General features: G+C 74.8%; 49 protein-coding genes and 1 pseudogene (2 of these 50 only partly in view). 31 read left to right on the top strand and 19 right to left on the bottom strand.

Annotated features, from left to right (window positions below; translation table 11 throughout):
- From AB0I11_RS09780 to AB0I11_RS09730, 11 genes are all read left to right on the top strand, one after another.
- On the top strand, positions 1-221 hold the 3' end of the coding sequence (locus AB0I11_RS09780; RefSeq protein WP_357316238.1) for an urease subunit beta. The gene continues 262 nt to the left of window position 1, outside the view; the window shows 221 of its 483 coding nt (coding positions 263-483); the start codon falls outside the window, past its left edge; it ends in the stop codon at positions 219-221.
- Positions 222-261: 40 nt separating this feature from the next.
- Entirely contained in the window at positions 262-1,980 is a 1,719-nt protein-coding gene (locus tag AB0I11_RS09775; RefSeq protein ID WP_357316235.1) for an urease subunit alpha, read from the top strand.
- Between the two features lie 57 nt (positions 1,981-2,037).
- Positions 2,038-2,601: an urease accessory protein UreE gene (ureE, locus tag AB0I11_RS09770; protein ID WP_357316232.1), complete on the top strand. Its 564-nt coding sequence runs from the start codon at positions 2,038-2,040 to the stop codon at positions 2,599-2,601.
- A 19-nt stretch (positions 2,602-2,620) separates the two neighbouring features.
- A complete protein-coding gene (locus tag AB0I11_RS09765; RefSeq protein ID WP_357316591.1) occupies positions 2,621-3,298 on the top strand; it encodes an urease accessory protein UreF in 678 nt (225 codons plus the stop codon).
- A 47-nt stretch (positions 3,299-3,345) separates the two neighbouring features.
- Entirely contained in the window at positions 3,346-3,975 is a 630-nt protein-coding gene (gene ureG, locus AB0I11_RS09760; protein ID WP_357316229.1) for an urease accessory protein UreG, read from the top strand.
- Positions 3,972-4,889, top strand: a complete 918-nt coding sequence (locus AB0I11_RS09755) for an urease accessory protein UreD (RefSeq protein WP_357316226.1) — start codon at positions 3,972-3,974, stop codon at positions 4,887-4,889. Before ureG ends, AB0I11_RS09755 begins: the two co-directional genes overlap by 4 nt.
- A gap of 16 nt (positions 4,890-4,905) precedes the next feature.
- Entirely contained in the window at positions 4,906-5,952 is a 1,047-nt protein-coding gene (gene yut / locus AB0I11_RS09750) for an urea transporter (protein WP_357316221.1), read from the top strand.
- Positions 5,953-5,955: 3 nt separating this feature from the next.
- Positions 5,956-7,605, top strand: a complete 1,650-nt coding sequence (locus AB0I11_RS09745) for an ammonium transporter (protein ID WP_357316218.1) — start codon at positions 5,956-5,958, stop codon at positions 7,603-7,605.
- 57 nt (positions 7,606-7,662) lie between these two features.
- Positions 7,663-8,013: a DUF2203 domain-containing protein gene (locus tag AB0I11_RS09740; RefSeq protein WP_357316215.1), complete on the top strand. Its 351-nt coding sequence runs from the start codon at positions 7,663-7,665 to the stop codon at positions 8,011-8,013.
- Between the two features lie 212 nt (positions 8,014-8,225).
- The gene (locus AB0I11_RS09735; protein WP_357316212.1) at positions 8,226-8,708 is read left to right on the top strand and encodes a GNAT family N-acetyltransferase; all 483 of its coding nucleotides are present in this window, start codon (positions 8,226-8,228) and stop codon (positions 8,706-8,708) included.
- Between the two features lie 671 nt (positions 8,709-9,379).
- Positions 9,380-10,183, top strand: a complete 804-nt coding sequence (locus tag AB0I11_RS09730) for an SGNH/GDSL hydrolase family protein (protein ID WP_357316208.1) — start codon at positions 9,380-9,382, stop codon at positions 10,181-10,183.
- A 178-nt stretch (positions 10,184-10,361) separates the two neighbouring features.
- Here the strand turns inward: AB0I11_RS09730 and AB0I11_RS09725 are convergent, their stop codons facing one another.
- On the bottom strand, positions 10,362-10,850 hold the full coding sequence (locus tag AB0I11_RS09725; protein ID WP_357316205.1) for a glutathione peroxidase: 489 nt from the start codon (positions 10,848-10,850) through the stop codon (positions 10,362-10,364).
- Positions 10,851-10,995: 145 nt separating this feature from the next.
- Between AB0I11_RS09725 and AB0I11_RS09720 the strand changes: the two genes are divergently transcribed.
- From AB0I11_RS09720 to AB0I11_RS09705, 4 genes are all read left to right on the top strand, one after another.
- Positions 10,996-12,639, top strand: a complete 1,644-nt coding sequence (locus tag AB0I11_RS09720; protein WP_357316202.1) for a glycosyl hydrolase family 18 protein — start codon at positions 10,996-10,998, stop codon at positions 12,637-12,639.
- Positions 12,640-12,856: 217 nt separating this feature from the next.
- On the top strand, positions 12,857-13,348 hold the full coding sequence (locus tag AB0I11_RS09715) for a hypothetical protein (RefSeq protein ID WP_357316197.1): 492 nt from the start codon (positions 12,857-12,859) through the stop codon (positions 13,346-13,348).
- A 114-nt stretch (positions 13,349-13,462) separates the two neighbouring features.
- Positions 13,463-14,869 carry a class II 3-deoxy-7-phosphoheptulonate synthase gene (locus AB0I11_RS09710; RefSeq protein WP_357316194.1) on the top strand — a complete coding sequence of 469 codons (1,407 nt, stop codon included), beginning with the start codon at positions 13,463-13,465 and terminating at the stop codon, positions 14,867-14,869.
- 23 nt (positions 14,870-14,892) lie between these two features.
- The gene (locus AB0I11_RS09705) at positions 14,893-15,912 is read left to right on the top strand and encodes a GntG family PLP-dependent aldolase (protein ID WP_357316587.1); all 1,020 of its coding nucleotides are present in this window, start codon (positions 14,893-14,895) and stop codon (positions 15,910-15,912) included.
- Between the two features lie 165 nt (positions 15,913-16,077).
- Here the strand turns inward: AB0I11_RS09705 and AB0I11_RS09700 are convergent, their stop codons facing one another.
- Together AB0I11_RS09700 and pknB are read right to left on the bottom strand one after the other, a co-directional pair.
- Positions 16,078-16,938 carry a deoxyribonuclease IV gene (locus AB0I11_RS09700; protein ID WP_357316583.1) on the bottom strand — a complete coding sequence of 287 codons (861 nt, stop codon included), beginning with the start codon at positions 16,936-16,938 and terminating at the stop codon, positions 16,078-16,080.
- 59 nt (positions 16,939-16,997) lie between these two features.
- A complete protein-coding gene (gene pknB, locus AB0I11_RS09695) occupies positions 16,998-18,980 on the bottom strand; it encodes a Stk1 family PASTA domain-containing Ser/Thr kinase (protein WP_357316191.1) in 1,983 nt (660 codons plus the stop codon).
- Between the two features lie 155 nt (positions 18,981-19,135).
- On the opposite strand from pknB, the gene AB0I11_RS09690 reads away from it, so the two are divergent.
- Positions 19,136-19,507, top strand: a complete 372-nt coding sequence (locus tag AB0I11_RS09690; RefSeq protein ID WP_357316188.1) for an Rv2175c family DNA-binding protein — start codon at positions 19,136-19,138, stop codon at positions 19,505-19,507.
- A gap of 242 nt (positions 19,508-19,749) precedes the next feature.
- Here the strand turns inward: AB0I11_RS09690 and AB0I11_RS09685 are convergent, their stop codons facing one another.
- Together AB0I11_RS09685 and AB0I11_RS09680 are read right to left on the bottom strand one after the other, a co-directional pair.
- Positions 19,750-20,832, bottom strand: a complete 1,083-nt coding sequence (locus AB0I11_RS09685; RefSeq protein WP_357316185.1) for a polyprenyl synthetase family protein — start codon at positions 20,830-20,832, stop codon at positions 19,750-19,752.
- A 9-nt stretch (positions 20,833-20,841) separates the two neighbouring features.
- Positions 20,842-22,299 carry a helix-turn-helix transcriptional regulator gene (locus tag AB0I11_RS09680; protein ID WP_357316181.1) on the bottom strand — a complete coding sequence of 486 codons (1,458 nt, stop codon included), beginning with the start codon at positions 22,297-22,299 and terminating at the stop codon, positions 20,842-20,844.
- Positions 22,300-22,525: 226 nt separating this feature from the next.
- Here AB0I11_RS09680 and metF point away from each other — a divergent pair, with 226 nt between their 5' ends.
- Together metF and AB0I11_RS09670 are read left to right on the top strand one after the other, a co-directional pair.
- The gene (gene metF / locus AB0I11_RS09675; protein ID WP_357316178.1) at positions 22,526-23,443 is read left to right on the top strand and encodes a methylenetetrahydrofolate reductase [NAD(P)H]; all 918 of its coding nucleotides are present in this window, start codon (positions 22,526-22,528) and stop codon (positions 23,441-23,443) included.
- A 44-nt stretch (positions 23,444-23,487) separates the two neighbouring features.
- Positions 23,488-24,177, top strand: a complete 690-nt coding sequence (locus tag AB0I11_RS09670; protein WP_357316175.1) for a CDP-alcohol phosphatidyltransferase family protein — start codon at positions 23,488-23,490, stop codon at positions 24,175-24,177.
- Positions 24,178-24,268: 91 nt separating this feature from the next.
- Here AB0I11_RS09670 and crtI read toward each other — a convergent pair whose 3' ends face one another.
- The 9 genes from crtI to AB0I11_RS09625 all read right to left on the bottom strand — a co-directional run bounded on the left by crtI (position 24,269) and on the right by AB0I11_RS09625 (position 32,457).
- Positions 24,269-25,756, bottom strand: coding sequence for a phytoene desaturase family protein (gene crtI, locus AB0I11_RS09665; protein WP_357316171.1), 1,488 nt, complete (start codon positions 25,754-25,756; stop codon positions 24,269-24,271).
- Positions 25,757-25,767: 11 nt separating this feature from the next.
- Positions 25,768-26,892: a glycosyltransferase family 2 protein gene (locus AB0I11_RS09660; RefSeq protein WP_357316169.1), complete on the bottom strand. Its 1,125-nt coding sequence runs from the start codon at positions 26,890-26,892 to the stop codon at positions 25,768-25,770.
- On the bottom strand, positions 26,889-27,734 hold the full coding sequence (locus AB0I11_RS09655; RefSeq protein ID WP_357316166.1) for a carotenoid biosynthesis protein: 846 nt from the start codon (positions 27,732-27,734) through the stop codon (positions 26,889-26,891). Before AB0I11_RS09655 ends, AB0I11_RS09660 begins: the two co-directional genes overlap by 4 nt.
- Entirely contained in the window at positions 27,731-28,303 is a 573-nt protein-coding gene (locus AB0I11_RS09650; protein WP_357316163.1) for a GNAT family N-acetyltransferase, read from the bottom strand. Before AB0I11_RS09650 ends, AB0I11_RS09655 begins: the two co-directional genes overlap by 4 nt.
- Positions 28,300-29,046, bottom strand: a complete 747-nt coding sequence (locus tag AB0I11_RS09645; RefSeq protein ID WP_357316159.1) for a monooxygenase — start codon at positions 29,044-29,046, stop codon at positions 28,300-28,302. Before AB0I11_RS09645 ends, AB0I11_RS09650 begins: the two co-directional genes overlap by 4 nt.
- Positions 29,043-29,531, bottom strand: coding sequence for a YbaK/EbsC family protein (locus tag AB0I11_RS09640; RefSeq protein ID WP_357316156.1), 489 nt, complete (start codon positions 29,529-29,531; stop codon positions 29,043-29,045). The genes AB0I11_RS09645 and AB0I11_RS09640 overlap by 4 nt, the downstream gene beginning before the upstream one ends.
- A gap of 157 nt (positions 29,532-29,688) precedes the next feature.
- Positions 29,689-30,513: an FAD:protein FMN transferase gene (locus AB0I11_RS09635; RefSeq protein WP_357316153.1), complete on the bottom strand. Its 825-nt coding sequence runs from the start codon at positions 30,511-30,513 to the stop codon at positions 29,689-29,691.
- A gap of 7 nt (positions 30,514-30,520) precedes the next feature.
- Positions 30,521-31,039, bottom strand: a complete 519-nt coding sequence (locus tag AB0I11_RS09630) for an FMN-binding protein (RefSeq protein WP_357316150.1) — start codon at positions 31,037-31,039, stop codon at positions 30,521-30,523.
- A gap of 20 nt (positions 31,040-31,059) precedes the next feature.
- Entirely contained in the window at positions 31,060-32,457 is a 1,398-nt protein-coding gene (locus AB0I11_RS09625) for a ferredoxin reductase family protein (protein ID WP_357316147.1), read from the bottom strand.
- Positions 32,458-33,073: 616 nt separating this feature from the next.
- Here AB0I11_RS09625 and AB0I11_RS09620 point away from each other — a divergent pair.
- The 5 genes and pseudogenes from AB0I11_RS09620 to AB0I11_RS09600 all read left to right on the top strand — a co-directional run bounded on the left by AB0I11_RS09620 (position 33,074) and on the right by AB0I11_RS09600 (position 40,546).
- Positions 33,074-33,571, top strand: coding sequence for an SAV_6107 family HEPN domain-containing protein (locus tag AB0I11_RS09620; protein ID WP_357316144.1), 498 nt, complete (start codon positions 33,074-33,076; stop codon positions 33,569-33,571).
- Between the two features lie 133 nt (positions 33,572-33,704).
- The gene (locus AB0I11_RS09615) at positions 33,705-34,478 is read left to right on the top strand and encodes a hypothetical protein (RefSeq protein WP_357316141.1); all 774 of its coding nucleotides are present in this window, start codon (positions 33,705-33,707) and stop codon (positions 34,476-34,478) included.
- Positions 34,475-34,873: pseudogene (locus AB0I11_RS09610) on the top strand (DNA polymerase Y family protein); the annotation flags it as partial. The gene AB0I11_RS09615 and the pseudogene AB0I11_RS09610, both read left to right, overlap by 4 nt.
- Positions 34,874-34,990: 117 nt before the next feature.
- Positions 34,991-36,832: a DNA polymerase Y family protein gene (locus AB0I11_RS09605; RefSeq protein ID WP_357316580.1), complete on the top strand. Its 1,842-nt coding sequence runs from the start codon at positions 34,991-34,993 to the stop codon at positions 36,830-36,832.
- Positions 36,833-36,928: 96 nt separating this feature from the next.
- On the top strand, positions 36,929-40,546 hold the full coding sequence (locus AB0I11_RS09600) for an error-prone DNA polymerase (RefSeq protein ID WP_357316138.1): 3,618 nt from the start codon (positions 36,929-36,931) through the stop codon (positions 40,544-40,546).
- Positions 40,547-40,582: 36 nt separating this feature from the next.
- Here AB0I11_RS09600 and AB0I11_RS09595 read toward each other — a convergent pair whose 3' ends face one another.
- Positions 40,583-41,302, bottom strand: coding sequence for a sulfite exporter TauE/SafE family protein (locus AB0I11_RS09595; protein WP_357316135.1), 720 nt, complete (start codon positions 41,300-41,302; stop codon positions 40,583-40,585).
- 178 nt (positions 41,303-41,480) lie between these two features.
- Between AB0I11_RS09595 and AB0I11_RS09590 the strand changes: the two genes are divergently transcribed.
- The 5 genes from AB0I11_RS09590 to AB0I11_RS09570 all read left to right on the top strand — a co-directional run bounded on the left by AB0I11_RS09590 (position 41,481) and on the right by AB0I11_RS09570 (position 45,387).
- A complete protein-coding gene (locus tag AB0I11_RS09590) occupies positions 41,481-41,657 on the top strand; it encodes a hypothetical protein (protein WP_357316133.1) in 177 nt (58 codons plus the stop codon).
- A gap of 14 nt (positions 41,658-41,671) precedes the next feature.
- A complete protein-coding gene (locus tag AB0I11_RS09585; protein ID WP_357316129.1) occupies positions 41,672-42,421 on the top strand; it encodes a methyltransferase domain-containing protein in 750 nt (249 codons plus the stop codon).
- The gene (locus AB0I11_RS09580) at positions 42,418-43,581 is read left to right on the top strand and encodes a nucleotide pyrophosphatase/phosphodiesterase family protein (RefSeq protein ID WP_357316126.1); all 1,164 of its coding nucleotides are present in this window, start codon (positions 42,418-42,420) and stop codon (positions 43,579-43,581) included. Before AB0I11_RS09585 ends, AB0I11_RS09580 begins: the two co-directional genes overlap by 4 nt.
- 38 nt (positions 43,582-43,619) lie before the next feature.
- Entirely contained in the window at positions 43,620-44,879 is a 1,260-nt protein-coding gene (locus tag AB0I11_RS09575; RefSeq protein WP_357316121.1) for a DNA polymerase IV, read from the top strand.
- A 115-nt stretch (positions 44,880-44,994) separates the two neighbouring features.
- Positions 44,995-45,387 (top strand): DUF3040 domain-containing protein, encoded by a 393-nt coding sequence (locus tag AB0I11_RS09570; RefSeq protein WP_357316118.1) that lies wholly within the window; start codon positions 44,995-44,997, stop codon positions 45,385-45,387.
- 337 nt (positions 45,388-45,724) lie between these two features.
- Here the strand turns inward: AB0I11_RS09570 and AB0I11_RS09565 are convergent, their stop codons facing one another.
- From AB0I11_RS09565 to AB0I11_RS09555, 3 genes are read right to left on the bottom strand one after another with little or no spacing between them, the layout of a single operon-like run.
- Complete coding sequence (locus AB0I11_RS09565; RefSeq protein WP_357316115.1) at positions 45,725-48,190, bottom strand: DUF3488 and transglutaminase-like domain-containing protein; 2,466 nt, start codon at positions 48,188-48,190, stop codon at positions 45,725-45,727.
- Between the two features lie 16 nt (positions 48,191-48,206).
- Positions 48,207-49,505: a DUF58 domain-containing protein gene (locus AB0I11_RS09560; RefSeq protein ID WP_357316110.1), complete on the bottom strand. Its 1,299-nt coding sequence runs from the start codon at positions 49,503-49,505 to the stop codon at positions 48,207-48,209.
- 1 nt (position 49,506) lies between these two features.
- Positions 49,507-50,559, bottom strand: coding sequence for a MoxR family ATPase (locus AB0I11_RS09555; protein ID WP_357316106.1), 1,053 nt, complete (start codon positions 50,557-50,559; stop codon positions 49,507-49,509).
- Between the two features lie 394 nt (positions 50,560-50,953).
- On the opposite strand from AB0I11_RS09555, the gene leuS reads away from it, so the two are divergent.
- Entirely contained in the window at positions 50,954-53,809 is a 2,856-nt protein-coding gene (gene leuS, locus AB0I11_RS09550; protein ID WP_357316102.1) for a leucine--tRNA ligase, read from the top strand.
- Positions 53,810-53,851: 42 nt separating this feature from the next.
- Here leuS and AB0I11_RS09545 read toward each other — a convergent pair whose 3' ends face one another.
- Positions 53,852-56,677, bottom strand: coding sequence for a BTAD domain-containing putative transcriptional regulator (locus AB0I11_RS09545; protein WP_357316099.1), 2,826 nt, complete (start codon positions 56,675-56,677; stop codon positions 53,852-53,854).
- A gap of 172 nt (positions 56,678-56,849) precedes the next feature.
- Between AB0I11_RS09545 and AB0I11_RS09540 the strand changes: the two genes are divergently transcribed.
- Positions 56,850-57,248 (top strand): hypothetical protein, encoded by a 399-nt coding sequence (locus tag AB0I11_RS09540; RefSeq protein WP_357316097.1) that lies wholly within the window; start codon positions 56,850-56,852, stop codon positions 57,246-57,248.
- 26 nt (positions 57,249-57,274) lie between these two features.
- On the top strand, positions 57,275-57,671 hold the 5' portion of the coding sequence (locus tag AB0I11_RS09535) for a CHAP domain-containing protein (protein WP_357316094.1). 281 nt of this gene lie beyond the right edge of the window; 397 of the gene's 678 nt are visible here — the first part of the coding sequence; it begins with the start codon at positions 57,275-57,277; its stop codon lies beyond the right edge, outside the window.

The raw sequence follows: 57,671 nt of genomic DNA, 5'->3' as shown, positions 1-57,671 counted from the left end.
ACCGCAAGACCGTCCAACTTGTTCCCTACGGGGGGTCCCAGCGGGTGTACGGCTTCAACGGCCTGGTCCAGGGCTGGACCGGCGACGGGCCGATCCCGGGGTACCGACCGGACCGCGCCGAGGCGCTGCACGGCGCCGAGACGCGCGGCTTCAAGTCGACCGCGCCGCAGGAACAGAAGCAGCAGAAGCAGCAGCAGGAGCAGGGCAAGAGCAAGCAGTAGCCGGCAACTCGAAACGCGCCAGACCTGGAGCGAGAAACGCATGAGTCAGATCTCACGGCAGGAATATGCCGGAATGTACGGCCCGACCACGGGCGACCAGATCCGACTGGGTGACACCGACCTCTACATCGAGATCGAAAAGGACCTGCGCGTCCTGGGCGACGAGGTCATGTACGGCGGCGGCAAGACCCTGCGCGACGGCATGGGCAGTAACAGCCAGGCCACCAGCGCCGAGGGGGTGCTCGACCTGGTGATCACCAACGTCACCGTCGTCGACGCGCTGGTGGGCGTCATCAAGGCGGACGTCGGGATCAAGGACGGCCGGATCGCCGGGATCGGCAAGGCCGGCAACCCGAACATCATGGACGGGGTGACCCCCGGCATGGTGACCGGGGCGGGCACCGACGCGATCTCGGGCGAGCACCTGATCCTGACCGCCGGCGGCATCGACGCCCACGTCCACCTGGTCGCCCCGCAGCAGGTGTACGCGGCGCTCAGCAACGGCGTCACCACCCTCTGGGGCGGCGGCACCGGGCCCAGCGACAGCACCAACGGCGTCACCATCACCCCGGGCCCGTGGAACATCCACAACATGATGCGGGCCTTCGAGAACCTGCCGATCAACATCGGCCTGCTCGGCAAGGGCAACAGCAGCGGGCGAGCGCCGCTGGTGGAGCAGATCCTGGCCGGCGTGCCCAGCTTCAAGATCCACGAGGACTGGGGCGCGCCCCCCGCGGTGATCCGGAACTGCCTGGCCGTCGCCGACGAGTACGACGTCCAGGTCAGCATCCACACGGACACCCTCAACGAGAGCGGCTACATCGAGGACAGCATCGCCGCCTTCGAGGGCCGCACCATCCACACCTTCCACACCGAGGGCGCCGGTGGCGGCCACGCGCCGGACATCATCAAGGTCGCCGGCCAGATGAACGTGCTCCCCGCGTCGACGACGCCGACCGTGCCGTACGGCGTCAACAGCCAGTCCGAGCTGTACGACATGATCATGGTCTGCCACAACTTCAACCCGAAGGTGCCCTCCGACGTCGCCTTCGTGGAGAGCCGGATCCGCACCGAGACCATCGCCGCCGAGGACGTCCTGCTGGACGAGGGCGTGATCTCGATGATGCAGAGCGACTCCCAGGCCATGGGTCGGGTGGGGGAGACCTGGCTGCGGACGGTTCAACTCGCCGGGCAGATGAAGAACGCCCGGGGCAAGCTCGCCGAGGACGCGGACGGCAACGACAACTTCCGGGTCCTGCGCTACGTCGCCAAGATGACCATCAACCCGGCGATCACCCAGGGGGTCTCGCACGTCATCGGGTCGGTCACCCCCGGCAAGCTCGCCGACCTGGTGCTGTGGGAGCCCGCCTTCTTCGGGGTGAAGCCGAAGCTGGTGCTCAAGAGCGGGATGATCGCCTGGTCGATCATGGGTGACCCGAACGCGTCGCTGCCCACCCCGCAGCCGGTCTACTACCGCCCGTCCTTCGGCGCGACCGGCACGCAGGTGGCGAAGAACTGCGTGACGTTCGTGTCCCGCGCCGCCCACGAGGCCGGCATCGGCGAACAACTGGGCCTGCAGCGCCAGGTCATGCCGGTCTACGGCTGCCGCAACCTGACCAAGCGCGACATGGTGCGCAACGACCGTACGCCGAAGCTCGAGGTCGACCCGGAGACGTTCGCGGTGAAGATGGACGGCGTCCACGCGACCGTGCCGGCGGCCAAGAACCTGCCCCTCAGCCAGCTCTACTTCTTCAGCTGACCAGCGCCGCCCGCCCCCGGCCGGGCCGGCGGCGCGGAGCGTGTGAAAGGAGAACAGATGCTCGTCGAAACGGTACTGGGCAACGTGCAGGAGCTGGCCTGGACCGAGCGGCTGCGCGAGGCCAAGGTCGACGACCTGGTCCTCGACCAGTGGGACGCGCAGAAGAGCCGGCTGCGCCGGACGACCAGCCAGGGCACCGAGCTGGCGCTGTCGCTGGCGCGCGGCGTACGGCTGCGCGACGGCGACGTCCTCGCCTGGGACGAGCTCACCTCGACGGCGGTGGTGGCCCGGATCGCGCTCGGCGAGGTGATGGTCGTGCACCTGGACACGTTGCACGGCGAGTCCGTGGACATGGTGATCCGCTCGGCCGTCGAACTCGGGCACGCGATCGGCAACCAGCACTGGCCGGCCGTGGTGAAGGGCACGAAGATGTACGTCCCGCTCACCGTGGACCGCAAGGTCATGGACTCGGTGATGCGGACCCACGCGTTCACCGGCCTCACCCACGAGTTCATCGCCGGGACCGAGGTCATCGCCTACCTGGCGCCGCACGAGTCCCGGCGGCTGTTCGGCGGGGCGGATGCCACCCCGCACTCGCACCTGCCGGCCGACCTCAACTGAGGAGCGCGCCGTGTCCACCATGGCCGGGGCCTTGAAGCTGTTGCAGTTCGGCGACTCGGTCTTCCCGGTCGGCGCCTTTTCCTTCTCGAACGGGCTGGAGACGGCCGTCGAGCACGGAACCGTCCACGACCATGCCACCCTGCAGGAGTTCGTCCGTACGGTGACCCGGGTGGCCGCCACCGGCGACGGCGTCGCGCTGCTCGTCGCGCATCGCGGCGCCCGGGCGGGGGACCTGGACCGGATCCGGCAGGCGGACGAGGCCGTCCACCTGCGCAAGCTCAACGAAGAGACGCGCACCATGTCGGCCCGGATGGGGCGCAAGCTGGCCGAGGCCGCCAACCGGATCGTCGGCGAATCGCTGCTGAAGAAGCGCGCCGCCGAGACCGGCACCGGGGTGCCGGTGACGTACCCGGTGGCGCTCGGCGTGCTCTTCGCCGAACTCGGCATCGGTGAGGAGGACGCCTTCGCCGCCCACCAGTACGGCGCGGCCTCCATGGTGCTCGGCGCGGCGGTCCGGCTCATGCGGGTGGACCACCTGGACACGCAGTCGATCCTCTTCGCGGTCAACGAGAAGGTGCCCGAGGACTACCAGGAGTTGCGCACGGCGAGCCTCGACGACATGCAGGGCTTCGCCCCCCATCTCGACGTCCTGGCCGGCGCGCACCAGCACGCGCACGTACGGATGTTCATGAGCTGAGCGGAGGGCCAGTGGCCTCCGCCCACCGTCGAAGGGATTGATCACCAATGAAGTCAGCGAGTCGGATCGGCGTCGGCGGCCCGGTGGGCAGCGGCAAGACCGCGATCATCGAGGCCGTGGTGCCGCGCCTGGTCGAGCAGGGCCTGCGGGTGCTCGTGATCACGAATGACGTGGTCACCACCGAGGACGCCAAGCACGTCCGGCGGGCGTTGACCGGGGTCCTGGTCGAGGAGCGGATCGTCGGGGTGGAGACCGGCGCCTGCCCGCACACCGCGGTCCGCGAGGACCCGAGCATGAACCTGGCGGCGGTCGAGGACATGGAGGCCCGCTTCCCGGACAGCGACGTCGTGCTCATCGAGAGCGGCGGCGACAACCTCACGCTCACCTTCAGCCCGGCCCTCGTCGACTACTTCATCTACGTGATCGACGTGGCAGCCGGCGACAAGATCCCGCGCAAGAACGGCCCGGGCATCTCCAAGTCCGACATCCTCGTGATCAACAAGACCGACCTCGCCCCGTACGTCGACGCCGACCTCGACGTGATGGCCCGCGACGCGGAGCTGATGCGCGGCGGCAAGCCGTTCGTCTTCACCAACTGCAAGACCGGCGACGGCGTCGACGAACTGGTCGCCCTGGTCCGCCGCAACGCGCTCTTCGACGCCGAAGTGCCCGCATGACCTCTCTGGACACCGTCCGGGAGCTGGCCTCGTACCAGGACCAGCCGGCCCAGTTGCCCGCCGCGTCGAACGGCAAGGTCGGCGTGCTGCGGCTGGGTTTCCAGCGGCGCGGTGAGCGGACCATCCTCCGCGACGTCTACCGGCAGTCGCCGCTGCTGGTGCAGGGGGCGCTCTACTGGGACCAGGAGATGCCGGACCTGCCGTGCGTCATGATCCTGACCACCTCCGGGGGCGTGCTCCAGGGCGACCGGCTGCGAATGGACGTCGACCTGGGGCCCGGCGCGCAGGCCCACCTGGTCACCCAGGCCGCCACCAAGATCCAGGAGATGGACGCCAACTACGGCACCCAGAGCCAGAGCTTCACCCTGGCCGAGGACGCCTACCTGGAGTTCCTGCCCGAGCCGGTGATCCCGTTCCGGCGCAGCCGGTTCGTCTCCGACACCCGGGTACGGCTGCCGGAGAGCGCGACCATGCTCTACGCCGAGGTCCTCCAGCCCGGTCGCAAGTACTACCGCGACGGCGAGATCTTCGCGTACGACCTCTTCTCCGCCACGGTCCGGGCGGAGCGGCCCGACGGCCGGCGCCTGTTCGTGGAGAAGTTCGTGATCACTCCCGGCCGGTTCCCGGTCTCCCGGATCGGGATGATGGACCGCTTCCACGTCTACGGCACCGCCGTGCTGCTCACCGACCCGGACCGGGCCGCCCGGGTGTACGCCCGGACCGCGACGCCGGTGTGGGACGAGGTGACGCCGCTGGCCAGCGCCGTCAGCCGGCTGCCCAACGACGCCGGCCTGGTGTTCAAGGTGCTCGGCCAGGAGACCGAGCCGGTCCGGGCCGCGGTACGCGCGTTCTGCGTGGCCGCCCGCGAAGAGGTGACCGGCTGCACCTTCCCGCCGGTCTTCAGTTGGCGTTGAGACCGAGGGCATCGAGATGGCCGACATCGGACGAGGCTGGCACCACCTGGCCGACCGGAACCCACTGGTCGGATTCGTCGACGCCTGCCTGCGCGGCGCCGCACAGGTGGTGCTCCAGAACAACCCACTGAGCGGCCTGCTCATCCTCGCCGGACTCGCCTGGGGAGCGGTCGAGAGCGGGCAGCCCCGGGTCTTCGGCGGCGGCGTGCTCGGGCTGGTCGTGGGCACCGCGACCGCGTTGGCGCTCCGGGTCGACCTGGCCAGCTGGCGCAAGGGGCTGTTCGGCTTCAGCCCGCTGCTGACCGGGCTCGCGGTGCCGACGTTCCTCGACAAACGCCCGCTGATGTGGCTCTACCTCGTGCTCGGCGCGGCGGCGACCGTGGTGGTCACGCTCGCGCTGAACGCGGTCTTCAAACGCTGGAACCTGACCGCCTACACGTTCCCGTTCGTGCTCACCACCTGGTTCCTGCTGATGGCGGCGTACCAGTTCGACCGCTTCACCGTGCTGACGAAGCTGACCCCGAAGTTCCCCGGCGAGGGGTCGTCGACCGGCGGCACCTTCGACTGGGGGCTGGTGCCGAGCTTCCTGCACGGCGTGTCCCAGATCTACCTGATCGAGAGCTGGGTCACCGGCCTGCTCATCCTCGTCGCCCTGCTGATCAACTCCCGGTGGTCGGCGCTGTTCGCGGTCATCGGCAGCGTCGGCGCGACCCTGCTGGCGCTCTGGTTCGGCGCCGACGGCGCGTCGCTGGACAAGGGGCTGTTCGCCTTCAACGCGGTGCTGACCGCGATCGTGGTGGGTGCGGTGGCCCACCGCCCCGGCCCGCTGGCGGCGGTCTACACCCTGTTCGGCATCGCGCTGACGCTGGTCGTGCAGATGGCGCTGACCACCATGCTCACCCCGCTGGGCATCCCGGTGCTGACCGGACCGTTCAACATCGCCACCTGGCTGTTGCTGCTGCCCGACCGGCACTTCGCGCCGGTGCCCAACCACGAACGGGTCAAGGACACCGTCGTGTCCGCCGTCCGGCACTCCGTCGAGCGCCCGGGAAGAGAGGGGTAGTTGGTGTCCACTCTGAGCGCGGGTGACACGGCCTGGGTGCTGGTCTGCGCCGGCCTGGTCCTGTTCATGACGCCCGGCCTCGCCGCCTTCTACGGCGGCATGGTCCGTACCCGCAACGTCCTCGCCATGCTGCAACAGAACATGATCGCGCTGGGTGTGGTGAGCCTGACCTGGGTGCTGGTCGGCTACACCATCGCCTTCGGCGACGACGCCGGCAGCGGCCTCTTCGGCAACCTGGAGCTGTTCGGCCTGACCGGCCTGAAGGTGCCGCCCGCCCCCAACCTGCACGTGGTCGACGGGCGCATCACCATCCCGACGCTGGCGTTCGTGGCGTTCCAGATGATGTTCGCGGTGATCACGCCCGCGCTGGTCACCGGCGCCACCGCGGGCCGGCTGAGGTTCGCCGGCTGGGTGCTGTTCCTCGCCGTCTGGTCCATCGTGGTGTACGCGCCGGTGGCGCACTGGCTCTGGCACCCGGACGGCTGGCTGGCCCGGTTCGGCACCCAGGACTGGGCCGGCGGCCTGGTCGTCCACGCCAGCGCCGGCGCCGCCGTCCTGGCCGTGCTGCTGGTCGTCGGCCGGCGGCGGGACTGGCCGCACACCGCGGCACCGCCCAACTCGATCCCGCTGACCATCGTCGGGGCGGGCATCCTCTGGTTCGGCTGGTTCGGGTTCAACGGCGGCGACGGCCTCCAGGCCAACGGGGTGGCCGCCCAGGCCCTGATCAACACCCACCTCGCCGCGGCCGCCGCCATGCTCGTCTGGCTGGCGCTGGAACGGGTCACCGACGGGCACAGCACCGTCGTCGGTGGAGTCTCCGGCGCCGTCGCCGGTCTCGCCACGGTCACCCCGACCGCCGGCTACGTCAACGTGCTCTCCGCCGTCGCGATCGGCGCGCTCGCCGGCCTGGTCTGCCACCTCGCGCTGAAGCTGAAGTACCTGCTGCGCCTGGACGACGCGCTGGACGTGCTCGCCGTGCACTTCGTCGGCGGCATGCTCGGCACCCTGCTGCTCGGGTTCTTCGGCAACAGCGGGGTGAACCCGCTCGGCAAGGACGGCCTGCTCCTCGGTGGCGGCGGATCCCTGCTCTGGCACCAGATCGTCGGCGTCGTGTGCGTGGTGGCGTTCTCCTTCGTACTGACCTGGCTGATCGCCGCCGCGATCCAGGCGCTGGTCGGGCTCCGCGCGCCCGCCGACACCCAGGAGCGCCTGGACCAGGCCCAGCAGGGCGCCGACGCGTACCACCTGGGCGGGGTGACCAGCCTGGTCGCACCCGGCGGCCCGCAGCGGCGGCCCGGGACCGGCGCCGGCCGGGCCGGCCCACCGGCCCCACCCCAGCCCGGGGCCCGGACCAGGCTGGTCAGCGCGCTGCTGGAGCCGAACCGGGTGACGAACACCGGCGAACTGCGCGACGCCCTGCTGCGCGCCGGGGCGATCTCGGTCATCGTCACCGACACCGCCGCCGCCACGAGCGAACCGGAGCGCCGCCTGCTTCCGCGCGGGTACTGGCAGGAGCAACCCCTGCTGGCCCGGCTACAGGTCACCGTGCTGGTCGGCAGCGACGCCGTACGCGGCGTGCTGGACGAACTCGAACGGCTCGGCGCCGGCCGCGCGGAAACCTACGTGCAGGAGGCGGAACGGATGCCGTCCTGACGGTCGACCCGGTGCCGCCGGCGGAGCCGACCACCCGGCGTGCCGCATACTGGCGCGGTGTTCACACTCGCCCAGGCGCGACACCTGGTGGCCACCCTGCGGCCGCGCGTCGAGGAGCTGATCCGGCTCCGCGCCGACCTCGCCGAACTCCGCGCCGACCTCGCCGACCACGGGGTCAGCGTGCTCGGCGGCCGGGCCGAGGTGAAGGCGATCGAGGCGCGGCTGCACGCGGTGCTGGAGGAGCTGCACCAGCACGGCATCCAGGTCAAGGGGATCGCGCCGCTGCTGCTGGACTTCCCCGGCGAGCGGGCCGGCCGGGCGGTGCTCTGGTGCTGGCTGGAGGGGGACGAGGACGTCCGCTGGTACCACCGCGCCGAGTGTGGCTTCGCCGGCCGCCGCCCAATCTGACCTGCCGTCCCGTCCGCTCCGTGGGCGTGACGCGGCGGTCGCTCGGTCTTGATCTGCCGTGCCGCCTGCCGTCCCGCCCGCTCCGTGGGCGTGGCGCGGCGTCGCCCGCTCTGCCTGCCGTGCCGCCTGCTCCGTGGGCGTGGCGCGCCCGCTCTGCCTGCTGCCCCGCCCGCCTCGTGGGCGTGGCGCGGCCGGTGGCTATCGTGCGGTCCATGGTCGACGCTCGCCGGGCCACCCCTGAGGACGCCACGGAACTGGTTCGCCTGCGCGGGCTGATGCTCGCCGCGATGGCCGGCTCGGACCCGGAGCCGGGTCCATGGCAGGACCTGACCCGGGACAACCTGCGAGACTGGCTGGCCGGGCCGGAACCGTGGCTGGCCGCGTTCGTCGTCGACGCGCCGGCGGGTGGGCTGGCGGCCTGCGCCGTGGGCACGATCGAGCGCCGGCTCGGCGGACCAGCCAACCCGAGCGGCCTCTGCGGGTACGTCTTCAACGTCAGCACCGATCCCGCCCACCGCCGGCGCGGCCACTCCCGGGCCTGCATGACCGCCCTGCTGAACTGGTTCCGGGAACGGGGCGTGCGCAAGATCGACCTGCGGGCGTCGGAGGCAGGGCGGCCGCTCTACCGCTCGCTCGGCTTCCGGGAGACCGCCGAGCCGACGATGCGGCTCACCGCCCCGGCCGACCGGGCCTGACCCACCGGGACGCGCCGGGAGTCGTGGTCCGCCGTGCGTGACACCCCGACTTGCCGTGGACGGTGGCTTCGGCTGCGCGTGACACCCCGAATTGCCGCGACCGGTGGTGTCTGCCGCGGGCGAGACCCCGACATGCCGCGAGTGGGGCGGCGGCTGCGCGTGACACGCCGACTTGCCGTGGACCGTGGCTTCGGCTGCGGGTGAGACGCCGACTTGTGGTCTCGGCTGCGGGTGAGACGCCGACTTGCCGTGGACTGTGGCTTCGGCTGTGCGTGACACCCCGACTTGCCGCGACCCGTGGTGTCTGCCGCGGGTGACACCCCGACATGCCGCGAGTGGGGCGTCTGCCGTGCGTGACACCCCGACCTGCCGCGAACTGGGGTGTCGGCGTTCGTGAGACCCCGAGATGCCGCGAACTGGGGCGTCCGGCGCGCGTGAGACGCCGACATGCCGCGAAGCGGCGTCCGCCGGCGGGGGACCGCGCACGAAGGACGGGCGATCAGTAACGGACAGTAGTGGCGGAATCCTTCACCGCGTAGCTGCGAGCCGGCAGAGGTTTGTATCCATTAGTATCTATCGGCATCCTCCGCGAATCAATGATCTTCCCCAGCTCCCGATCTTATTGATATCTATCTCGCACCACCACTTCCTCCACCCCCCAGGAGTGCGACGTGCGGAGATCCCGTCTTGCCACCCTCGCCCTGACCCTGGCCTCGTCCCTCGGGGCCGTCCTGACGCTGGCCGCCCCGGCGCAGGCCGCCGCTACCGACCGGTACGTCGCGCTCGGCGACTCGTACGCCTCGGGCGTCGGCGCCGACAGCTACACCTCCGAGAGCGGGTCCTGCATGCGCAGCACCAACGCGTATCCCGCGCTCTACAACACCAACATCAAGCCCGCCTCGTACCGCTCGGTGGCCTGCTCGGGCGCCACCACGGCCACCGTCATCAACAGTCAGCTCGCCGCGCTCTCCTCGACCACCACGTTGGTCAGCGTGACGGTGGGTGGCAACGACGTCGGCTTCTCCAGCATCATGAGCACCTGCGTGCTGCAGGGGGAGAGCCAGTGCGTGTCGGCCGTGCAGGCGGCCGAGAACAAGGCTCGGACCGAGCTGCCGGGCAAGCTCGCCAACGTCTACAACGGCATCCGGAGCCGGTCGCCCTCGGCCCGGGTGGTGGTCGTCGGCTACCCGGTCTTCTACCAGCTCGGCACGGTCTGCGTCGGGCTCAGCGCGACCTCCCGCGCGAAGATCAACGAGGGCATCAACCTGGTCGACGACATCACCCGGTCGGCGGCCAGCGCGGCCGGCTTCACGTTCGCCGACGTGCGCTCGATCTTCATCGGTCACCAGTTGTGCAGCTACGGGGAGAAGTGGCTGCACGCGTTGAACTACCTCAACCTCACCGTCTCGTACCACCCGACGGCGGCGGGCCAGTCCGGCGGCTACTACCCGGTCTTCCGCTCCGCGGCGGGCTGATCCGGTCACCGGTCCGCGTCGCCCGCGCGGACCGGTGACCGGCGGGCCCGGGGCGCGACCGCGTCCCGGGCCCGCACCCCGTGGGGATCTTCTCGGCCCAGGTCACCATCTCGGCGTGGGGCTGACACCCGGCCGGCCCGGTCGCCGCTGGCCAGGCTGCACTCGCCGGTGGGAGGACTCAGCCGGGCAGCACCTTCTCGATCGCCGCGCGCAGCTCGGGGGAGTCCGGGGTGACCTGCGGGGCGAACCGGTCCGCCACGCTGCCGTCCGGCGCCACCAGGAACTTCTCGAAGTTCCACCGGATGTCCCCGGTGTGTCCCTCGGCGTCCGGGGTGGACACCAGTTCGGCGTAGAGCGGGTGGCGGTCCGGCCCGTTGACGTCGACCTTCTCCGTCAGCGGGAAGGTGACCCCGTAGTTGACCTGGCAGAACTCCTCGATCTCGGCCGCCGTGCCCGGCTCCTGGCCGGCGAACTGGTTGCACGGCACCCCGAGCACGGTCAGTCCCCGCTCGGCGTAGGTGTCGGCGAGGGCCTGCAGTCCGGCGTACTGCGGGGTCAGCCCGCACCGGGAGGCCACGTTGACCACCAGCAGGGCGCGGCCCCGGTAGCGCGCGAGGTCGGCCGGGCCCCCGCCCAGGGCATCGATCTTCACGTCGAAAACGCTCATGCGCCGAGGCTACGCGCACCCGCCGGGCCGGCCCGGCGGCGGCGCGAGGGATCGAAGCATCTACATCTTGACGAAGTGATGACGGCGTGAGTAGCGTCTCAGCATTCAATAAGGAAAGTTTCCTAACTAATAAGGGAGACGCCGTATGAAGAGATCGCTCCGCCGGGCCCTGTGGGCCACCGGCGCCGTGGTCGCGCTGGTGGCCGCGGGTGCGCCGTTGGCGACCGCCTCCGCGGCGGGCAGCGTGACCGCCACCTTCACCAAGGTGCAGGACTGGGGGACCGGTCACGAGACGAAGGTGACCATCACCAACGGCACCAGCGCCAGCGTCGCCACCTGGCGCATCGAGTTCGACCTGCCCGCCGGCACCACGATCAGCAGCTTCTGGGACGCCGACGTCACCAGCAGCGGCAGCCACTACGTCGCGGTGAAGAAGAGCTGGGCCGGTCCGCTCGCCCCCGGCGCCAGCTTCAGCTGGGGCTACAACGGCACCGGGGCGTACAAGGCGCCGGTGACCTGCACCGTCAACGGGGCGTCCTGCTCCGGCGGCGGCACTCCGACCACCACGGCCGCGCCCACCACGGCCGCCCCGACCACCGCGCCGCCCACCACCGCCCCGCCGACCACGGCCCCGCCGACCACCGCCCCGCCCACCACGCCGCCGCCCTCGACCGGGGGCAAGAAGGTGGTCGGCTACTTCGCCGAGTGGGGCGTCTACGCCCGCAACTACCACGTGAAGAACATCCACACCAGCGGGTCCGCCGCCAAGCTCACCCACATCCTGTACGCCTTCGGCAACACCACCGGCGGCCGGTGCAGCATCGGCGACAGCTACGCCGACTACGACAAGGCGTACACCGCGGCGGACAGCGTCGACGGCGTCGCCGACACCTGGGACCAGCCGCTGCGCGGCAGCTTCAACCAGCTGCGCAAGCTGAAGAAGATGTACCCGAACCTGAAGGTGATCTGGTCCTTCGGTGGCTGGACCTGGTCGGGCGGCTTCACCCAGGCCGCGCAGAACCCGGCCGCGTTCGCCGACTCCTGCTACTCCCTGGTCGAGGACCCGCGCTGGGCGGACGTCTTCGACGGCATCGACGTCGACTGGGAGTACCCGAACGCCTGCGGCCTGCAGTGCGACAGCAGCGGCCCGAACGCCTTCAAGAACGTGGTGAGCGCGCTGCGCAGCAGGTTCGGCTCCAGCGCCCTGGTCACCGCGGCGATCACCGCCGACGGCAGCAACGGCGGCAAGATCGACGCGACCGACTACGCCGGCGCCGCGCCGTACCTCAACTGGCTGATGCCGATGACGTACGACTACTTCGGCGCCTTCAACGCCCAGGGGCCGACCGCGCCGCACTCGCCGCTCACCTCGTACACCGGCATCCCGCAGCAGGGCTTCTGGTCGGACGCGGCGATCCAGAAGCTCAAGTCCAAGGGCATCCCCTCGGACAAGCTGCTGCTCGGCATCGGCTTCTACGGCCGGGGCTGGACCGGGGTGACCCAGACCGCCCCCGGCGGCACCGCCACCGGCCCGGCGCCGGGCACCTACGAGCAGGGCATCGAGGACTACAAGGTGCTCAAGAACAGCTGCCCGACCACCGGAACCATCGGCGGCACGGCGTATGCCAAGTGCGGCTCGAACTGGTGGGGCTACGACACGCCGGCCACCATCGGCGGCAAGATGACCTACGCCAGGAACCAGGGCCTCGGTGGCGCCTTCTTCTGGGAGCTCTCCGGTGACACCAGCAACGGTGAGCTGATCGGCGCCATCAAGGGCGGGCTCGGCTGACGCCGAGCGCCGACGCACCACCCACCCGGCGGGGAGGGGCCACGCACCGGCCCCTCCCCGCCCGCGTGTTCCGCGCCGATCGGGGTGTCGTGCCGCGCGTGCCGCGCTGGCCCACCCGGGCCGGGCCGGGCGAGGATGGGTGGGCACCGGACGGCCCATGTGGCAGACTCGCCGTCCGGCGTGCCGCGCCGCCGTACGTCGAGGGGGAGGGACCGCGATGGGCCAGACGCACCGGGCAACGGTGACGGGCGTCACCCTGCTCGCCCTGCTGCCGCTCACCCTGGCCGGCTGCGGCCTCGGCGGCGACGACACCGCCGGCGGCCCGGCCACCGAGGCGAACCGCGCGCCCGCCGACGAGGCGGCGGCCAAGAGCCGGGAGCGGGTGCAGGCGTACCTCGACGCGATGGCCGCCAAGGACGCCGACGCCGGACGCAGCCAGCTCTGCGCGCCGTTGCAGGCCCGCTTCGACGCCGACGCCACCGGCCCCAACGGCGACTTCGCCGATCACTTCACCGTCCCGCAGGCCACCATCACCGACGTCCGCTCCGGCCCGCACGGCCAGGAGGTCAGCACGGCCGTCACGGTCGCCGTCGGGTCCCGCAAGGCCACCCGGGCGCTGCTGTTCACGGTCACCCGCAGCGGCGCCGACTGGTGCATCACCGGCGAGGCGCCCGGCGGGAACAGCCCGGAGCCGGCCGTCACCCCGTGACCGGCCACCCGGCGTGACCAGCGGCGCTCCGCCGGTGTGGCGGTGCCCTCCCAGAGGCCGGAACCGTCCCCCTCGCCGACGGGCCGCCCCGGCGGTCGCCGTACGCTTTGGGTCATGCGCCATGAGTGGCACCAGCTGAGTCATCCCGCGGTGGGCAGCCCCAGCCTGCAGACCAGTCGTCCGACGGCCGACTCCGCCGAGGACGCGGCCCTCGGCCTGGACCGCTGGCGGGACCTGCCCCGCGCGCAGACCCCGCCCTGGCCGGACCCGGCCCAGGTCGCCCAGGTCTGCAAGGTGCTCGACACGGTGCCCTCGGTGGTCGCCCCGTACGAGGTCGACCAGCTCCGGCAGCGGCTCGCGCTGGTCTGCGAGGGCAAGGCGTTCCTGCTCCAGGGCGGCGACTGCGCGGAGACCTTCGTCGACAACACCGAGAGCCACCTGCTGGCCAACGCCCGCACCCTGCTCCAGATGGCCATCGTGCTGACCTACGGCGCGTCCCTGCCGGTGGTCAAGGTGGCCCGGGTCGCCGGCCAGTACACCAAGCCCCGGTCGCTGCCGACCGACGCGCGCGGCCTCCCGGCCTACCGCGGCGACATGATCAACTCGTTGGAGACCACGCCGGAGGCGCGGATCGCCGACCCGCAGCGCATGATCCGGGCGTACGCCAACTCGGCCGCCGCCATGAACATGCTCCGCGCCTACCTGGCCGGCGGGCTGGCCGACCTGCACGCGGTGCACGACTGGAACAAGGACTTCGTCAAGCAGTCACCGGCCGGCGAGCGCTACGAGGCGATCGCCCGGGAGATCGACCGGGCCATCGCCTTCATCCGCGCCTGCGGGATGACCGACGACGAGGCGCTGCGCACCGTCACCCTCTACTGCTCGCACGAGGCCCTCGCCCTGGAGTACGACCGCGCGCTCACCCGGATCTCCGGCGACCGGGCGTACGGCCTCTCCGGGCACTTCCTCTGGATCGGCGAGCGGACCCGCCAGCTCGACGGCGCGCACATCGACTACATCTCCCGGATCGCCAACCCGATCGGGGTGAAGCTCGGCCCGACCACCACCCCGGACGAGGCCATCGAGCTGTGCGAGAAGCTCAACCCGGACAACGTCCCCGGCCGGCTGACCCTGATCAGCCGGATGGGCAACCACCGGGTCCGCGACGCGCTGCCCCCGATCGTCGCCAAGGTCACCGCGGCCGGCGCCAAGGTGGTCTGGCAGTGCGACCCGATGCACGGCAACACCCACGAGTCCTCCAACGGCTACAAGACCCGGCACTTCGACCGGATCGTCGACGAGGTGCTCGGCTACTTCGAGGTGCACCGCGGCCTGGAGACCCACCCGGGCGGCCTGCACGTCGAGCTGACCGGCGAGGACGTCACCGAGTGCCTCGGCGGCGCCCAGGGCATCGAGGACCTCGACCTGCCCGGCCGGTACGAGACCGCCTGCGACCCGCGACTGAACACCCAGCAGTCGCTGGAGCTGGCCTTCCTGGTCGCGGAGATGCTCCGTGGCTGACCCGAGGAGTGAACGTGGCTGACCTGATCGATCTCCGTTCGGACACCGTGACCCGGCCCACCGCCGGGATGCGGGAGGCCATGGCGACCGCCGAGGTCGGCGATGACGTCTACGCCGAGGACCCGACCGTCACCGCGCTGGAGGCCGAGGTCGCCGCGCTGTTCGGGCACGAGGCCGCGCTCTTCGCCCCGAGCGGCTCGATGGCCAACCAGATCGCCCTCCAGCTGCTCGTCCCCCCCGGCGACGAGCTGCTCTGCGACGCCGACGCGCACGTCGTGACGTACGAGATCGGCGCCGCCGCCGTGTACGGCGGCATCTCCTCGCGGACCTGGCCGGCGGTCGGCGCGCAGATCGACCCGGACGTGGTGGCCGGCATGATCCGCCCCGACGGCTACTTCGCGGTGCCCACCCGGGCGATCGCCGTGGAGCAGACCCACAACCGGGGCGGCGGCGGGGTGATCCCGCTGTCCACCCTGCGCGAGCTGCGCCGCGTCGCCGACGACCACGAGCTGGCCCTGCACTGCGACGGCGCCCGGATCTGGCACGCGCACGTGGCCGACGGGGTGCCGCTGGCCGAGTACGGCGCGCTCTTCGACACCCTGTCGGTCTGCCTCTCCAAGGGCCTCGGCGCGCCGGTCGGCTCCCTGGTGGTGGGCAGCGCCGAGCGGATCGCCCGGGCCCGGTTCATCCGCAAGCGGATGGGCGGCGGGATGCGGCAGGTCGGCGTGCTCGCCGCCGCCGGCCGGTACGCCCTGGCCCACCACGTGCAGCGGCTCGCCGAGGACCACGCGAAGGCGGCCCGGCTCGCCGAGGCCGTCGCCCCGCACGGCGTGCTCGCTACGGCGGCGCGGACCAACATCGTCCCGCTCGACCTGACCAAGCACCCGCTGGACGCGAAGGCCCTGGCTGCCGCGGCCCGGGAGCAGGGCGTGCTGATCTCCGTGCTCGGCCCGCGTACCGCCCGCCTGGTGACCCACCTGGACGTGTCGGACGCCGAGGTCGACCGCGCCGCCGAGGTCCTCACCACCCTCCTCCGCGCCTAACCACCACCCCTCCCGCCTCCCACCCCCCGCTCCCCGCTCCCGCGATCATGGAGTTGTGGCGCCTCGGATGCCGGCAATATCCCCTTTGCCCACCGCCACAACTCCTTGATCGACGCAGGAGGTGGCGGGGGCGGGAGGGGGAGGGGGAGGGGAGGGGGCGGGGGGTTAGGGGTGGAGGCGCTTGAGGGTGGCGATGTCGGCGGCGTGGCCGACGTGCTTCTCCGTGGGGGTCTCCACCAGCACCGGGACGCCGGCCGTGGCCGGGTGGCGCATCAGCTCGGCGAACGCCGGCTCGCCGATGGTGCCCTTGCCGATGTTCTCGTGCCGGTCCCGGGTCGAGCCGCACAGGTCCTTCGAGTCGTTCGCGTGCACCAGCCGCAACCGGTCCGCGCCGACCGTGGCGACCAGGGTGTCCAGCGCCGCGGTCATGCCGCCCTCGGCGGCCAGGTCGTGCCCGGCCGCCCAGGCGTGGCAGGTGTCGAAGCAGACGCCCATCATGGGGTGCCGGTCGACCGCGTCCAGGTAGGGGCCCAGGTGCTCGACCCGGGAGGCCAGCGACCGCCCGCCGCCGGCGCTCGGCTCGACCAGCAGCATCGGCCCGCCGACGGCCGCCGTCTCGTCCAGCAGCGGCAGCAGCGCCTCGCGTACCTGCCGCATGGCTGCCTCGGCGTGGCCCGCGTCCACCGCGCTGCCGGCGTGGAAGACCACGCCCTCGGCGCCGATCGCCCGGCCCCGGCGCAGCGCGTGCGCCAGGGTCTGCGCCGACCGCTCGACGGTGGCCGGGGTGGGCGAGCCGAGGTTGACCAGCAACGAGGCGTGGATGAAGACCGGCAGCTCGCGCTCGCCGCAGCCGTCGCGGAACAGGGTGTCCTGGGCCGGGTCGCCCGCCGGTAGCGCCCAGCCGCGGGAGTTGGAGACGTAGACCTGCACCACCTCGGAGCCGGCCGCGTCGGCGTACGGCAGCACCGCCCGGGCCAGGCCGCCGGAGGTGGGGGTGTGCGAGCCGACCCGGCGCCGCGCCGTCACCCCGCTCCGCTCGGCGGCGGCGTCCGGTGCCGCGCCGCCGAGCAGGCTGATCCGCTCGCTCACAGGCAGGTCACCGTGACCGGGGTGCCCGGCGGCACCGGCGTGCCCTCCGGCGGGTTCTGGAAGCGGGCCACCCCGTTGGGGTTGAGCTGGATGGTGACCGGGAAGCCCTGGCTCTCCAGCACCTGCTTGGCCTGCTGGCAGGGCAGGTCGACGACCCGGGGGACGGCCACCTGCGGCGGACCCTTGCTGACGTCCAGCCTGACCTCGGCGCCCTTTTCCACCCCGGCGCCGTCGGTCGGGCTCTGGCCGAGGATCTCGTCGCGCGGCTTGTCCGAGTCCTTGTACGTCTCCACCGGCTTGAGCCCGAGCCGGGCGAGGATCCCGCGGGCCTCGGTGAGGCTCTTGCCCATCAGGTTGGGCACGGTCACCGGGGCGCGGCCCTTGCTCAGGATCAGCGTCACCTTCGCGCCCGGCTTGACCACCGTGCCCACCTTCGGGGTGGTGGCCATCACCACGCCGGCCGGCAGTTCGTCGTCGTACCGGGACGGGCCCTTGACCGCGACCAGCTTGGCGTTGGTCAGCTCGGCCTGGGCCAGCTCGAACTCCTTGCCCACCACGTCCGGCACCGGCAGTTGCTCCGGGCCCAGGGACAGGGTCAGGGTGATCGTGCCGCCCTTGAGGATCCGCGCCGCCGAGCCCGGCTGCTGCCCGAGCACGCTGTCCTTCGGGATCTTCTCGTCGTAGCGGGGTTCGGCGTACCGGAGGGTGAAGCCACCCCGGTTGGCCTGCGCCTCCGCCTCGGTCTTGGTCAGGCTGACCAGCTGCGGGGCGACCGTGTACCGGCCCACCCCGAACCACCAGCCACCGACCGCGGCCACCAGGCCGAGCACCACCACGGCCGCGGCGACCGCCAGCCGGCCGCGGGGCGAGCCCATCACGCGGGTACGCAGCTCGGCGAGGCGCGCCCCCAGGCCCTCCTGCTCGGCGGCCCGGCGGCGGTGCGGGCGCTGCCCGCCGCCCTCCGGCAGCCGCGCCCAGGCCGGCCGCTGGGCCGGCTGGACCGCCGCCACCATCATGGTCGGCTGGGCCATCGGGGTGGTCTCGTCGGACACCTGGCGCAGCACCGCGGTGTGCGAGTTGCTGTTGCCCAGGTCGTCCCGGGCCACCTGCACCTCGGCCAGCAGCGCGCCGGCGTCGGTGGGCCGGCCGCCCGGGTCCCGCCGGGTGGCCCGGCCGACCAGGTCGTCGAGGGCCGTGGGCAGGCTCGGGACCAGGGTCGACGGGGCGGGCACGTCCCGGTCGACGTGCTGCCAGGCCACCTCGACCGGGCGGTCGCCGTCGTACGGCACCCGGCCGGTGAGCATCTCGAACAGCACGATCCCGGCGGAGTAGACGTCGGTGCGCGGATCGGCCCGGCCCTCGGTGACCAGCTCCGGGGCCACGTACGCGACGGTGGCCATCAGCTGGTTGCCGTGCTCCTCCTCGGCGCTGGCCTCGACCGCCCGGGCCAGCCCGAAGTCGGCCACCTTGACCACGCTGTCCACCAGGTTGGCGACGCCCCCGGTGGGCGCCTCGGCGACCAGCACGTTCTCCGGCTTGACGTCGCGGTGCACGAGGCCGGCCCGGTGCGCGGCGGCGATCGCGGCGAGCATCTGCTCGGCGATGGCCAGCGCCTCGTCCGGGTTGAGCCGGCGCCGCTCGGTGAGCACATCGCGCAGGGTGCGGCCCCGGACGTACTCCATCACGAGATAGGGCAGGCCGGCGTGGATGCCCTGGTCGTAGACCGCCACCACGTTGGGGTGGGTCAGCCGGGCGATGGTCTTCGCCTCGTCGGTGAACCGCTCCACGAAGCCGGCCATCCGGGCCCGGGTCTCGGGCGCCTGGGTCGGGTGAATGATTTTGACCGCCACGGTGCGCTCGAGGCGCTCGTCGGTGGCGGTGTACACGGTCGCCATGCCGCCACGGGCCACGCGACCGCGGATGCGGTAGCGCCCGTCGATCAGCGAGCCCAGCAACGTGTCGGCGACCTGTGTGTCCATCGGCAGGCAGTCTATGTGTCCATCGGGTGAAGGTTGAACAGGATGCTACAGCCGGGATGCGACCGGGCGGGAAAACGCGCGCCCCCGCGGGGCGGCCCGGAGGTCCGACGGGGTGCCGCTGCGGGGACGCGCCGGGCTCGTGGCAGGGTGGTCGGGTGACCGATTCCGTACCCGCCGACCTGCCGGGGCCCCGCGACCCGGCCGCCTGGCTGACCCTGCCGGACGTGGCCGAGCGCCTCGACGTGTCGATCAGCAAGGTGCACCAGATGATCCGGGACCGGGAGCTGATCGCGGTACGCCGCGACGGCGTCCGCCGCATCCCGGCCGACCTGGTGGCCAACCACACCGTGCTCAAGCACCTGCCCGGGGTGCTCAACCTGCTCGCCGACGCCGGCTACGACGACGAGGAGGCGCTGCGCTGGCTCTACCTGGCCGACCCCACCCTCGCCGGCGGCACGCCGGCGGCCGCCCTGGGCGGCGACCAGGCCCGCGAGGTGAAACGCCGCGCCCAAGCGCTCGGCTTCTGACCCCCCGGCCTGATCGACCCCCGGGCCCCACCCCACCCCTGGGCTCCCGCGCCCCGGTCGGCCCGGCCCGCGCCCCGGTCGGCCCGGCCCGCGCCCGGCCGGCTCGGCCCGGCCCGCGTCCCGGCCCGCGTCCCCCGGTCGGCCCGCGTCCGGCGTGGTCGATCATGAGGTTGTTGGCGCTCTGGAGATCGACTTCGCCGACAACCTCATGATCGACGCCGGGGGACGGGGGAGGGCGGGGGTCAGTCGGTGCGGCGGGTGGCGGCGATGGCCAGGTCCACCAGCGACTGGCGGGCCTCGGTGTCCAGGTCGACGGTGGTGAGGGCGGCCAGGGCGTTCTCGGTCAGGGCGGTGATCCGCTGCTCGGTACGGTCCAGGGCGCCGCTCGCCGTGATCAGCTCGCGTAGCCGGCGCACGCCCTCAGTGTCCAGGCCGGGGTCGCCGAGCCCGGCGAGCAGCAACTCCCGGCCGGCCTCGTCGACCGTCTCCAGGGCCGCCGCCACCAGATAGGTCCGCTTGCCCTCGCGCAGGTCGTCGCCGGCCGGCTTGCCGGTGCGCTCCGGATCGCCGAAGACGCCCAGCACGTCGTCGCGGAGCTGGAACGCCTCGCCCAGCGGCAGCCCGTACGCCGAGTAGGCGGCGATCACCTCGGCCGGCGCGTCGGCCAGCGCGGCGCCCAGCAGCAGCGGCCGCTCGACGGTGTACTTCGCCGACTTGTACCGCGCCACCTTGCCGGCCCGCTCCCGCGAGGTGTCCCCGGTGGCCTGGGTCAGCACGTCGAGGTACTGCCCGACGGTCACCTCGGTGCGCATCTCGTCGAAGACCGGCCGCGCCCGGGCCACCGTCCGCGGGTCCAGACCCGCCGAGTGCAGCAGCTCGTCCGACCAGACCAGGCAGAGGTCGCCGAGGAGGATCGCGGCGGCGTCACCGAAGCCGTCCGGGTCGCCGCCCCAGCCGGCCTCCCGGTGCTGGGCGGCGAACCGCCGGTGCACCGCGGGCTCACCCCGGCGGGTGTCCGAACGGTCCATCAGATCGTCGTGGATCAGGGCGCTGGCCTGCACGAACTCCAGCGCGGCCAGGGCCGCCACCACCTGGTCGGAGTCGACCCCGCCGGCGCCCCGGTAGCCCCAGTAGCCGAAGGCCGGGCGCAGCCGCTTCCCGCCGCCCAGCACGAACGCCTCGATCGCCTCGGCGACCGGCACCAGACCCTCGTCGAGGGTCGTCAGCCAGCCGCGCTGGCCGGCCAGGAACTCGGTGAGCGACTTCTCGACCCGCTGACGCAGGCCGGCGCGGTCGACGGGAGAGACGGGAGCAGCGTGGGTCACGCCACGACGCTAGCCGGTCCCCGTCCGTCCCGCCGTACCCCCGGGTCGGCGTGGCGTGCGACCCGCCCGGCGCGGCCGGCCAGGGCCCGACGCCCCGACGCCGGCCGCCGCCCCCACCGGCAGGTACGGCCGGGCGGCGGCGAGCAGGTCGGCGTACCGCCGGACGGCCGGCTCGTCGTGCTGCCCGGCCAGCCGGCGGCGGACCTCGGTGAGCTGGCCGACCGCCCGGGGCGAACCGGACCGGACGGCGTCGAGCAGCGCCGCCCCGGCCACCGCGCAGGCCGGCTCCACCTCGCCGAGTTGCAGGTGCCCGCGGGCCAGCCAGCCGCCGTACAGGGCCGCGCGGCGGGGCCGGCCGGGCGCCCGGGCGGCCGGCGCGAGCAGCGGCACCGCGGGCCCGGGCCGGCCCAGCGCGACCAGGGTGCGCCCGGTCAGCGCGGCCAGTTCGGCCTCGTCGAGCCAGTACAGCCAGGGTGGCTCCCGGCCGGGTTCGGGCCCGCCGCACCCGGCGGCGGCGTCCAGGGCCTGCCGGGCGGCGCGGGAGCGCCCGGCGAGCGCGGCGGCGAACGCCACCCGGTGCAGCAGCAGTGCCCGCAGCCCCGGCGAGGCGACCGCCCCGCTGCCGGCGTACCCCGAGCGGGCCAGCGCCAGCGCCCCCGCCGGATCGCCGACGCCGGCCAGCAGGTGGCTCGCCGCGCCGAGCACGTGCCCGGCGAACGCCCGGTCCCCGGCGGCCACCGCCGCCCGCAGCGCCAGCCGGTAGCCGTGCAGACCGCCGGTGACCTGCCCGGCGTCGGCGGCGAGCCAGCCGGCGAGCTGCGCGGCCTCGGCCAGCGCCGGCAGCAGCCGGCGGCGGTCGGCCGGCCCGGCCGCGCGGTAGGCGCGGGCGGTGTGGCGCAGCCGGCGCGCCCCGTGCCCGGCCAGGTCGGCCCCGCCGAGCAGGTCGTCCCAGCGTCGCAGCTCGGCCAGCCCGGCCGGGTCCGGCCACCGCCCGCCGGAAGCCGCCGGCGCCGCCCGGCCGGACGGGGGCCCGCCGGGGTGCGGCGGCCGGGATCCGGGCCCGGCGGGCGGTCGGGGCCGGGCCAGGTCGGCGAGCGGGCTGCCGGGGCGGACCCCGGCCGGGTCCGCCGACCAGCGGTGGGCCAGGGTGAGCAGGGCGGTGCGGATCCGGGAACCGGACCGGTCGATCGCCGCCGGCACCACCCCCAGCCGGCGGCTCCGCGCCGCGGCTCCGGCGAGCAGCTCGCCCGGCACGCCGAGCACCACGGCGAGCCAGCCCAGCCAGAAGTCGCCGGGGAGCCGGCGCTGCCGCTCCCACCGGGAGATTTCGTGCCGGGTCAGGGTCGGCACGCCGGAGGCGGCGCAGAGCGCGGCGGCGACCCGCTGCTGACTCCAGCCGCGCGCGGACCGCAGCTCGGCCAGGACCGGCCCGAACGGGCGCGGATCGGGGGGCGGGAACGGGATCATCGGTCCTCCGTGGGCCTCGGCGCGGATGGCGACGGAGGCGGCCCGACCGTGCCGGGCCGGCGCGTCGCCGGTCGTGCTGACCCCCGCGCGGGCCCCCGGCGCCGGCCACCGGCCGGCCCCACCGCGCGGCACCTTTTCTACCCCCGGGGTACGACGCTCCGCCCGGTCGTGTTCGCGGGCTGGGAAGCTCCTGGGTACGGCGGGCGCACGCCGCTAGAGTCGGGGCGTGGCGCTCGGTCTTCCCTCGGTCCTCCCCAATCCCCAGCCGGCGATCGGGGAGTTGATCCGTGCCGGTCGGCCGACCTTCTCCTTCGAGTTCTTCCCGCCGAAGACCCCGGCCGGGGAGCGCCTGCTCTGGCAGGCCATCCGCGAGCTGGAGTCGCTGCGCCCCTCGTTCGTCTCGATCACCTACGGCGCCGGCGGCTCCACCCGGGACACCACGGTCGCGGTGACCGAGCGGATCGCCACCGAGACCACCCTGCTGCCGATGGCGCATTTGACCGCGGTCGACCACTCCGTCGCCGAGCTGCGGCACGTCATCGGCCGGCTCGCCTCGGTGGGCGTCCGCAACGTGCTCGCCGTACGCGGCGACCCGCCGGGCAACCCGGGCGGCGAGTGGATCAGGCACCCGGAGGGCGTGCGCTACGCCGAGGAACTGGTCCGGGTGATCCGCGACGCCGGCGACTTCAGCGTCGGGGTGGCCGCCTTCCCGTACAAGCACCCGCGCTCGCCCGACGTGGCCAGCGACACGGCGAACTTCGTCCGCAAGTGCCGGGCCGGCGCCGAGTTCGCGATCACCCAGATGTTCTTCGACGCCGACGACTACCTGCGGCTGCGGGATCGGGTGGCGGCCGCCGGCTGCGACGCCCCGATCCTGGCCGGCGTGATGCCGGTGACCCAGCTGGGCACCATCGAGCGGTCCGTGCAGCTCTCCGGCGCGCCGTTCCCGCCGGCGCTGGCCGAGCGGTTCGCCCGGGTCGCCGACGACCCGGAGGCGGTCCGCCGGCTCGGCATCGAGCAGGCCAGCGAGATGTGCGCGAAGCTGCTCGACGAGGGCGTGCCGGGCATCCACTTCATCACCTTGAACCGGTCCACCGCCACCCGCGAGGTGTGGCAGCACCTCCAGGCCGACGCCCGGGTGTGACGACCCGGCCCACGACACCCGCGTCGCCCTTCTACGGTTGACCCGTGGTGGGCACACAGCTGAACTGGGACCAGTACGCGACCGCGTGGGCGCGGCTGCACGGCGGCTTCGACCCCCGGGTGGCCGCGCCGGTGGTCCGCGCCTGGCTGCGGTTCGCCTACCACCTGGGCTATCTGCTGGGCCGGCTGCGGATCGGCCCGACCCCGGTGACCGTGGTCGGGGTGCTGCTCTGCCTCTGCGTACCGCTGCTGGTCGGGCGGGTCAGCGACGGGCCGTTCCTGGGGGCGCTGTTCGTGCTGCTCGCCGCGGTGGCGGACAGCGTGGACGGCGCGGTGGCGGTGGCCACCAACCGGACCACCCGGCTCGGCTACGTCTACGACTCGGTCGCCGACCGGCTCGGCGAGGTGGCCTGGCTGGTCGCGTTCTGGCTGCTCGGCGCGCCGGGGGCGCTGGTCGCCGCGGCCGGCGGCCTGTCCTGGCTGCACGAGTACGTGCGGGCCCGGGCGGTCTCCGCCGGGATGCGGGAGATCGGCGCGGTGACCGTGGGGGAGCGGCCCACCCGGGTCTGTGTGGCCCTGGTCGGGCTGGTGGTCGCCGGGCTCACCGGGCTGATCGACGCCGACCTGGTCGCCGGCACCAGCACCATGGCCACCACGGTCTGGGTGCTGCTGGCCGGCTTCGGCCTGGGCCAGCTGCTCTCCGCCGTCCGCCGCGCCCTGATCGACGCCGGCTGACGCCCGCGGGGCGTCCTGGTCGGCGCCGGCTGACGCCCCGCGCGGCGTCCTGGTCGGCGCCGGCTGACGTCCGCGCCCGACGGTTCCCGCCCTACCAGGCGGGGCCGATCTCGTCGGCGACGATCTGCGCCGAGAGGGTGACCATGGGGAGGCCGCCGCCGGGGTGGGTGGAGCCGCCGACCAGCCAGAGCCCGGCCGCCGGGCCACGGTTGGCCGGGCGGAGCAGCCCGCCGGCGGTGCCGTAGATCGCCCCGCCCGGCGCGCCGGTGGCCGCGTCCAGGTCGGCCGGGGTGCGGATCTCCCGGAACACCAGTCGGTCCCGCACGTCCGCCCCCCGCTCGGCGAGCACGTCGAGGATCCGGTCCGCGTACGCCTCGGCCAGGCCGGGGCGCCGCCAGTCCACGGCGTCCGCCGCCGTGCCGTGCCGGGCGGCGTTGACCAGCACGAACCAGGCCTCGTGCCGGTCCGGCCGGACCGCCGGGTCGTCGGCCACGGTGACGAAGACCGTCGGGTCCACGGCCGGCCGGGCCCGCACCCCGCGCCCCGGGTCGCCGAAGACGGCGTCGAACTCGGCGTCGTAGTCGCGGGGGAAGAAGACGTTGTGATGGGCCAGCCCGGAGTCGCCGCGTACGCCGAGCAGCAGCACGAAGCCGGCCAGGCTGCGGTCGGTGAGCCCGGCCAGCCGGCGCGGGCTGGGCAGCAGGTCCCGGTAGAGGGTGAGCGCGTCGACGTTGGCCACCACCACGTCGGCGGGGAGCGGGGCGGCCGCCCCGGCGACGCGTACCCCGTGCACCCGGCCGCCGGCCGCGTCGATCCGGGTGACGGTGGCGCCGGTCTGCACCACCACGCCCAGGTCCAGGCAGCGCGACAGCAGCGCGTCGGCCAGGGTGCCCAGCCCGCCGCGCAGGTACCAGCCGCCGTACGTCAGCTCGGCGTAGGGCACGGCGACCAGCGCGGCCGGCGCGCGGCGCGGGTCGGCGCCGGTGTAGGTGGCGTACCGGTCGAGCAGCATCCGCAGCCGCGGGTCGGACAGCTGGCGGCGGCCGAGGCCGCGCAGGGTGCGGCCGGGGGCGATGGCGGCCAGGTCACCGAGGCGCCAGGCCAGCGCGGCCAGGTCCCGCGGGGAGTCGATGGTGCGGCCCAGGATGTCCCGCTGGGAGGCCGCCCACACCCGGGCGGCCCGCTGCCAGAGCCGCTGCCAGTCGCCGGCGGCCCGGTCCCCGAAGGCCGCGCCGATCCGGGCGGCGAACTCGGCCGGCTCGGCGCAGGAGTCCAGCGCCGGGCCGCCGCCGGGGAAGACGTGCCGGACGATCGGGTCCAGCGGCACCAGGTCGAGGTACTCGTCGAGCTTGGCCCCGGTCGCCTCGAACAGGTCGTGGAAGACCTGCGGCAGGGTGAGCAGGCTCGGTCCGGTGTCGAACAGCCACCCGCCCTCGGCCGTGTCGTGCCGGTACCGGCCGAGCTTGCCGCCGACGGTGTCGGCCCGCTCGAGGACGGTGACCTGGTGCCCGGTGACGGCCAGCCGGGCGGCGGCGGCCAGCCCGCCCACACCGGCACCGACGACCACGATTCGCGCCATGCCGCGTCCCCCTAGCTGACCGGGCGACCCCGCCAGGTGAGCCGGTGTCGCTTCCGCAGATGGTACGACCGAAATGTCAGCCAACCGAGGACCGCCACCGACACGGGGTGTGCCAGCGCGTCGGGCCAGGCCCGCCCGCCGGTGGCCCGGGCGCTGACCGCCCGTCCCGCGACCCCGAGCAGGTAGGCGATGAGCCCGACCATTGACACCCGGGGAGCTGTCCAGGCGAGGCCGACGGCGAGCAGCGGGGGCGCGGTGTAGAGCAGGAGCAGCAGGGTCACCACCACGGCCGCGGCGGCCGGGTGCCCGAACGAGGCCCACAGCGACTTGGTGTAGCCGTCGCGCAGCTCCGGCCAGCTGTCGTACATCCGGCAGGTGGCCAGCCGTGACCCGTCCGCCAGCGCGATCCGGCCGCCGGCCCGCTTGACCGCCCGGGCCAGCTCGATGTCCTCCAGCACCTTGTCGGCGACCGCCGCGTGCCCGCCGGCCCGCAGGTAGCCGGCCCGGTCCACGACCAGGAACTGCCCGCCCGCCGCGGCCAGCGAGGGCCGCCGTGAACGTTCCATCGCCAGCAGCGGCAGGAAGGTCAGCCACAACCACTGCAACAGCGGCTGCACCAGCCGGTCGGCCGCCGTCCGCACCACGATCCGGGGGTACGGCGACAGCAGCGCCGCGCCCGCCGCGCGCAGCTCGGCCACCGCCGCCGCGACCGCGTACGGGCCGAGCACCACGTCGGCGTCGACGAAGACCAGCGCGGTGCGGGCCGGGTCGGTGCCGGTGGCCAGCTGCCAGCAGGCGTGCGGCTTGCCCAGCCAGCCCGGCGGCGGGGCGGCCCCGGTGCGCAGGGTGACCCGCGGATCGTCGCCGGCCACCGCGCGCACCACGTCGGCGGTGCCGTCGGTGGAGCCGTCGTCGAGCACCACGATCCGCAGCTCCGGTACGCCCCGCTGGGCGAGCAGCGCGCGCAGGCACGGCGTCACCCGCGCGGCCTCGTCCCGCAGCGGCAGCAGCACCGCCACCGGCTCGGTCACCTCGACCGGGCCGGTGGCCGGCTGGCGCAGCCAGCGGCTGGCGTTGACCAGGGTGTGCGCGGTGAGCACGGCGACCGCGCCGGCGAGCACGAGCAGCGCGGTCATGCCGACGCGTCGACCCGCCGGGCCGGATCCACCGCCGGACGGCCGGTGTCGGCCCGGCGACCGCGCAGCAGCGCCACCGCCAGCGGCACGGCGGTCAGCGCCATGCCGGCGGCGCCCCAGAGCGCCGAGGCGGGCAGCCGGAGGAAGACCGCGTGTGCCAGCACGCTGGAGGCGTACGTCCAGAGGTAGAGCGCGAACATCGGCGCGGCGGGCCGACCGGCGCGGTCGACGGCCGGCCCGGCCAGCGGGCGCAGCGCGGCCGCCACCAGCAGCGCGAAGAGCAGCCAACCGAGGTAGTTGCTGACCGGTACGCCGGGCAGGCCGGGCAGCGCCGGGGTGGCGTCCCGCCAGACCCAGTAGCCCTCGGCCACCATCTGCGGGTCGAGGAAGAGGTCCCAGGCGGCCAGCCCGATCGCGGCCAGCCCGATCCGGGCGGCGTGCCGGGCCGGACCCGGCCAGCCGGTGCCGCCGCCGGCCGGGCGGACCAGCCGGACCGCGGTGAGCCACGCCGGCCAGGCCATCCAGGTCCAGGCCAACGGGATGATCAGCGGCACCCCGGCCAGCTTCGGGCCCAGCTCACCGGAGTAGTCGTAGCTGCCGAACGGCACGCCGGTGGCCACCCCGACCGCCTCGACCGCGAACCCGCCGCCGGTGGCCACCGCGACCAGCGCGAGCGCGGTACGCGTACCCCGGGTCAGCAGGGCGTGGCCGACGGAGAGCAGCCATCCGAGCAGGACCGTGGCGACGGTCAGCCCGGCCCGGGTGGCGCCGGTGGTGAGCGGATAGCAGATCTGGGTGAGGACCAGAACGGCCAGCAGCGCCCAGGGCAGCCGTCGGGTCACGACGCGGCCGGGGCGGCGCCGGAGCCCGGCGGGGGCAGCGGCAGGTCCCGGCCGAGCACCCCGAAGGGCCGCTCGTCGCCGGGGAAGTGGAAGTGGCGCAGGACGTCGACGAAGCCGAACCGCCGGTACAGCCGCCAGGCGCGGGAGGTCTGCTCGTCGGCCTCCGGGGTGGAGAGCAGGGTGGTGCTCCCCTCGGCCATGGTGAGCAGCGCCCGCAGCTGCCCGGCGCCGAGGCCGTGCCCCTGCGCGGGCGGCCGGACGTGCAGCTCGACCACCTCGAAGCAGTCGGGCAGCCAGCGCTGCCGGGCCGGCGCGTCCAGCGCCCGGTGCACCTGGTCGTGCCACCACTGGCCGGCGGCGCCGAGGTAGCCGTACCCGAAGCCGGCCAGGCGTCCTTCGGTGGTGAGGCTGGCGACGGCGCGGAAGCCGGGGCGGCGGACGTGGGTGGCGATGTAGCCGCGCCGGGCCTCCAGCAGGTCGGTCCGGTAGCCCATCGCCTCGCCGTAGACGGCCACCACGTCGTCCAGCCGCCGGACCAGGTCGTCCGGCGTCCAGCGCACCAACCTCATGCGTGTCCTCTCGCCGTGTCCGGGCCGCCCTCGGCGGCCCATCCGAGCACCGTCCGGTCACCGACGACGTCGCCCACCGCGAAGCGCGCGAACAGCTCCTCGGCGTACCAGCCCTCGGTGGGGGTGCGGGTGATCGCGGCCCGGTGCTCCGGGTGACGGTACGCGAACGCGACCAGGTCCGCCGGGTCCCGCCACACACTCACCGTGCCCTGCCAGCCCAGCGGGGCCTCGCCGACGCCGAACCGGGCGAGCAGCCCGGGCGCGGTGGACAGGGCGGTGGCGACCGGGGGGACCGCCCGCCAGAAGGTGACCGCCCGGCGGGCCCGCAGCCGGGCCCGGGTCAGCGCCAGCACCGGCCCGGTGGCCCGCCCGCCGGGCGGGTCGCCGAACGGTCGCCGGCCGGACCACTCGCCCCGGCTGGTCAGCGGGCGCAGCTCCACCCGGACGGCGGCGCGGGCGATCCGGGCCCAGGAGCGGCCGACCGGCGAGGCGTCGAAGCCGGCCGCGGCGGCGGGGGAGTCCCAGACCACCAGGGCGGCCCAGCGGGTCAGGTCGACGTCGCCGGGGCCGAAGCCGGTGCCGGTCCCGGTGCCGAGCAGCTTGGCGAACCGGACGCCGGGGCGGCGGCGCAGCCGCGCCGGGTGCGTCGCCATCCGGGCCAGCGCCCGCGGCACGGCCGCCCGGGGGATCCGCCAGACGTGCAGCGTGACCAGTCCGGGCGGGTCCTCGGAGGGCTGGCTCACGCCACCTCGGTCGGGGTGCCGGAGGTGATCCGCAGCAGCTCGGCGTACGTGGTGGGGAAGACCGCCTGCGGCACGCCACCGGCCGCCCACACCTCGGCGTGCCCGTCGAGGGCGGTGTCTACGAGGGTACGCAGCGGGCGGGGGTGGCCGACCGGGGCGACCCCGCCGATCACCTGCCCGGTGTGCCGCTTGACGAACTCGGGGGTGGCCCGGCGCAGGTGGGTGACGCCGAGGCCGGCGGCCAGGCCGGCGGTGTCGACCCGGTGCGCGCCGGAGGTGAGCACCAGCAGCGGCGTGTCGTCGGCGTCGAAGACGAGCGAGTTGGCGATGGCGCCGACGCCGACGCCGAGCGCCTCGGCCGCCGCGGCGGCGGTGTGCACCGCCTCGGGCAGCAGGCGGACCTGGCTGGCGCCGCCGGAGCCGTCCCGCGCGCCCGCCTCGTCGAGCGCGCGCTGCACCGCTTGCACGTTCGGGTGTGGCTGCATGCCGCCCATTCTCCCCGCCGCGTTCCGCCCGCCGGCCCCCGCCCCACCCGGCGCGTCGCCCCGTTCGCCGGCCCCCGCCCCACCCGGCGCGTCGCCCCGCCCGCCGGATCTGGTCGATCCCGGAGCTGTCCCACCCACCGGGGCGGGGGCGACACCGTCACCGGGTCGGTCCGGCGGCGGGGATCCGCCCGGCCGGCCGGGAACCGGGCCAGTCCGGGGTGGCCCGGACCCGGCCGGCGGCATCCACCAGCAGGGCCGCGTACCCGTCCAGGGTGGCCAGCCAGTCCAGCGCGTCCGCGCCGCGGGCGACGGCCGCGGTGGCGTACACGTCGGCCCAGAGCAGCTCGGGGCCGACCACGGTGACCGACCGGACGGCCTCGGCGGGCCGGCCGGCGCGCGGGTCGGTGATGTGCGCGCCGCGCCGCGCGGTGCCCGAGGTGGCGACCGCGCCGCCGGCCCGCTCGACCACGTCGAGCAGCCGGTCCGGGCGGCCCGGGTCCTCGACCCCGACCCGCCACGCCGGCCGGTACGGCGCGGTGCGCAGCAGCACGTCCCCGCCGGCGTTCAGGCACAGGTCGTGCCCGGGCAGGTCGGCCAGGTGCCGCGCGGCCCGCTCCACCGCCCAGCCCTTGACCAGGCCGGACGGGTCGAAACCGGTGCCGCCGCCGGGCAGCGGCAGGCGGCGCGCGTCGAACCAGCCGCCGGTCCGCGCCCGGGCCCGCTCGCAGAGCTCCACCACCTCGCGCACCGGCGGCGGGGCGGTGGCCGGGTCGGGCGCCGCCCCGCCGAGCCGGCCCAGCACGCTGTCCGGCCGGTACGTGCTGAACGTCGCGTCCACCTCGCGCAGTTCGGCGAAGACCCGCGCCACCCGCCGCGCCACGTCGTCGGCGCGCACCCGCGGACCGCGCAGGTGCACGCTGACCGGCAGCCCCATCACCTGCGCCACCCAGGCGCGCCGGTCGAGTTCCGCGGTCTCGTCCATCGCGTCCTCAGTCCAGGTGCGCCGCGTCGAGCGCGGACTGGAGGGATTCGCGGTAACCGTCGCTGGTGACGGTGGCGCCGGAGACGGTGTCGATCCGGGCGCTCTGCGCGGCCAGCGTCTCCTGCCGCAGGATCGGCACCGCGTACCCGTTGATCTGCTGGTCCCGCCGGTTGCCGTCGGGCACCCGGAGGGTGCTGACGCCGGTGATCTTCCCGCCGGCGACGGTGATCCGCACCTGCACCGGCCCCCACCGGGTCTGCGCCACCGCCCCGGTCGCCGTACCGGTGCCGCCCGGCCGGCCGGGGCCCGACGGGCCGCCCCGGCCGGCCGGCGTGCCGCCGCTCGACGGGTCCGGGCCGGTGGCGTCGTCCGTGCCGGTCCACGAGCTGCCGCCGCCGGCCGAGCCGTCCGGGCCGGAGGCGGTCGCGCTGCCCGGCCCGCCCGCGCCCATGGTGCTGGTCCGGTAGCTGAACAGCAGCACCAGCGCGGCCACCGTGGAGAGCAACCAGATGGTGATCCGTCGCACGGAACCTCCCTTCGCGCCTGTCACCAGGCGAACTGTTCGTGGTGGACGCGCGCGTCGGGGACTCCGGCCGCGCGGATCGCGGCCCGGGCGGCGTCGACCCAGCCGTCCGGGCCGCAGAGAAAGACGTCGTGATCGGCGATGCCGGGGGAGAGCCGGCGCAGGGCCTCGACGTCGGGCAGCCCGTCGGCGTGGGCCGGCAGCCACGCCGGTCGCCGGGCCCGGGGGCCGACCAGGTGCCGCACGACCAGCCCGCGCTCCGCGGCGAGCCGGTCCAGCTCCGCCCGGAAAGCCAGGTCGTCGGGGGTACGCGCGCGGTAGAGCAGCACCGCCTCGCCGGGGGCGTACGGCAGCTCCCAGAGCAGCGCCAGCAGTGGGGTGATGCCGACCCCGCAGGCCAGCATGGTGATCCCGCCGCCGCGCCAGTGCTCCCCGGTCAGCCGCCCGTACGGCCCCTCGACCAGCACCCTGGTGCCGGGGCGCAGGGCGGCCACCCGGGCGCTGCCGTCGCCGAGGTCCTTCACGGTGATCCGCATCAGCTCCCCGGTCGGCGGGGCCGACAGCGAGTACGGGTGGGCCCGGGACCAGCCGGGGCCGTCCAGGAACCGCCAGAGCAGGAACTGCCCGGCCCGGGCGGGCAGCCGGTGCAGGTCGCGCCCGCGCAGCCAGACCGAGGTGAGCCCGGGCGCCTCGGGGACCACGGCGGCCACCTCGATCCGGTGCCGCAGCGACCGCCAGGCGGGCAGCCCCAACCGGTAGACCAGCACGCTGGCCAGCGCCAGCAGGTAGACGGTCCACCAGTAGGCGCGGGCGGCCGGCGAGGCGAGGAAGTCGGCGCCGGTCCAGAGCTGGTGCGGCAGCGCCAGCGCGATGCCCAGGTACGCGTACAGGTGCAGCAGGTGCCAGGACTCGTAGCGCAGCCGGCGGCGGGCCGCCCGCACCGAGGTCACCGCCACCAGCGCCAGCAGCCCGAACGCGGCGGTGGCCAGCAGCATCCCCGGGTACGTGACGACCAGGTCCCAGGTCTGCGCGAGCACGCCCTGCCGGGCGGTGCCGGCGTAGCCGAGGACGGTGAGCAGCACGTGGGCCAGGAGCAGGTGCAGTGAGGTGAAGCCGGTGAGCCGGTGCCAGCGGGCGAGCCGGTCCTGGCCGAAGCGGCGCTCGATCAGCGGCACCCGGGCCATCAGCACCACCTGGACGAGCATCAGGTCGGCGCTGACCAGGCCGGCGAGCCGGCCGGCCGAGGTGAGTCCGGGGGCCGGGCCGGCGAGCAGCTCCGGCACGCCGCGGTCGGCGGTCCAGAGCGCGGTGACGACCAGCAGGCTGAGCACCGCGGCACCGCCGGCCAGGTCGGCCCACCAGGCGGGGACCGGCGGCAGGGCGCGGCGGGCCGCCACCCGCCGGTCGGCGCGGGCGGTCACCGGCGTGCCCCCGCCGGTTTCCCGCGTCCGGCCGGACCCCGCCGGGGGGCCGGTCGCCTTTCGGTACGGCTGACGTTCATGCGTCAACCGTGGCCGGGCGAGCTCTGCGCCCCCTTTGCCGGTGCTGTGCCCGGGCTGAGAATCGCACCGCCCGCCGGCCGGCGTGTCCCACCGTCGCCCGGCGGGTCCCGCCGGCCAGCCGGCGATCGGTGACCGTCGGCGCGCCACACGTTGCATTTTCGTCGGAGGGGAGGTGTACTGTCAGAGCAGTTAGAACGAGTGTTCGATTCGCTCGTACGCTCGTTCCAACGATCGCCTGGGAGAGGTGTTTCGCGGCACCGACTCCCGGGAGGTGCGGTTCCGCGGACCGCACCGGGGCACCGGACAGTCGCGAGTCCGGTCCCGTCAAGGCAGGATCGTCGCTCGCCGCCCACGACCCCCGGGCGGCGGGCGACGAACCCGCCGGTACGCCGGCCGGGTGTGGTGTGGGGAAGCTCCACACCCGGCCGGCCACACCCGGTGCGTCTTCCTCCGCACCACCCGCTCCGGGCGTCCCGCCGGTGGATCCGATCCGCCGGGCGGCCCGCCCGCCCCGGTCCACGCGGAGGAGAGACCCATGCCGACCAGTCCGGCCCAGGCCCCGACGGTGCCCGCGCACGTGCTGCCGCACCGCACCCCCGCCCAACTGCTCGTGGTGGCCCGCCAAGGGCTGACCGAGGCCGCCCGCACCCGGCCCGACGGCCTCCGGTACGCCGCCGCCCACCTCGCGGCGCTGCGCGCCGCCGCCGCCCTGCTCGCCGCCCGCGCCCGCCCCGCGCCCACCCGGCGCAACCGGATCACCAGCGTCTGGATCCTGCTCGCCAGCGTCGCCCCCGAGCTGGACGAGTGGGCCACCTACTTCGCCGCCGGGGCGAGCAAGCGGGCCGCCGCCGAAGCCGGCATCCCCCGGGTGGTCACCGCCCGGGAGGCCGACGACCTGCTCCGCGCCGCCGAACAGTTCGTGACCGTGGTGGAGACCGCACTCGGCCTGGCACACCAGCCGACGCTCGACGGTCTGCACCGGCCGGCCCGGCTCGGCGGCTCCGACGCCGCGCCCGGAGCGGCCGCGGCCTGAGTCGTGGCGTCCGGCCACCATGGCGGGACCCAGGGTGGCCGGACGTCGCCCGAGCGCGGCGGCTCGCACCAGCGCAACCACAGCACCACCCACGGGCCGATACCCGTGGCGAACACGACAGGGGGTAGGTCCGATGGCGGGCCGGATGGTGGTCGGTTCCGCCGCGCTGGCCGAGCTGGTGCGCCCGGCGAGCGCGCCCGACCCGGCCGGCGGCCACCGGGTGCTGCCCGTCCGGCCGGAGCTGACCGGGCTGCTGCCCCACCGCGGGCTGCGGCGCGGCAGCACGATCGCGGTCGGCGTCGGGCAGCCCCGGCGCAGCGGGGGCACGTCGCTGATCCTCGCCCTGCTCGCCGAGGCGTCCCGGGCCGGTTCCTGGTGCGCCGTGGTCGGCGTGCCCACCTTCGGCGCCGGCGCGGCGGCCGAGGCCGGGATCGTCCTGGACCGGCTCGCCCTGGTGCCGAACCCCGGCCCGGAGTGGCCCACCGTCGTCGCGGCGCTCATCGACGGGGTCGACGTGGTGGTCACCGCCGTGCCGACCGCGGTCTCCGCCTCCGTCGCCAACCGGCTGGCCGCCCGGGCCCGGCAGCGCGGCAGCGTGCTCGTTCCGTACGGGCGGTGGGACGGCGCGGACGTCACGCTCCAGGTGGTCCGCGGGGTCTGGGAAGGGCTCGGGGCGGGCCGGGGGCGACTGCGACGGCGGGAGGTCACCGTCTCGGCGCGCGGGCGGGGCGCCGCGGCCCGCCCCAAGGAGATCAAGGTCTGGCTGCCCGGCGACGAGCTGACCCGGGTCATCCCCCGGGCGGCCGGCGGCGTCGCGGGTGCCAGCACCACCCCTGCGCCGCCGCGGTTCCGGGTGGTGACGGGCGGCCCGGCCGCCCGGTCCCGCACCATGGTCGGGCCGGCATGACCGGTGCGCCGGTGCGGACCCTGCTGCTCTGGTGCCCGGACTGGCCGGTCCTCGCCGCCGAGATCGTCGACGGGGTGCCGGCCACCGACCCGGTCGTGGTGCTGCACGCCAACCGGGTGGTCGCCTGCTCGGAGCGGGCCCGTGCCGAGGGCGTACGCCGAGGCCTGCGCCGGCGGGAGGCGCAGGGGCGCTGCCCGCAGCTCACCGTCGTCGACCACGACCCCGACCGGGACGCCCGGGCGTTCGAACCGGTGGTGGCGGCCGTCGAGGAGGTGGCCGCCGGGGTCGAGGTGCTCCGCCCCGGCGCCTGTGCGCTGGCCGCCCGGGGGCCGAGCCGGTATCTCGGCGGGGAGGAGGCGGCGGCCGAGCGGATCGTCGAGCACGTCGCCCAGACCTGCGCCGTGGAGAGCCAGGCCGGTATCGCCGACGGGGTCTTCGCCGCCGGCCTGGCCGCCCGGGAGGGGCGGATCGTGCCGCCCGGCGGGAGCCCGGAGTTCCTGGCCACCCGGCCCGTGGAGGCGCTCGGCCGGCCGGCGCTGGCCGACCTGCTGCGCCGGCTGGGGGTGCGCACCCTCGGCGAGTTCGCCGCGCTGCCCGCCGGCGACGTGCTGGCCCGGTTCGGGTTCGACGGCGCGCTGGCGCACCGGCTCGCCGCCGGCCGGGACCACCGGCCGCTCGCGGTCCGGCAACCGCCGGCCGACCTGACCGTCACCGCCGACTACGACGACCCGGTCGACCGGGTCGACGCCGCGGCGTTCGCCGCCCGCACCCTGGCTGAGCAACTGCACGAGCGGCTCGCCGCGTACGGGTTGGCCTGCACCCGGCTCGGCATCGAGGCGGTCACCGCGCACGGCCAGGAACTGCACCGGGTCTGGCGGCACGACGGTCTGCTCACCGCCGCGGCCATCGCCGACCGGGTGCGCTGGCAACTGGACGGCTGGCTCTCCGGCAGCAACGGTCGGGGCGGCGCCCGCCCGGCCCGGCCCACCGCCGGCATCATCCGGCTGCGGCTGGTGCCGGACGGGGTGCTCGCCCAGGCCGGCCTGCAGTCCGGGTTGTGGGGGGAGACCGGCGAGGAGCGGGAACGGGCGCACCGCGCGTTGAGCCGGGTGCAGGGCATCCTCGGCCCTGAGGCGGTGGTCACCGCCGTGCTCGGCGGCGGACGCTCCCCGGCCGACCAGGTACGCCTGGTGCCCTGGGGTGACGAACGCCGCCCCGCCCGCCCCGGCCCACCGCCCGTCCCACCCGTCCCCGCCGTCCCGGCCGTTCCATCTGTCCCTGTCGTCCCTGCCGTCCCTGTGGTCCTGGCTGTCCCGGATGTCCTGGCTGTCCCGCCCTTGGCGGCGTCCCCGGCGTCCCTGGCCTCGGTGGCGTCCTCGGTCCCGGCGGCGTCCTCGGCGTCCCTGGCCTCGGTGGCGTCCTCGGTCCCGACGGCGTCCCCGGCTTCCCTGGCCTCGGCGGCGTCTCCGGTCCCGGCGGCGTCTCCGGCGCCCCTGCCCTCGGCGGCGTCCCCAGCCTCGACGGCCTCGACGGCCGAGATGGCCCTGCCGGAAGGGCCGGAGCCGACCAGGCCCGGCAGGCAGCCCTTGATCCACACAGGATGGACGCAAACCGTGGCCTTTCCCGCTACGGAAGGCCCGACTTGCCGCATCCCGAGCGCAGCACCGTTGGCCGCGACGGGCGGCGTGGCGGGGGTGGGCCATCCGGCCGGGTCAGGGGTGGCGCGGCCCGGTGGCGTGGCCGGGTCGGATGGCGTGGCCGGGTCGGATGGCGCGCTGCGAGCGGGCGGCGGTGCGTCCGGCGGTGAGCGGGCCGGCGGCGGTGAGCGGGTCGGGGGTGGTGGACGGGTCGGCGGCGGTGAGCGGGTCGGGGGCGGTGAGCGGGTCGGGGGTGGTGAGCGGGTCGGCGGCGGTGAGCGGGTCGGGGGTGGTGGACGGGCTGGCCGCGGTGGGCGGGCTGGCCGCGGTGGGCGGGCCGGTGGCGGTGGGCGGGCCGGTGGGGTGCGGTCCACTGGGGCGCCGGTCGACCCGCCGTGGCCGGGGCGGATGCCGCCGCCCGCGCCGGCCGTGGTGCTGCCCAACCCGCTCCTCGCCACCGTGCACGACGACGCCGGGGAGCCGGTCGCGGTCAGCGCCCGGCTGGCGCTGAGCGCCGCGCCCGCGCGGCTGACCGTCGGCGCCGGCCGGCCAACCGAGATCGTCGGCTGGGCCGGCCCGTGGCCGGTGGACGAGCGCTGGTGGGCGCCGGCCGAGGCGCGCCGCCGGGCCCGGTTCCAGGTCTGCCTGGCCGACGGCGCGGCCCTGCTGCTCGCGATCGAGGGCGGCCAGTGGCTGGTGGAGGCGATCTATGACTGAGCGTCGGGAGAGCGCGAAAGATCTTGGAGGATTGAGGCCCTTCCGGGGGCCGAAAGCTTCCAAGATCTCGACGGGAGCCGGGCGAGGGATGGCCCGGTGAGCTTCCACAATCCGAAGATGCCCTGGTCGGAGCTGGAGCAGGTGCTCTCCGGGCGCCCTGCCAGCCGCACCAGCTCGGGCAGCAACCGCCCCGCCAGCCGCGCCAGCTCCAGCCGCACCAGCGCCAGCTCCGGCGGCAGCAGCTCCGGAGGCGCCAGCTCCAGCCGCGCCAGCGCCAGCTCTGGCGGTGCCAGATCTGGCGACAGCAGCTCTGGTGGCAGCAGTTCCGAACGACCCGGCGGCGGCACCGGCTCCGGGCGGGCCGGCGCGGAGGATGCCAGCAGCAAGCCGGCTGGCAGTAAGCAGGCTGGTGGCGGGCGGAAGGCCCGGAGCGAGCGGCACCTGCACGTCGTCGACCCGCTCGCGGTCGACGCCGACGGTGGTGACTCCCCGGCGTGGAGCCGCAAGCGGCAGCAGTACGCGCCGCCCGAGCTGCCCCGGCCGGACGGCGCGGTGCCCTACGCGGAGCTGCACGCGCACTCCAACTTCAGCTTCCTCGACGGCGCCAGCCACCCGGAGGAGCTGGCCGAGGAGGCCGCCCGGCTGGGGCTCACCGCGCTCGCCGTCACCGACCACGACGGCTTCTACGGGGTGGTGCGCTTCGCCGAGGCGGCCCGCGCGCTGCACCTGCCGACGGTCTTCGGCGCGGAGCTGTCCCTCGGGCTGCCCGGTCCGCAGAACGGTGAGCCCGACCCGCTCGGCCGGCACCTGCTGGTGCTGGCCCACGGCCACGAGGGGTACGCGCGACTCGCCGCCACCATCTCCCGGGCCCAGCTGCGCGGCGGCGAGAAGGGCCGCCCGGTCTACGGCGAGCTGGAGGAGGTCGCGGAGGAGCTGCGCGACCACGTGCTGGTGCTGACCGGCTGCCGCAAGGGGCACGTGCCGGCCGCGCTGCTCACCGAGGGGGTCGACGCGGCGGCCCGGGAACTGGACCGGCTCACCGCGCTGTTCGGCGCCGAGACGGTGGCGGTGGAACTGACCGACCACGGCCACCCGGTCGACGCCGACCGCAACGACGCCCTGGCCGAGCTGGCCGCCGCGGCGGGGCTGTCCACGGTGGCCACCAACAACGTGCACTACGCCACCCCGGCCCGCCGCCGGCTGGCCACCACCGTGGCGGCGGTGCGGGCCCGGCGCAGCCTCGACGAGATCGACGGCTGGCTGCCCGCCGCCGCCACCGCCCACCTGCGCAGCGGCGCGGAGATGGCGGCGCGGTTCGCCGCGTACCCGGGGGCGGTGGCCCGGGCCGCCGAGTTCGGCGCGGAACTCGCCTTCGACCTGCAACTGGTGGCGCCGCAGCTGCCGGCGTACCCGGTGCCGTCGGGGCACACCGAGATGAGCTGGCTGCGTCACCTCACGATGGCCGGCGCCCGGGAACGCTACGGGCCGCCCGAGGCGCACCCGGAGGCGTACGCGCAGCTGGAGCACGAGCTGCGGATGATCGAGGACCTGGGCTTCCCCGGCTACTTCCTGGTGGTCTACGACATCGTCGCGTTCTGCCGCGAGCAGGACATCTACTGCCAGGGCCGGGGCTCGGCGGCCAACTCGGCGGTCTGCTACGCGCTGCGGATCACCAACGTGGACGCGGTACGGCACCGGCTGCTCTTCGAGCGGTTCCTCGCCCCGGAGCGGGACGGCCCGCCCGACATCGACGTGGACATCGAGTCCGACCGCCGGGAGGAGGTGATCCAGCACGTCTACGCCCGCTACGGCCGGGAGCACACCGCCCAGGTCGCCAACGTGATCTCGTACCGGCCGCGGTCGGCGGTGCGGGACGTGGCCAAGGCGTTCGGGTTCTCGCCCGGTCAGCAGGACGCCTGGAGCAAGCAGATCGACCGCTGGGGCTCGGTCGCCACCGTCGACGTCGAGGACATCCCCGAGCAGGTGGTCGCGTACGCCAACGAGCTGCAGACGTTCCCCCGGCACCTGGGCATCCACTCCGGCGGCATGGTGATCTGCGACCGGCCGGTGATCGAGGTCTGCCCGGTGGAGTGGGGGCGGATGCCCGGCCGCAGCGTGCTCCAGTGGGACAAGGACGACTGCGCCGCCGTCGGCCTGGTCAAGTTCGACCTGCTCGGTCTGGGCATGCTGTCGGCGCTGCACTACGGCTACGACCTGATCGGGATGAGCCTGGACCTGGGCGACATGACCCTGGACGACCCGGAGGTCTACGCCATGCTCTGCCGGGCCGACTCGGTCGGGGTGTTCCAGGTGGAGAGCCGCGCCCAGATGGCCACCCTGCCCCGGCTCAAGCCCCGCGAGTTCTACGACCTGGTGGTGGAGGTGGCGCTGATCCGTCCCGGCCCGATCCAGGGCGGCTCGGTGCACCCGTACATCCGGCGCAAGAACGGCCAGGAGCCGGTGACCTTCGCGCACCCGCTGATGCGCAACGCGCTGGAGAAGACCCTCGGCGTGCCGCTGTTCCAGGAGCAGCTCATGCAGCTCGCCATCGACCTGGCCGGCTTCGACGCGGCCGGGGCCGACCAGCTGCGTCGGGCCATGGGGGCGAAACGCTCGGTGGAGCGGATGGCGCAGATCGCCGACCGGCTCTACGCCGGGATGGCCGAGCGGGGCATCACCGGCGAGCTGGCCGACGACGTCTACCGCAAGCTCACCGCGTTCGCCAGTTACGGCTTCCCGGAGAGCCACGCGATGAGCTTCGCCTACCTGGTGTATGCCAGCTCCTGGCTCAAGCGCTACCACCCGGGCCCGTTCCTGGCCGCGCTGCTCAACGCCCAGCCGATGGGCTTCTACTCGCCGCAGACCCTGGTCGACGACGCCCGCCGGCACGGCGTCGAGGTCCGCCGGCCGGACATCAACGCCAGCGGCGCGAAGGCGGTGCTGGAGTCCACGGCGGAGACCCGGTGGGGCAGCGTGTCGGGGGAGCCGCCGCACGCCTGGGGGCTGGGCGGCCCGGCGGTCCGGCTCGGCCTGGGCAGCGTGCGTACCCTCGGCGACGAGGTGGCCGAGCGGGTCGAGGCGGAGCGGACCGCCCACGGGCCGTACCGGGACATGCCGGACCTGGCCCGCCGGGTCGGCCTGACGGCCGCGCAGTTGGAGGCGCTGGCCACCGCGGACGCGTTCGCCTGTTTCGGGCTGACCCGGCGGCAGGCGCTCTGGGCCGCCGGCGCGGCGGCGCAGGACCGGCCGGGCCGGCTGCCCGGCACGGTGACCGGCACGGCCCCGCCCACGCTGCCCGGGATGGAGGCGGTGGACCGCCTGGTCGCCGACGTCTGGGCCACCGGCCTGTCCCCGGAGAGCCACCCGGCCCGGTTCATCCGGGACCGGCTGGACGCCCTCGGCGCGGTGCCGATCGCCCGGCTCGGGCGGGTGGAGCCCGGCCGGCGGATCCGGGTCGGCGGGATCGTCACGCACCGGCAGCGGCCGGCCACCGCGGGTGGGGTCACCTTCCTCAACCTGGAGGACGAGACCGGGATGCTCAATGTCACTTGCTCCCCGGGGCTCTGGCAGCGCTACCGGCGGGTGGCCCGGACCAGCGCGGCCCTGGTGGTGCGGGGGCGGTTGCAGCGGTACGAGGGGGTCATCACCCTCACCGCGGACCGGCTGGACGCGATCGACCCGCCGGTCACCCCGGCGTCCCGTGACTTCCGCTGACCTGCCGCGGTCACTCCAGGGCCCGGCCGGCGGGCGTCACCCGGCCAGTCCGGCCAGCGCCACGCCGGCGCTGCCGAGCAGCCCGACCAGCACGACCCGGCGGAACAGCACCGGGTCGAGCCGGTGGAACAGCCGGTTGCCCAGCCACCAGCCCAGCGGCACCGCAGGCAGCGCGACCAGGGCCGTGCGGATCACGTCGGTGTGCAGTTGTCCGGTGGCGGCGAACCCGGCCAGCCCCATCAGGCCGGTGCCGGCGAAGGTCGCCGCGATGGTGGCCCGGAAGGTGCGCGGGTCGTAGCCGAGCGAGTGGAAGGCGGCGACCAGCGGCGGCCCGTTGGTGCCGGTGGCGGCGGTGAGCGTGCCCACCAGCACGCCGATCACTCCGAGCCCGATCCGGCCGGTACGGATCCGGGCGCCCGACCAGACCAGCGCGACGCAGCCGAGCACCACTGCCGCGATCACCGCGCTGAGCAGCCGCTCCGGGGCGTACGCGAGGACCAGCAGGCCGGCCGGCAGCCCGAGCAGGCCGGCCCCGGTGAGCGCCAGCGCCACCGGCCAGCGGGCGAACGCGCGCTCGCGTACCGCCGTGATCAGGGTCGACCCGATGCCGGTCAGGGCGGACACCACCACGGCGCTGCGCGGGTCCACCGCGGCGGTCAGCAGCGGGACGGTCACCAGCGCGTACCCGAAGCCGGTGACGGCCTGCGCGACGGTGCCGAGCAGCACGATGCCGAAGGCGGCGAACAGGACGACCACGCGGCCAGCCTGATCCGGTCGACGGTGGTCCGGCAACAGGGCCAGCTGGCGGAGATCTTCGCCATACCGGGCCGGCAGCGGGCATGGCGTGGGCCACATCACCGTTTCATCGATCGGCGGCTCGGAGATACGGTCCGGCGGCGTGGGCAGAGTGGCCCACGCAGGAAAGGTGGAAACGATGACGGGGAGCAACACCTATCGGCGCGTCGCGAACGCCCGACGGACCCGACTCGGTGCGGACTGGGTCCCGGCGCACGACACCGAGGTGCACGAATACCCGGTGACGGAGGGGCCGGTCGCCAACCCCCGCCGCTCGCACGCCGAGGAGGACCCCGCCGGAGGCGGCGAGTCCTGACCGCACGGGCGCGGGTGACTAGGCTCGGCGGGGTGGAGCAGACCCGAACCCTGACCCCCCGTACCGCCGTGATCTGGGCGGTGCTCCGGGCCGAGCTGGACCGGCGGGCCGGCGAGCAGCTCACCGTGCTCGACGTCGGCGGCGGGACCGGCGGCTTCGCCGTCCCGCTCGCCGAGGCCGGCCACCGGGTCACCGTGGTCGACGCCAGCCCCGACGCGCTCGCCGCGCTGACCCGCCGGGCCGCCGAGGCCGGCGTCGCCGACCGGGTACGCGCCGTGCAGGGCGACGGCGACGCGCTCGCCGGGCTGGTCGAGCCGGCCACCGCCGACCTGGTGCTCTGCCACTCGGTGCTGGAGGTCGTCGACGACCCGGCGCCGGTGGTGGCCGCCCTGGCCGCCGCGCTGCGCCCCGGTGGCGCGGCCAGCGTCCTGGTCGCCGGCCGGGCCGCCGCCGTGCTGGCCCGGGCGATGAACGGGCACCTGGACGTGGCGGCCACGCTCGCCGCCGACCCGGCCGGCGCCGCCGGCCCCCGGGACACGCTGCGCCGCCGGTACGACGTCGAGGCCGCCGCCGCCCTGCTCTCCGCCGGCGGGCTCACCGTCGAGGAGATCCACGGGGTACGCGTGCTGGCCGACCTGCTCCCCGCCGCCGTGGCGGACGGCCAACCGGCCGCCCTCGTCGAGCTGGAGCGGGCCCTGGCGGCCCGTTCGCCGTACCGCGACCTCGCCGCCCAGCTGCACCTGTTCGCCCGTCGCCCGGCATGACCGGGCCGGTACCGGGCCCGCTCGAACCGGTCGCCCCCCGCTTCGGCGGCGGCAGCCTGGCCGACGTGCTGCCCAGCGCGTGCGCGCTGCTCGGCGTGCCCGGCGCGGTCGACCTGCTCGGCCTGCACCCGCGGCTGGCCGGGGTACGCCGGATCGCCGTGCTGCTGGTCGACGGGCTCGGCTGGTACCAGATCCCCACCGCCGCGCCGTACGCCCCGACGCTGGCCGGGCTGGCCGCCACCGCCGGCACCCCGCTCACCTCCGGCTTCCCGTCCACCACCCCGACCAGCCTGGTCAGCCTCGGCACCGGCACCCCGGCGGGCGCGCACGGGGTGCTCGGCTTCACGGTCCGGGTGCCCGGCACCGACCGGGTGCTCAGCCACATCGAGTGGCGCGGCGACCCGGAGCCGCTGCGCTGGCAGCCCGTCGCGACCTGGTACGAGCGGGCCCGCGCGGCCGGGGTGGCGGTGACCGTGGTCAGCCGTCCCGAGTTCGCCGGCAGCGGCCTGACCCTGGCCGCGAACCGGGGCGGCGACTACCGGGGCGCGGCCGACGCGGACGCGCTCGCCGTCCGGATGCTCGCCGCGCTCGCGGCCGGCACCGGGCCGACCCTGGTCTCCGGCTACCACCCCGACCTGGACCGGCACGGGCACCTCAGCGGCGTCGACTCGGTGCCGTGGCGGCTCGCCGCCGCCACCGTCGACGGGCTGCTCGCCCGGCTGGTCGACGGGCTGCCGCCGGACGCCGCGCTGCTGGTCACCGCCGACCACGGCCAGCTCGACGTGCCCGCCGGGCACCGGTTCGACCTGGACACCGATCCCCGGCTGCGGGCCGGCGTACGGGTGGTCGCCGGCGAGCCCCGGGTCCGCTACCTGCACGTCGAGCCCGGCGCCGACGCCGACGTGGTGGCCGCCTGGTCGGCGGTGCTCGGCGGGGCGGCCTGGGTGACCACCCGGGACGAGGCGGTGGCCACCGGCTGGTTCGGCCCGGTGCCCGAGGAGCACCTGGCCCGCATCGGCGACGTGGTGGTGGTCTGCCGGGACACGTACGCGGTCCTGGCCACCCGCTCGGAGCCGCCGATGGCGTCCCGGCTGGTGGCGTACCACGGCTCGGACACCGCGGCCGAGATGACCGTCCCGCTGCTGGTGCTGCGGGGCTGACCGGCCGGGTTGTCGGACCGGCCGGATAGCCTGCCGGAATGGGCCGCAGCCAGTCGTTGCCCCGGGGCGGTGATCCGCGCTTCGGGCCGGACGCCGACGACACCGGCTGCCCGATCCTGCACGTCGACATGGACGCCTTCTTCGCCTCGGTGGAGGTGCGCCGCCGTCCCGAGCTGCGCGGCCGGCCGGTCGTGGTGGGTGGCATCGGTCCGCGCGGGGTGGTCAGCTCGGCCAGCTACGAGGCCCGCCGCTACGGCGTGCGCAGCGCCATGCCCACCGCCCGGGCCCGGGCGCTCTGCCCGGACGCGGTCTACCTGCCGCCGGACTTCACGCAGTACTCGGCCGCCTCGCGGGCGGTGATGCGGATCTTCCGGGACGTCACCCCGCTGGTCGAGCCGCTCTCCCTGGACGAGGCGTTCCTCGACGTGACCGGTGCCCGGCGGCTGTTCGGCGCGCCGGCCGAGATCGCCCGGCTGATCCGCCGCCGGGTCGCCGAGGAGCAGAGCCTGACCTGTTCGGTCGGGGTGGCCCCGAGCAAGTTCGTGGCCAAGCTGGGCTCGACCCGGGCCAAGCCGGACGGGCTGCTCGTGGTGCCCGCCGCCCGGGTGTTGGAGTTCCTGCACCCGCTGCCGGTGGGCGCGCTCTGGGGGGTGGGGGAGCGCTCCGCGGAGGCGCTGCGCCGGCTCGGGCTGCGGACCGTCGGCGACCTGGCCGAGGCGCCGCCGGGCCTGTTGCGCCGGGCGGTCGGCGAGGCGTCCGCCGCCCACCTGCACGAGCTGGCCTGGGGGCGGGATCCGCGTCCGGTCTCCTCCGAGCACGTGGAGAAGTCGATCGGCGCCGAGGTGACCTTCGACGTCGACGTGACCGACCCGGTGGAGATCCGCCGCGCGCTGCTGGCCCTCGCCGAGAAGGTCGGCGCCCGGTTGCGCGCCGCCGGCCAGGTCGGGCGGACCGTGGCGCTGAAGGTGCGGCTGGCCGACTTCCGCACCGTCAGCCGGTCCCGCACGCTGACCGTGCCCACCGATACCGCCCGGGAGATGTTCGACACGGCCTGGGCGCTCTGGACCGCTCTGGCCCCCGGTGAGCCGGTCCGGTTGGTCGGCGTCCGGATGGAGGGGTTGGCCGGTGTCGCGGAGACGCCCCAGCAGCTCACCCTGGGCGCGCCCGAGCGCGGCTGGCGGGAGGCGGAGGTGGCGGCCGACGCGGCGGCCGCCCGATTCGGGCGGTCCGTCATAGGTCCGGCCAGTCTTCTCGGCAGGGGCGATCCGCGCCGCGTGGAAAAACCGACCCGGCCGTAGGTCGTCCCGCTTTCCGACGCGCGAGCCCCCTCGTAGACTTGCGGGTAAGCAGCCGGTTGGCTGCCACGGTCTGTCGGCCCGCCCGGGCCGACCAACGTGACCGGGGAGGAGTGCCGTGCCGCTCTCGGAGCACGAGCAGCGGCTGTTCGAGCAGATCGAGCGGTCGCTTGCCGAGGACCCCAAATTCGCCTCGGCCGTGCGCGCCAGCGACCCGCGATTCCACGCGCGGCGTCGCGTGCTCGTCGCTGCCGGCGTGGTCATCGCTGGTCTGGCCCTGCTGATCTACGGGGCCGTGATCGCGCTTCCCGCCGTTGCCGTGGCGGGCTTCGTTGTCATGCTGGCCTCGCTGGGCTACGCGGTGCAGTCGCACCGGCGTTCCCAGTCGCCGGACCTGCACGTGGTGGGCGGCACGACCAGCCGTCGCCCCCGCGGCCGGGCCGGCCGGCGGGGCTCGTTCCTCGACCGGATGGAGGACCGTTGGCGGCATCGCCCGGAGGGGCACCGCTGACCAGGTCCCACTGAGGGCCGGGGCCACGACGGGACGCCGGAACGGCCGGCGACCGTGGTGGCTGACACGCGCCCCGACCACCCGCCACCCGATCGCGAGGCGGCGGGCTCACCAGCACGTGCGCAGGGCCCGGGTGACCGAGGGCGGCCGGTCCCGACCGAGGCCGCCGGTTCTGACCGAGGCGGCTGGTTCTGACGGAGGCTGCCGGTTCTGACCGAGGCGGCTGTTCTGACCGAGGCGGCTGGTTCTGACCGCGCCCGCCGCTCCTGACCGCGGCCGCCGGTCCTGACCGAGGGCGGCCGGTCCGCCGGCGGGGGAGCGCCGGCGGACCCAACCGTCAGCGGGCCGTCCGGCCCGCCAGCAGGCGGCGTGGGTTCCAGCGCAACAGCCGGTCGCGCACCTGCCCCGACGTGGCCACCAGCCCCATCGACCGGTCGGTGACCGCGGTGCGCCAGCGCAGCAGCACCGACGGCGGCAGCAGGGCCGCCATGATCCGGGTACGCCGGTCGGCCCGGGCCGCGAGCGCGCCGCGTACCGAACCCAGGGCCGGATGCAGCGGCTCCCCGGTCAGCGGGTCGCGGGCGTACCGGGCGCGCTCCTCGGCCCGCCCGAGCAGCCGGATCCCGGTGACCGCCCCGGCGTCCTCGACCAGGGTCTCCCGGACCAGCCGCTCGGCCGTGGCCCGCGGGGTCTCCGTCCGATCCACCCGGACGTGGTAGTCCACCAGCGTGTCCAGCAACTCGTCCCAGGCCGCGTGGGCGTCCGCCCGGGCCCGCTCGGGGTCCACCCCGACGGTGAGGTCCCGGACCGCGCCCCGCGGTCCGGGCACGGTCGCCACCGCGGTGGCCGCCGGCGCGACCGCCCGGACCCGGCGGCGCCGGCGCAACGCGGAGCGCCGCAGCGCTGGCAGGGCGAGCAGCACCAGCAGGACCAGCACCCCGGCCAGCCACCACGGCCAGACCGGGTTCTGCTGGGCCGGGTCGCCACCGCCGACATTCAGACCCTGGTCGGCGTCCTTGTCCAACCGGTCCGGGTCGTTCGCGCCGGCCGACGGGTCGGCCCCGCTCGGCGCGGCGGTGCTGCCCGGCAGCGGGGTGGCCTCCTCGGGGGCGTCGGTGTCGGGGGCCCAGGCGGACCGGACCGACCCCGCGACGCTGGCCGCCGGGGTGGCGTCGAACGGCACCCAGCCGACCCCGGCGAAGTAGACCTCGGTCCAGGCGTGCAGGTTGCGGTTGGTCAGCACGTACGTGCCGCCCTCGGAGTTGTTGCCGTTGGTGAAGCCGAACGCCACCCGGGCCGGGATGCCGGCGGCCCGGACCAGCCAGGCCATCGCGGCGGCGTACTGCTGGCAGAACCCGGCCTTGGTGGCGAGGAAGTCGGTGATGTCGTCCCCGCTGGTGCCGCCCCGGGTGGAGAGCGAGTAGGAGAAGCCGTTCTCCACCGAGAAGTAGTCGTAGATCGCCCGGACCTTGTCGTAGTCGTTCTGCTTGCCCTTGACCAGCCGGTCGACCAGCCGGTCGACGGCCCGGACCGCCGGCGTGACGGTCTGCTGGCGCAGCACCGGGTCGTCGGCCGGCAGCGACGGCGTCCCGCGCAGCAGCGCCGGGCTGTACGTCGAGCGGACGTAGTCGAACGCGTAGCGCTTGCCGCGGGAGTTCTCCCGGTTGGAGAAGAGGATCTGCAGGTTCTGGTCGTAGAGCCAGCTGCTGTTCAGGTCCTCGGTCTTCACCGGCTCGGCATACACCGGCAACAGCGGCATGTTGAGGTTCTTCACCTCGACGGTGGCCCGGTAGCGGCGCTGGTCCACGGCCCGGCCGGTGCGTTCGGTCGGGTCGGGCAGGCCGCGGTTCACCGACCGGCCGGTCGGCACCCGTACCCGGAAACCGTCCGGGCGCAGCTCGTCGGCCACCCCGAAGCGCAGGTAGAACGGCGTGGGCTCGTTGGTGGTGACCTTGACCATCTCGGCCACCTCGGACTGGTTGAGCTGGCCGCTGAGCGCGGCGAACAGGTCGATCCGGCCCGGGCTGCCGCCCTGGCCGGGCCGTCCGTTGCCGTCGCCCGTGCCGTTGCCGACGGCCTCCATCAGCCCACCGGTCATCCCGGGCACGGCCAGCGGCAGGGCGACCGCGAGGGCCACCCCGACCACGGCCAGCCGGCGGCCCGCCGCGGCCAGCGGCGACGCCTCCCAGACGTCGACGTCGCGGCCCTCGCCGGTGAACCGGCGGCCGAACCGGCGCACCCGGTCGACGTTGTCGGTGACCAGCAGCCACAGGTAGCCGCAGGCGCCCACCACGAACGGGGTGGCCGGAACGCTGTCGACGTAGACCGCCACCGGCACCGAGTAGATGGCCAGCATCGGCAGCCCGGCCAGCGCCGGCCGGCGCAGCCCGACGGCCAGCACGTCCACCACCACCGCGACGGCGCCGATGCCCAGCACGGTGAGGAAGAGCAGCGAGTCGACGTCCGGGACCTTCACCCCGTACGTGCGCATGTCCTGCAACGACGCGCCCATCAGGTCGCCGAAGTGGCTGAACGTGCCCGGCGTGGGCACGAACGCCAGCAGCTCGGTGCCGCCCGGGAAGATCCAGGTCAGCGCGAGCAGGAGGCCGGCGAGCATGGCGAGGACCTGCCCCCACAGCGGGAAGCGGGCCAGCCGGCTCAGCGCGGCGGCCCCGGCCACCACGACGACCGCGATGGCCGCCTGGATCAGCCAGGTCCAGCGTTCGAAGATGGCCGACAGCGGTGCCGCGGCCAGCAGGGTCGCCGCCGCCGCGACGAAGCCGAGGTTGCGGGTCGCGGTCACGGGACCACCCTTCCGGTCATCGCACGCCTCCGGCCACCGTCTCGGCCAGCGCCGCGCGCAGCGCGAAGCCCTGTGAGCCGCGGGCCGCCTGCGGCCAGAGCACCGGCAGCCGGCCGCCGTGCGACACCCCGATCACCCGCCACCCGCTCTGCAGCAGGGTCAGCGCCGCGGTGCCGTGCGCGTGCGCCGCCTCCGCCCGCGCCTTGTCCGGCAGGTTGAGCCAGGTGGTGCTGTCCAGCAGGAACCCGACGCAGGTGGCGCCGTTGCCGCGCAGCCCGGCCAGCAGCTCCGCCTCGGCGGTGCTCAGCGTGCCGAACAGCGCGATGATCAGCCCGCCGTCGGCCCGCTGCCGGACCTGCTGCACCAGCGAGGTGATCTCGCCGCGCTTGTCCAGCCGCACCTCGGCCAGGTGGTCGAGGAGCAGCCCGTCGCCGCCCGCCTCGGCGGCGTCCACGTCCGCGCCGTCGCCGGTGACCAGGCGCAGCTTGTACCCGGCCTGGCGCAGGTGCACGGCGATGCTGGCGGCGGCGGAGACCGCCCATTCGAAGCTGGCCGTCGGGCCGTCCCCCCGGTGGCCCAAGGCCCGGGTGTCCAGCACCACGGTGGCCCGGCTCTCCCAGGGCTGCTCCTCCCGGCGCACCATCAGCTCGCCGGTGCGCGCCGTCGACTTCCAGTGCACCCGGCGCAGGTCGTCGCCCATCCGGTACTCCCGGGTGGCCGCGTCGTCCTCGCCGTGCACCGCCACCGAGCGGGCCCGGCTGTCGCCGCTGCCGGCGTACTCGCCGGGCAGGCGCACCGGGGGCAGCGGGGTGACCTGCGGGATCACCGTCAGGTGGTCGGTGCTGGGGAAGGCCCGGCTGAGCTCGCAGAGCCCGAACGGGTCGGTCAGCCGGATCACCAGCGGCCCCACCTCGTACCGGCCGCGCACGTCGGCACGGACCGTGTACGCCACCGAGCTGGCCTGGTGCGCGCCGAGCCGCTCCAGCACCACCCGGGGCCGGCTGCCCAGCGCGTAGGGGAGCCGGTCCTCCAGCAGCAGCGTGCCGGTGGGCAGCCGGGACAGGTTCTGCAGCCGCAGCACCACCCGGGAGCTGGCCCCGACCGGCACCCGGTGCGGCTCCAGGGAGCGGCTGCAGGCCAGCTTGTAGCGGCTGCGGCCGACGTAGGCCGCGGCGAGCAGGGGCAGGATGGCGAGCAGGATGGCCACCCGGAGCAGGTCCTTCTCGCCGAGGATGGCGGCGGAGATGGCGGCGGCGACCGCGGCCGCCAGGAAGGAGCGGCCGCGGGTGGTCAGCCCGCGCAGCCCATCGCGCACGTCACGGCCTCCGCGGCTCGTACGGCCCGCGGCCGTTGTTCGGGGCGGGCCGGGTGTCGTACGGCGAGCGCTTGCGGTCGTGCGGCAGCGGCAGCCGGTGCACCAGCTCGGCGACGATCGCGTCGGTGGTGCGGCGGGCCAGCTGGGCGTCGGCGGTCGGGATGATCCGGTGCGCCAGCACCGGCACCGCGAGGGCCTGCAGGTCGTCCGGGAGGACGTAGTCCCGCCCCTCCAGGGCGGCCACCGCGCGGGCGGTGCGCAGCAGCTGGAGGGTGGCCCGCGGGGACGCGCCGAGCCGCAGGTCGTTGGCCTCGCGGGTGGCGGTGACCAGGTCGATGGCGTACTGCTTGACCGCGTCGGCCACGTGCACCTGCCGGACGTGGCCGATCAGCCGGCGCACGATGGCCGCGTCGGAGACCGGGCGCAACCCGTTCAGCGGGTCGGCGGCGCCGTGCCCGTCCAGCATGGCCAGCTCGGCGCCCGCGTCCGGGTAGCCCATCGCGATCCGGGCGGTGAACCGGTCGCGCTGCGCCTCCGGCAGCGGGTACGTGCCCTCCATCTCGATCGGGTTCTGCGTCGCGATCACCATGAACGGGGTCTGCAGCTGGTAGGTCACCCCGTCGACGGTGACCTGCCGCTCCTCCATGCACTCCAGCAGCGCCGACTGGGTCTTCGGCGAGGCCCGGTTGATCTCGTCGCCGACGACCAGGTTGGCGAAGACGGCGCCCGGCCGGAACTCGAAGTCGTGCGTCTCCTGGTTGTAGACGCTGACCCCGGTGACGTCGCTGGGCAGCAGGTCGGGGGTGAACTGGATGCGGCGCACCGAGCAGTCGATGGAGCGGGCCAGCGCCTTGGCGAGCTTGGTCTTGCCGACGCCCGGCACGTCCTCGATCAGCAGGTGGCCCTCGGCGAGCAGCACCGCCAGGGCGAGCCGGACGGTGGCCGTCTTGCCCTCGATGACCTGCTCGATGTTGGCCACGATGGCCTCGCTGGCGGCGCGGAACTCGGCGTGCGGCAGCAGACCGCCCACCTCGTCCCAGGTCTGTTGTGTCACGGGCCTCCTCCTCGTCGCCTGGACGGCAGCTCTTTATAGAGCACCTGGACCCGCCGTTGGGTTCGCGACGCCGAGCCTCGTCTGCCGCAAAAATCTCACTGGTCTCTCAGGCTAACCATGTTTCTCGTTGTCGCCGACCCCCGCAGGCGGTCGGTCGGTTACGCCCGGAATATTCGCCGGACCGGGGGAATGTCCCGACCGATGGTGCGGGCGAGATGGTCCAGGGGTAGGCGGGGTACACTGCCGGTCATGGCCGGAGTCTTCCTGCTTCTTACCGAGCCGTGCTGATGCGCTGAGCGCGCGACAGCACGGCCGCCCCTCCTGCGCGAGGGGCTTTTTTGTGCCCGCAGCAGACCTCCCATTTCCGACCTGACCCGCGCCGAGGAGACACGCCATGAGTGAGGCAGCCGCACCGGCGACCGACATTCCCCCGTTCCGGTACACCGCGGCCCTGGCCGAGGAGATCGAACACCGCTGGCAGGACAGCTGGGCGCGGGCGGGCACCTTCCACGCGCCGAACCCGACCGGTCCGCTGGCCGACCCGGACCACCCGCGGGCGGGCGCCGAGAAGCTGTACGTGCTGGACATGTTCCCCTACCCGTCGGGCGCCGGCCTGCACGTCGGGCACCCGCTGGGCTACATCGGCACCGACTGCTACGCCCGCTACCAGCGGATGGCCGGGCGCAACGTGCTGCACGCGATGGGCTTCGACGCGTTCGGGCTGCCCGCCGAGCAGTACGCGGTGCAGACCGGCACCCACCCGCGGACCACCACGGTGGCCAACATCGAGCGGTACAAGGCGCAGCTGCGCCGGCTGGGGCTGGGCCACGACGAGCGACGGTCGGTGGCCACCATCGACACCGACTTCTACCGCTGGACCCAGTGGATCTTCCTGCAGATCTTCAACTCCTGGTACGACCCGGACGCGCAGAAGGCCCGGCCGGTCGCCGAGCTGATCGCCGAGTTCGAGGGGGGCACCCGCCCGACGCCGGACGGCCGGCCGTGGTCCGAGCTGACCGTGGGCGAGCGGCGGAGGATCGTCGACGACCACCGGCTGGCGTACGTGTCGCAGGCGCCGGTGAACTGGTGCCCGGGCCTGGGCACCGTGCTGGCCAACGAGGAGGTCACCGCCGACGGCCGCTCCGAGCGGGGCAACTTCCCGGTCTTCAAGCGGAACCTGAAGCAGTGGATGATGCGGATCACCGCGTACGGGGACCGGCTGCTGGCGGACCTGGACACGCTGGACTGGCCCGAGCCGATCAAGCTGCAGCAGCGCAACTGGATCGGCAAGTCCACCGGCGCGCACATCGACTTCCCGACCGAGGCCGCCCCGATCCGGGTTTTCACCACCCGGCCGGACACCGTCTTCGGGGCCACCTACCTGGTGCTGGCGCCCGAGCACGAGCTGGTCGACGTGCTGGTGCGGGCCGAGTGGCCGGCGGGGACGAAGGAGTCCTGGACCGGCGGGCACGCCAACCCCCGGGCGGCCGTCGAGGCGTACCGGAAGGCCGCCGCGGCCAAGACGGACGTGGAGCGGCAGGCGGAGACCAAGGAGAAGACCGGCGTCTTCATCGGCGAGTACGCCACCAACCCGGTCACCGGCGCGCAGGTCCCGATCTTCATCGCCGACTACGTGCTGGCCGGCTACGGCACCGGGGCGATCATGGCGGTGCCCGCCCAGGACGAGCGGGACTGGGACTTCGCCGAGGTCTTCGACCTGCCGATCGTGCGGACCGTGCAGCCGCCGGAGGGCTTCACCGGCAAGGCGTACACCGGGGACGGCCCGGCGGTCAACAGCGCCGCGCCCGACCGCGGCCTGGACCTGAACGGCCTGGGGGTGGCCGACGCCAAGGCGCGGATCATCGAGTGGCTGGAGGCCAACGGGCACGGCGTCGGGGCGGTGACCTGGCGGCTGCGGGACTGGCTGTTCTCCCGGCAGCGCTACTGGGGCGAGCCGTTCCCGATCGTGTACGACGAGACCGGTGCGCCGATCGCGCTGCCCGAGTCGATGCTGCCGGTCGAGCTGCCCGAGGTGGACGACTTCTCGCCGAAGACGTTCGATCCGGAGGACGCCGACAGCAACCCGGAGACCCCGCTGTCCCGGCGGCGCGACTGGGTCGAGGTGGAGCTGGACCTGGGTGACGGGCCGAAGCGCTACACCCGGGAGACCAACGTGATGCCGCAGTGGGCCGGCTCCTGCTGGTACGAGCTGCGCTACCTGGACCCGACCGACGGCGAGCGTTTCGCCGACCCGGAGAACGAGGCCTACTGGATGGGCCCTCGGGACACCGGAGACCGCGGCCGACCCGACTGTGGGGGCACCGACCTGTACGTCGGTGGCGCCGAGCACGCCGTGCTGCACCTGCTGTACGCCCGCTTCTGGCACAAGGTGCTGTACGACCTGGGCCACGTCAGCTCGTTCGAGCCGTTCCGCCGGCTGTTCAACCAGGGCATGATCCAGGCGTACGCGTTCACCGACGCCCGGGGCGCCTACGTGCCGGCCGAGGAGGTCGTCGAGGTCGACGGCCGGTACTTCCACGGCGAGACCGAGGTCACGCGCGAGTACGGCAAGATGGGCAAGTCGCTGAAGAACGTGGTCACCCCGGACGAGATGTGCGCGGCGTTCGGCGCGGACACCTTCCGGGTGTACGAGATGTCGATGGGCCCGCTGGAGGTCTCCCGCCCCTGGGAGACCCGGGCGGTGGTCGGCTCGTACCGGTTCCTGCAGCGGGTCTGGCGGGCGATCGTCGACGAGCGGACCGGTCAGCTGCGGGTCACCGACGCCCCGGCCGACGAGGCGACCCGGCGGCTGCTGCACAAGGTGATCGACGGGGTCCGCGGCGACATGGAGGGGATCCGGTTCAACACCGCGATCGCCAAGCTGATCGAGCTGACCAACGGGCTGACCCGGCTGGCGGAGACGCCGCGCGAGGTGGCCGAGCCGTTGGTGCTGATGGTGGCCCCGTTCGCCCCGCACATCGCCGAGGAACTGTGGCACCGGCTGGGTCACGACACCTCGCTGGCGTACGCGGACTTCCCGACCGCCGACCCGGCGCTGCTGGTGGCGGAGACCGTCACCTACCCGGTGCAGGTCAACGGCAAGGTGCGCGGCCGGGTCGAGGTGCCGGCCGACGCGGCCGAGGACGTGGTCCGCGCGGCCGCGCTGGAGGCGGTCGCCGGCCCGCTGGCCGGCAAGGAGCCGCGCAAGGTGATCGTGGTGAAGGGCCGGATGGTCTCGGTCGTCGTCTGAACAGTGGCGCGGGCGCGCTCGGGTGAGCGCGCCCGCGCCCGGTCAGCGCGCCGGGGCGAGTTTGTCGCGGAGCGTCTCGGCCGCCGGATGCGCGATCTCGGTGAGGATCTCCAGCGCCTCCCGCCAGCAGCGCCGAGCGGTCACCGGGTCACCGAGGGCCGCGTGGTTGTCCCCGAGGTGCTGCAGCGCCTCTGCCTCGTTGTAGCGGTGCCCCAACTCGCGGTTGAGCGTCAGGGCCCGCCGGAAGCAGCGGGCCGCCGTCCGGTGGTGACCGAGGTGGTGCAGGGCATAGCCCAGGCTGTCCCAGCTGTTCGCCTCGCCGACCGCGTCGGCGAGGCGTCGTTGCAGCATCAGCGCCCGCTGGCAGTGCCGGACCGTCTCCGGGTAGTTGCCCAGCACGGCGTGGTCCCAGCCGACCGCGTTCAGCGCCCGAGCCTCACCCGCCTCGTCGCCGGCGGCCTGGAAGAGCCGCAGCGCGAGCTGGTCGTGGCCCAGCGCCGTCGCCTGGTCGCCTTCCTTCTCGCTGACCCAGCCCAGGCTCAGCAGGGTGTGCGCCTGGCCGACCCGGTCCGCCTGCCCGTCGAGCAGCAGCAGCGCCGACTTCAGGTGGGCCCGGGCCGCCGGCAGCCGGCCCGTCTCCGAGTAGGCGGCGGCGACGTCGCGGTGCGCCTGGGCCGACGCCGCCGGGTCGCCGGCCCGCTCGGCTGCGGCCAGCGCGTGGTTCTGGACGACGATCAGCTCCACCCAGTAGCCGCGGCGGCTCAGGAACGTGGTGAGCGAGGACGCCAGTTGCCAGACGTGTCGGTGCAGGCCGTGCCGCCCGGCCATGTCGACCGCCCGGACGAGGACCTCGTGTTCCTCGGCGAACCAGGTCAGCGCCGCCGCGTTGTCCGCGGGTTCCTCGGGCGTCACCCCCGACGGCGGCGGCGACGGTGCGGTCGGCTCGCGCAGCGGGGACAACTGCTCGTCGGCGGCACGGGCGCTGTGCAGGTAGTGGTCCACGATCCGCAGCCGGGTGGCCTGGCGGATCTCCGCGGGCTCCGACTCCACCAGCTCGGTCGCGTACGCGCGCAGCAGGTCGTGGCAGGTGTACCGGCCGGGCTCCCGTTCCGTCACCAGTTGGGCGCGGGCCAGCTCGGCCAGGGCGGCTCGCGCCTGCCGTTCGGGCCGGGCGACGAGGCTGGCGGCGGCCGGCACCGACAGGTCCGGGCCGGGGTGCAGCCCGAGCAGGCGGAACATCCGGGCCGCGGGCTCGCCGAGGGCCTGGTAGGACCAGGAGAAGACGGAGCGGAGGTCGGTGACGGGATCCCCGGCCGCGAAGCCGTCGAGGCTGCCCTGCGACGCCACGAGTTCCCGGGCGAGCGCGGTGAGGCTGAAACCGGGGTGGGCGGCCGCACGGGCCGCGACGACGGCCAGCGCCAGGGGCAGCCGGGCGCACCGCTCGATGATGTCGTCGGCCGGGCCTGGCTCGGCCGCCACCCGGCCGTCGCGCAGCCGCGTCCGCAGCAGTTCGCGGGCCTCAGTCATGGTGAGCAGGCCGAGCGTGACCGGATGCGCGCCTTCGGCGGCCACCAGGCCGGGTAGCTGCGAGCGGCTGGTCACCACCACCGCGCAAGCCGACGCGTCGGGCAGCAGCGGGCGCACCTGCTCGGCGTCCCGGGCGTTGTCCAGCACGATCAGCATCCGTCGCGTGGACACCAGGGAGCGGAAGCGACCGGCCCGGCCCTCTTCGCTCGCGGGGATCCGGCCGGGTGACACGTGCAACGCGTCCAGGAAGAGGCGCACCGCCTCGTCGCCGGACAGCGCCGCGCCACCGGGGTCGAAACCGCGGAGGTTGACGTACAGGCAGCCGTCCGGCAGGTCGCGGGCCAGCAGGTGCGCGAGCCGGACGGCGAAGCTGGTCTTGCCGACCCCGGCCGGTCCGCTGACCAGCAGGATCCGGCGTCGGTCCGGGGCCACGCAGTGCCGCCGGGCGTCGTCCAGCTCGCCGGCCCGGCCGACGAAGTGCGGCGGGTCCGGCGGCAGCAGGTTCACCGGCGCCGCCGGCGCCGCCGGCGCCGGGCCGGCTGCCGGCGCGTGCACCGCGCCGGGCAGTTCCTCGCGACGCAGGATCGCGGCGTGCAGCCGCTGCAACTGGGGCGCGTCCATGCCCCGCTCGCGCAGCAGGGCCGTGCCCTGGCGGCACACCTCGGCGGCCTCGTCCACCCGCTGCTCGGCGTAGAGCGCCAGGGCGAGCAGACGGCGCAGGCTCTCGTCGTACGGGAACTGGGCGACCGCGCCGGTCAGGTCGCCGATCGCCGCGGCGTGCCGCCCCAGCGCGATCAGCGCCTCGGCGGAGCCCCGCCGGGCGGTGCGGCAGAGCGCCTCCAGCCGGGCCACTTCGGACAGGGCGTACGGCCGGTCGGCGACGTTGGCGAAGGCCGGGCCCCGCCAGCGGGCCAGCGCGGCGGCAAACAGCTCCGCGGCGCGCGCGAAGCCCGCCGGATCACCGTCGTCGAGCAGCCGCCGCCCCTGCGTGATCTCCCGCTCGAAGTGGTGGGCGTCGAGCCCGTCGGGCGGGAGGTCCAGCCGGTACGCCAGGGCCGCGCCGGCGCCGACGGTGGCCACGACCGGGTCCCGGTCGTCCGCGCACCGACCGCCGGCCAGGGTGCGGCGCAGGTGCGAGACGTGGCTGCGCAGGGTCGCCGCGGCGCCGTCACCGGCCCGGGAGCCCCACAGCAGGTCGACCAGGCGGCTGGCCAGCACGGGGCGTCCCAGCGTGATGACCAGCACCGAGAGGAGTTCCGCCTGCCGAGGGCCGAGCGGCAGGGCGGCGCCGTCGCGTTCGACCTCGAGCGGACCGAGTACGGCGATCCGCAACTGCGCCATCCGAGAGCCCTCCGTGCCCCTGAGCGTCGCTCCGGCCACCCAGTGTATCGATCCGGGCCGATCGCCGTGGAACCCGTTCTGCACCCGTCTTCCACGCCGGTTCCACCGGTTGCCGGGACGGTGGGTGCACGGGGGCGGCAGAGGGTCGCCACATTCCCACGGGAGGACCAGTGTGAGCAGAACCTGGCACCGCGGTCTGCGGATCGCCGTCGCCACCGGACTCGTCGGATCCGCCGCGGTGGTCCTGGCGCCGACGGCGGCCTCGGCGGCGGCCTGCCGCGGCGGCACGGACAGCATCTCCGGCGCGCGCCTGCAGTATCAGATCTGTCCCGAGGCGTACACCACGGGACTCAGCTACTTCCTGGAGGACACCGCCAAGGACGGCCGCCGTGCCGAGGTGTGGATCCGCACGCCGAGCACCTCGTCCAGCGGCGTCAAGCTCGACGAGGCGACCGGCGGTGTCGGCGACTGGGCCGAGGACGAGTGGTACGGCCCGTTCAGCTCCGGCGTCTACCTCAAGGTCTGCACGAGTGACGCCAACACCAACCGACGTTGCGGTTCCTGGTTGTGAACCGCGGACTGGAGATTCGAACCCCTATGAAGACCATCCGTACGGCGCTGACGGCCCTGGTCGTCGTCGCCGCCGGCCTCGTCGCCGTCCCCGGCGTCGCGCAGGCCGCCGACACCGAGCTCGGCATCGACGTCGGGAACATCGCCTGGGAGCAGTTCACCTCCACCAACTCCGACGTGGTCTACCGGCGGCAGGAGCGCAGCGGCGCGGACTGCAACTTCTACACCGGTTTCTGGGCCGACCCGATCAACGACCGGTACGACGGTCAGGCCAGCCAGTACAAGCCCTGCGGGCCGGTGAGCCCGGGCTACATGTACCGGAACGGGTCGAAGACCTGGGACGACGTGCAGTGGCGCCCCCGGGCGTGGTGCGCCGACTTCGCGAAGTTCGCCTTCTACTGGGGCGGCGCGAAGTACACCGGGC

Source organism: Micromonospora sp. NPDC050495 (assembly GCF_040655175.1).
Classification (GTDB): Bacteria; Actinomycetota; Actinomycetes; order Mycobacteriales; family Micromonosporaceae; genus Micromonospora.
This window is presented reverse-complemented; position numbering and strand designations above follow the sequence as displayed.

Excerpts from the sequence above, each read along its gene's own strand:
- ureG (WP_357316229.1), top strand. The coding sequence starts at position 3,346 with ATGAAGTCAGCGAGTCGGATCGGCGTCGGCGGCCCGGTGGGCAGCGGC.
- AB0I11_RS09680 (WP_357316181.1), bottom strand. The coding sequence starts at position 22,299 with ATGATCCCGTTCCCGCCCCCCGATCCGCGCCCGTTCGGGCCGGTCCTG.
- AB0I11_RS09620 (WP_357316144.1), top strand. The coding sequence starts at position 33,074 with ATGCCGACCAGTCCGGCCCAGGCCCCGACGGTGCCCGCGCACGTGCTG.
- yut (WP_357316221.1), top strand. The coding sequence starts at position 4,906 with ATGGCCGACATCGGACGAGGCTGGCACCACCTGGCCGACCGGAACCCA.
- AB0I11_RS09755 (WP_357316226.1), top strand. The coding sequence starts at position 3,972 with ATGACCTCTCTGGACACCGTCCGGGAGCTGGCCTCGTACCAGGACCAG.
- AB0I11_RS09775 (WP_357316235.1), top strand. The coding sequence starts at position 262 with ATGAGTCAGATCTCACGGCAGGAATATGCCGGAATGTACGGCCCGACC.
- crtI (WP_357316171.1), bottom strand. The coding sequence starts at position 25,756 with ATGGCGCGAATCGTGGTCGTCGGTGCCGGTGTGGGCGGGCTGGCCGCC.
- AB0I11_RS09615 (WP_357316141.1), top strand. The coding sequence starts at position 33,705 with ATGGCGGGCCGGATGGTGGTCGGTTCCGCCGCGCTGGCCGAGCTGGTG.
- AB0I11_RS09635 (WP_357316153.1), bottom strand. The coding sequence starts at position 30,513 with ATGGACGAGACCGCGGAACTCGACCGGCGCGCCTGGGTGGCGCAGGTG.
- AB0I11_RS09575 (WP_357316121.1), top strand. The coding sequence starts at position 43,620 with ATGGGCCGCAGCCAGTCGTTGCCCCGGGGCGGTGATCCGCGCTTCGGG.
- ureE (WP_357316232.1), top strand. The coding sequence starts at position 2,038 with ATGCTCGTCGAAACGGTACTGGGCAACGTGCAGGAGCTGGCCTGGACC.
- AB0I11_RS09580 (WP_357316126.1), top strand. The coding sequence starts at position 42,418 with ATGACCGGGCCGGTACCGGGCCCGCTCGAACCGGTCGCCCCCCGCTTC.
- AB0I11_RS09720 (WP_357316202.1), top strand. The coding sequence starts at position 10,996 with ATGAAGAGATCGCTCCGCCGGGCCCTGTGGGCCACCGGCGCCGTGGTC.
- AB0I11_RS09590 (WP_357316133.1), top strand. The coding sequence starts at position 41,481 with ATGACGGGGAGCAACACCTATCGGCGCGTCGCGAACGCCCGACGGACC.
- AB0I11_RS09660 (WP_357316169.1), bottom strand. The coding sequence starts at position 26,892 with ATGACCGCGCTGCTCGTGCTCGCCGGCGCGGTCGCCGTGCTCACCGCG.
- AB0I11_RS09715 (WP_357316197.1), top strand. The coding sequence starts at position 12,857 with ATGGGCCAGACGCACCGGGCAACGGTGACGGGCGTCACCCTGCTCGCC.
- pknB (WP_357316191.1), bottom strand. The coding sequence starts at position 18,980 with ATGGACACACAGGTCGCCGACACGTTGCTGGGCTCGCTGATCGACGGG.
- AB0I11_RS09735 (WP_357316212.1), top strand. The coding sequence starts at position 8,226 with ATGGTCGACGCTCGCCGGGCCACCCCTGAGGACGCCACGGAACTGGTT.
- AB0I11_RS09545 (WP_357316099.1), bottom strand. The coding sequence starts at position 56,677 with ATGGCGCAGTTGCGGATCGCCGTACTCGGTCCGCTCGAGGTCGAACGC.
- AB0I11_RS09765 (WP_357316591.1), top strand. The coding sequence starts at position 2,621 with ATGGCCGGGGCCTTGAAGCTGTTGCAGTTCGGCGACTCGGTCTTCCCG.
- leuS (WP_357316102.1), top strand. The coding sequence starts at position 50,954 with ATGAGTGAGGCAGCCGCACCGGCGACCGACATTCCCCCGTTCCGGTAC.
- AB0I11_RS09650 (WP_357316163.1), bottom strand. The coding sequence starts at position 28,303 with ATGAGGTTGGTGCGCTGGACGCCGGACGACCTGGTCCGGCGGCTGGAC.
- AB0I11_RS09725 (WP_357316205.1), bottom strand. The coding sequence starts at position 10,850 with ATGAGCGTTTTCGACGTGAAGATCGATGCCCTGGGCGGGGGCCCGGCC.
- AB0I11_RS09640 (WP_357316156.1), bottom strand. The coding sequence starts at position 29,531 with ATGCAGCCACACCCGAACGTGCAAGCGGTGCAGCGCGCGCTCGACGAG.
- AB0I11_RS09710 (WP_357316194.1), top strand. The coding sequence starts at position 13,463 with ATGCGCCATGAGTGGCACCAGCTGAGTCATCCCGCGGTGGGCAGCCCC.